General features: G+C 65.3%; 49 protein-coding genes, 1 tRNA gene and 1 riboswitch (2 of these 51 cut by a window edge). Of the genes, 24 read left to right on the top strand and 26 right to left on the bottom strand.

Features of this window, described 5'->3' with window-relative positions:
* Positions 1-1,166, top strand: the 3' portion of a protein-coding gene (locus tag P0Y59_08425; GenBank protein ID WEK01684.1) for a xanthine dehydrogenase family protein molybdopterin-binding subunit. The gene continues 1,039 nt to the left of window position 1, outside the view; only the last 1,166 of its 2,205 coding nucleotides appear in the window; the start codon falls outside the window, past its left edge; the stop codon is at positions 1,164-1,166.
* Between the two features lie 28 nt (positions 1,167-1,194).
* On the opposite strand, the gene P0Y59_08420 is transcribed toward P0Y59_08425, so the two are convergent.
* The 8 genes from P0Y59_08420 to miaA all read right to left on the bottom strand — a co-directional run bounded on the left by P0Y59_08420 (position 1,195) and on the right by miaA (position 9,392).
* Positions 1,195-1,533, bottom strand: a complete 339-nt coding sequence (locus P0Y59_08420) for a hypothetical protein (GenBank protein ID WEK01683.1) — start codon at positions 1,531-1,533, stop codon at positions 1,195-1,197.
* A gap of 91 nt (positions 1,534-1,624) precedes the next feature.
* Entirely contained in the window at positions 1,625-3,283 is a 1,659-nt protein-coding gene (leuA, locus tag P0Y59_08415; GenBank protein ID WEK01682.1) for a 2-isopropylmalate synthase, read from the bottom strand.
* A 156-nt stretch (positions 3,284-3,439) separates the two neighbouring features.
* A complete protein-coding gene (locus P0Y59_08410) occupies positions 3,440-4,078 on the bottom strand; it encodes a TMEM175 family protein (protein WEK01681.1) in 639 nt (212 codons plus the stop codon).
* Positions 4,075-4,686 (bottom strand): YceI family protein, encoded by a 612-nt coding sequence (locus P0Y59_08405; protein ID WEK01680.1) that lies wholly within the window; start codon positions 4,684-4,686, stop codon positions 4,075-4,077. The genes P0Y59_08410 and P0Y59_08405 overlap by 4 nt, the downstream gene beginning before the upstream one ends.
* A gap of 125 nt (positions 4,687-4,811) precedes the next feature.
* Positions 4,812-5,831 carry a ketol-acid reductoisomerase gene (gene ilvC, locus P0Y59_08400; GenBank protein ID WEK01679.1) on the bottom strand — a complete coding sequence of 340 codons (1,020 nt, stop codon included), beginning with the start codon at positions 5,829-5,831 and terminating at the stop codon, positions 4,812-4,814.
* Between the two features lie 134 nt (positions 5,832-5,965).
* The gene (ilvN, locus tag P0Y59_08395) at positions 5,966-6,481 is read right to left on the bottom strand and encodes an acetolactate synthase small subunit (protein WEK01678.1); all 516 of its coding nucleotides are present in this window, start codon (positions 6,479-6,481) and stop codon (positions 5,966-5,968) included.
* Between the two features lie 132 nt (positions 6,482-6,613).
* Positions 6,614-8,359, bottom strand: coding sequence for an acetolactate synthase 3 large subunit (locus P0Y59_08390; protein ID WEK01677.1), 1,746 nt, complete (start codon positions 8,357-8,359; stop codon positions 6,614-6,616).
* Positions 8,360-8,441: 82 nt separating this feature from the next.
* Positions 8,442-9,392, bottom strand: coding sequence for a tRNA (adenosine(37)-N6)-dimethylallyltransferase MiaA (gene miaA / locus P0Y59_08385; GenBank protein WEK01676.1), 951 nt, complete (start codon positions 9,390-9,392; stop codon positions 8,442-8,444).
* Here miaA and serB point away from each other — a divergent pair.
* Positions 9,385-10,263: a phosphoserine phosphatase SerB gene (gene serB, locus P0Y59_08380; protein ID WEK01675.1), complete on the top strand. Its 879-nt coding sequence runs from the start codon at positions 9,385-9,387 to the stop codon at positions 10,261-10,263. The genes miaA and serB overlap by 8 nt on opposite strands.
* Here serB and P0Y59_08375 read toward each other — a convergent pair.
* Entirely contained in the window at positions 10,260-11,069 is an 810-nt protein-coding gene (locus tag P0Y59_08375; GenBank protein WEK01674.1) for a class I SAM-dependent methyltransferase, read from the bottom strand. The two genes, serB and P0Y59_08375, sit on opposite strands and share 4 nt — an antisense overlap.
* A 9-nt stretch (positions 11,070-11,078) precedes the next feature.
* Between P0Y59_08375 and P0Y59_08370 the strand changes: the two genes are divergently transcribed.
* Positions 11,079-11,957, top strand: coding sequence for a helix-turn-helix transcriptional regulator (locus P0Y59_08370; GenBank protein WEK01673.1), 879 nt, complete (start codon positions 11,079-11,081; stop codon positions 11,955-11,957).
* A gap of 15 nt (positions 11,958-11,972) precedes the next feature.
* Here the strand turns inward: P0Y59_08370 and P0Y59_08365 are convergent, their stop codons facing one another.
* Positions 11,973-13,022: an SPOR domain-containing protein gene (locus tag P0Y59_08365; GenBank protein ID WEK01672.1), complete on the bottom strand. Its 1,050-nt coding sequence runs from the start codon at positions 13,020-13,022 to the stop codon at positions 11,973-11,975.
* A 184-nt stretch (positions 13,023-13,206) separates the two neighbouring features.
* Between P0Y59_08365 and P0Y59_08360 the strand changes: the two genes are divergently transcribed.
* From P0Y59_08360 to P0Y59_08350, 3 genes are read left to right on the top strand one after another with little or no spacing between them, the layout of a single operon-like run.
* A complete protein-coding gene (locus P0Y59_08360) occupies positions 13,207-13,923 on the top strand; it encodes a ParA family protein (GenBank protein ID WEK01671.1) in 717 nt (238 codons plus the stop codon).
* A gap of 4 nt (positions 13,924-13,927) precedes the next feature.
* Positions 13,928-14,692 carry a procyclic acidic repetitive family protein gene (locus tag P0Y59_08355; protein WEK01670.1) on the top strand — a complete coding sequence of 255 codons (765 nt, stop codon included), beginning with the start codon at positions 13,928-13,930 and terminating at the stop codon, positions 14,690-14,692.
* A 19-nt stretch (positions 14,693-14,711) separates the two neighbouring features.
* Positions 14,712-16,091, top strand: coding sequence for an SPOR domain-containing protein (locus P0Y59_08350; GenBank protein ID WEK01669.1), 1,380 nt, complete (start codon positions 14,712-14,714; stop codon positions 16,089-16,091).
* 524 nt (positions 16,092-16,615) lie between these two features.
* Here P0Y59_08350 and P0Y59_08345 read toward each other — a convergent pair.
* Positions 16,616-17,845 carry a dihydroorotase gene (locus P0Y59_08345; protein WEK01668.1) on the bottom strand — a complete coding sequence of 410 codons (1,230 nt, stop codon included), beginning with the start codon at positions 17,843-17,845 and terminating at the stop codon, positions 16,616-16,618.
* Positions 17,842-18,831 carry an aspartate carbamoyltransferase catalytic subunit gene (locus P0Y59_08340; GenBank protein ID WEK01667.1) on the bottom strand — a complete coding sequence of 330 codons (990 nt, stop codon included), beginning with the start codon at positions 18,829-18,831 and terminating at the stop codon, positions 17,842-17,844. The genes P0Y59_08345 and P0Y59_08340 overlap by 4 nt, the downstream gene beginning before the upstream one ends.
* A gap of 96 nt (positions 18,832-18,927) precedes the next feature.
* On the opposite strand from P0Y59_08340, the gene P0Y59_08335 reads away from it, so the two are divergent.
* A complete protein-coding gene (locus tag P0Y59_08335; protein ID WEK01666.1) occupies positions 18,928-19,542 on the top strand; it encodes a DUF805 domain-containing protein in 615 nt (204 codons plus the stop codon).
* Here the strand turns inward: P0Y59_08335 and P0Y59_08330 are convergent.
* Both P0Y59_08330 and P0Y59_08325 read right to left on the bottom strand, forming a co-directional pair.
* Positions 19,535-20,143 (bottom strand): hypothetical protein, encoded by a 609-nt coding sequence (locus P0Y59_08330; protein WEK01665.1) that lies wholly within the window; start codon positions 20,141-20,143, stop codon positions 19,535-19,537. The two genes, P0Y59_08335 and P0Y59_08330, sit on opposite strands and share 8 nt — an antisense overlap.
* 123 nt (positions 20,144-20,266) lie before the next feature.
* On the bottom strand, positions 20,267-21,544 hold the full coding sequence (locus P0Y59_08325) for an MFS transporter (GenBank protein ID WEK01664.1): 1,278 nt from the start codon (positions 21,542-21,544) through the stop codon (positions 20,267-20,269).
* 238 nt (positions 21,545-21,782) lie between these two features.
* A riboswitch (yybP-ykoY riboswitch) is annotated at positions 21,783-21,946 on the top strand.
* A gap of 3 nt (positions 21,947-21,949) precedes the next feature.
* Between P0Y59_08325 and P0Y59_08320 the strand changes: the two genes are divergently transcribed.
* On the top strand, positions 21,950-22,525 hold the full coding sequence (locus P0Y59_08320) for a manganese efflux pump MntP family protein (protein WEK01663.1): 576 nt from the start codon (positions 21,950-21,952) through the stop codon (positions 22,523-22,525).
* A gap of 618 nt (positions 22,526-23,143) precedes the next feature.
* Here the strand turns inward: P0Y59_08320 and ruvX are convergent.
* On the bottom strand, positions 23,144-23,608 hold the full coding sequence (ruvX, locus tag P0Y59_08315) for a Holliday junction resolvase RuvX (protein WEK01662.1): 465 nt from the start codon (positions 23,606-23,608) through the stop codon (positions 23,144-23,146).
* On the bottom strand, positions 23,605-24,711 hold the full coding sequence (locus tag P0Y59_08310) for a DUF3089 domain-containing protein (protein WEK01661.1): 1,107 nt from the start codon (positions 24,709-24,711) through the stop codon (positions 23,605-23,607). The genes ruvX and P0Y59_08310 overlap by 4 nt, the downstream gene beginning before the upstream one ends.
* A 222-nt stretch (positions 24,712-24,933) precedes the next feature.
* On the opposite strand from P0Y59_08310, the gene P0Y59_08305 reads away from it, so the two are divergent.
* The 8 genes from P0Y59_08305 to P0Y59_08270 all read left to right on the top strand — a co-directional run bounded on the left by P0Y59_08305 (position 24,934) and on the right by P0Y59_08270 (position 32,100).
* Positions 24,934-26,727: a DUF4153 domain-containing protein gene (locus P0Y59_08305; GenBank protein WEK01660.1), complete on the top strand. Its 1,794-nt coding sequence runs from the start codon at positions 24,934-24,936 to the stop codon at positions 26,725-26,727.
* Positions 26,728-26,765: 38 nt separating this feature from the next.
* Positions 26,766-27,053: an aspartyl/glutamyl-tRNA amidotransferase subunit C gene (locus P0Y59_08300; protein ID WEK01659.1), complete on the top strand. Its 288-nt coding sequence runs from the start codon at positions 26,766-26,768 to the stop codon at positions 27,051-27,053.
* 58 nt (positions 27,054-27,111) lie between these two features.
* Positions 27,112-28,596, top strand: a complete 1,485-nt coding sequence (gatA, locus tag P0Y59_08295; protein ID WEK01658.1) for an Asp-tRNA(Asn)/Glu-tRNA(Gln) amidotransferase subunit GatA — start codon at positions 27,112-27,114, stop codon at positions 28,594-28,596.
* A 33-nt stretch (positions 28,597-28,629) separates the two neighbouring features.
* Positions 28,630-28,923 carry an AbrB/MazE/SpoVT family DNA-binding domain-containing protein gene (locus tag P0Y59_08290; GenBank protein WEK01657.1) on the top strand — a complete coding sequence of 98 codons (294 nt, stop codon included), beginning with the start codon at positions 28,630-28,632 and terminating at the stop codon, positions 28,921-28,923.
* Positions 28,920-29,333, top strand: coding sequence for a type II toxin-antitoxin system VapC family toxin (locus P0Y59_08285; GenBank protein ID WEK01656.1), 414 nt, complete (start codon positions 28,920-28,922; stop codon positions 29,331-29,333). The genes P0Y59_08290 and P0Y59_08285 overlap by 4 nt, the downstream gene beginning before the upstream one ends.
* Entirely contained in the window at positions 29,326-30,801 is a 1,476-nt protein-coding gene (gene gatB, locus P0Y59_08280) for an Asp-tRNA(Asn)/Glu-tRNA(Gln) amidotransferase subunit GatB (GenBank protein WEK01655.1), read from the top strand. Before P0Y59_08285 ends, gatB begins: the two co-directional genes overlap by 8 nt.
* A gap of 151 nt (positions 30,802-30,952) precedes the next feature.
* On the top strand, positions 30,953-31,294 hold the full coding sequence (locus P0Y59_08275; GenBank protein WEK01654.1) for a hypothetical protein: 342 nt from the start codon (positions 30,953-30,955) through the stop codon (positions 31,292-31,294).
* Entirely contained in the window at positions 31,291-32,100 is an 810-nt protein-coding gene (locus P0Y59_08270) for a hypothetical protein (protein WEK01653.1), read from the top strand. The genes P0Y59_08275 and P0Y59_08270 overlap by 4 nt, the downstream gene beginning before the upstream one ends.
* A gap of 298 nt (positions 32,101-32,398) precedes the next feature.
* On the opposite strand, the gene P0Y59_08265 is transcribed toward P0Y59_08270, so the two are convergent.
* A complete protein-coding gene (locus P0Y59_08265) occupies positions 32,399-32,584 on the bottom strand; it encodes a hypothetical protein (protein ID WEK01652.1) in 186 nt (61 codons plus the stop codon).
* 95 nt (positions 32,585-32,679) lie between these two features.
* Between P0Y59_08265 and P0Y59_08260 the strand changes: the two genes are divergently transcribed.
* Together P0Y59_08260 and tig are read left to right on the top strand one after the other, a co-directional pair.
* Positions 32,680-32,764: transfer RNA gene (locus P0Y59_08260), tRNA-Leu, on the top strand.
* Positions 32,765-32,842: 78 nt separating this feature from the next.
* The gene (gene tig, locus P0Y59_08255) at positions 32,843-34,480 is read left to right on the top strand and encodes a trigger factor (GenBank protein WEK01651.1); all 1,638 of its coding nucleotides are present in this window, start codon (positions 32,843-32,845) and stop codon (positions 34,478-34,480) included.
* 60 nt (positions 34,481-34,540) lie between these two features.
* On the opposite strand, the gene P0Y59_08250 is transcribed toward tig, so the two are convergent.
* Positions 34,541-35,125, bottom strand: a complete 585-nt coding sequence (locus P0Y59_08250; protein WEK01650.1) for a DUF4328 domain-containing protein — start codon at positions 35,123-35,125, stop codon at positions 34,541-34,543.
* 104 nt (positions 35,126-35,229) lie between these two features.
* Here P0Y59_08250 and P0Y59_08245 point away from each other — a divergent pair, with 104 nt between their 5' ends.
* From P0Y59_08245 to P0Y59_08225, 5 genes are all read left to right on the top strand, one after another.
* Entirely contained in the window at positions 35,230-36,168 is a 939-nt protein-coding gene (locus tag P0Y59_08245) for a glycosyltransferase family 2 protein (GenBank protein ID WEK01649.1), read from the top strand.
* Positions 36,169-36,245: 77 nt separating this feature from the next.
* Positions 36,246-36,947 (top strand): ATP-dependent Clp protease proteolytic subunit, encoded by a 702-nt coding sequence (locus tag P0Y59_08240; GenBank protein WEK01648.1) that lies wholly within the window; start codon positions 36,246-36,248, stop codon positions 36,945-36,947.
* Between the two features lie 116 nt (positions 36,948-37,063).
* Entirely contained in the window at positions 37,064-38,332 is a 1,269-nt protein-coding gene (gene clpX / locus P0Y59_08235) for an ATP-dependent Clp protease ATP-binding subunit ClpX (protein WEK01647.1), read from the top strand.
* Between the two features lie 157 nt (positions 38,333-38,489).
* Positions 38,490-39,089, top strand: coding sequence for a GNAT family N-acetyltransferase (locus tag P0Y59_08230; protein WEK01646.1), 600 nt, complete (start codon positions 38,490-38,492; stop codon positions 39,087-39,089).
* Positions 39,090-39,213: 124 nt separating this feature from the next.
* Positions 39,214-40,734: a M20/M25/M40 family metallo-hydrolase gene (locus P0Y59_08225; GenBank protein WEK01645.1), complete on the top strand. Its 1,521-nt coding sequence runs from the start codon at positions 39,214-39,216 to the stop codon at positions 40,732-40,734.
* A gap of 98 nt (positions 40,735-40,832) precedes the next feature.
* Here the strand turns inward: P0Y59_08225 and P0Y59_08220 are convergent, their stop codons facing one another.
* Complete coding sequence (locus tag P0Y59_08220) at positions 40,833-46,754, bottom strand: autotransporter outer membrane beta-barrel domain-containing protein (protein WEK01644.1); 5,922 nt, start codon at positions 46,752-46,754, stop codon at positions 40,833-40,835.
* A gap of 172 nt (positions 46,755-46,926) precedes the next feature.
* Between P0Y59_08220 and P0Y59_08215 the strand changes: the two genes are divergently transcribed.
* The gene (locus P0Y59_08215; protein WEK01643.1) at positions 46,927-47,409 is read left to right on the top strand and encodes a lipocalin-like domain-containing protein; all 483 of its coding nucleotides are present in this window, start codon (positions 46,927-46,929) and stop codon (positions 47,407-47,409) included.
* 64 nt (positions 47,410-47,473) lie between these two features.
* On the opposite strand, the gene P0Y59_08210 is transcribed toward P0Y59_08215, so the two are convergent.
* The 7 genes from P0Y59_08210 to P0Y59_08180 form a co-directional block, all read right to left on the bottom strand.
* Entirely contained in the window at positions 47,474-47,830 is a 357-nt protein-coding gene (locus P0Y59_08210; protein WEK01642.1) for a metalloregulator ArsR/SmtB family transcription factor, read from the bottom strand.
* On the bottom strand, positions 47,827-48,303 hold the full coding sequence (locus tag P0Y59_08205) for an SRPBCC family protein (protein ID WEK01641.1): 477 nt from the start codon (positions 48,301-48,303) through the stop codon (positions 47,827-47,829). Before P0Y59_08205 ends, P0Y59_08210 begins: the two co-directional genes overlap by 4 nt.
* A gap of 84 nt (positions 48,304-48,387) precedes the next feature.
* The gene (locus tag P0Y59_08200) at positions 48,388-49,902 is read right to left on the bottom strand and encodes a serine hydrolase (protein WEK01640.1); all 1,515 of its coding nucleotides are present in this window, start codon (positions 49,900-49,902) and stop codon (positions 48,388-48,390) included.
* Between the two features lie 78 nt (positions 49,903-49,980).
* Positions 49,981-52,722 (bottom strand): TonB-dependent receptor, encoded by a 2,742-nt coding sequence (locus tag P0Y59_08195; GenBank protein ID WEK01639.1) that lies wholly within the window; start codon positions 52,720-52,722, stop codon positions 49,981-49,983.
* Between the two features lie 477 nt (positions 52,723-53,199).
* Complete coding sequence (locus P0Y59_08190; protein ID WEK01638.1) at positions 53,200-54,651, bottom strand: NCS1 family nucleobase:cation symporter-1; 1,452 nt, start codon at positions 54,649-54,651, stop codon at positions 53,200-53,202.
* 64 nt (positions 54,652-54,715) lie between these two features.
* Positions 54,716-56,797 (bottom strand): elongation factor G, encoded by a 2,082-nt coding sequence (locus P0Y59_08185; protein ID WEK01637.1) that lies wholly within the window; start codon positions 56,795-56,797, stop codon positions 54,716-54,718.
* 198 nt (positions 56,798-56,995) lie between these two features.
* On the bottom strand, positions 56,996-57,671 hold the 3' end of the coding sequence (locus tag P0Y59_08180; protein WEK01636.1) for an FAD-containing oxidoreductase. It continues 719 nt past the right edge of the window; 676 of the gene's 1,395 nt are visible here — the last part of the coding sequence; its start codon lies off the right edge, out of view; its stop codon occupies positions 56,996-56,998.

The raw sequence follows: 57,671 nt of genomic DNA, 5'->3' as shown, positions 1-57,671 counted from the left end.
AGGGCAATGCGATGCGCGCGCCGGGCGAGGCCCCCGGGCTGATGGCGCTTGAGATCGCGATGGACGAGATGGCGGAAAAGCTGGGGATCGACCCGGTGCAGTTCCGCATCCTGAACGACACGCAGGTCGATCCGGCAAAGCCCGAGCGGAAATTCTCGCAGCGGCAGCTTGTCGAGTGCCTGAAGCTGGGGGCCGAGCGCTTCGGCTGGGATCGCCGCAACGCCAGGCCGGCATCGGTGCGGGAGGGACGCTGGCTGATCGGCATGGGGGTCGCGGCGGGCTTTCGCAACAACCTGCTGATGAAGTCGGCCGCGCGAGTTCGGCTCGACGGGAAGGGCGTGGTGACGATCGAGACCGACATGACCGATATCGGCACCGGCACCTACACGATCCTGGCACAGACCGCGGCGGAGACGATGGGCATCGGGATCGGCAGAGTGGTGGTGAAGCTCGGCGATTCCGACTTCCCTGCCTCGGCTGGCTCGGGCGGCCAATGGGGGGCGAACAACTCGACCGCCGGCGTCTACGCGGCCTGCATGAAGCTGCGCGAGAAGGTGGCGCAGCGACTGGGCTTCGATCCGGCCGACAGCGCCTTTGCCGACGGCAAGGTTCGATCGGGCAAGCGCAGCGCCGCGCTGGGCGATGCAGCGCGTGACGGCGAGATCGTGGTCGAGGACGGCATCGAATATGGCACGCTCGACAAGCGATATCAGCAATCGACCTTTGCCGGCCATTTCGTCGAAGTGGCGGTCGATGGCTTCACCGGGGAAACGCGTGTCCGGCGCATGCTGGCGGTGTGCGCCGCCGGTCGAATCCTAAACCCCAAGGCGGCGCGAAGCCAGATGATCGGCGCGATGACGATGGGCGTCGGCGCCGCGCTGATGGAGGAACTGGCGGTCGACAAGCGCTTCGGCTTCTTCGTCAACCACGACCTTGCCAGCTATGAAGTGCCGGTGCACGCCGACATCCCGCATCAGGAGGTGATCTTCCTTGATGAGGTCGATCCGATCTCCTCGCCGATGAAGGCCAAGGGCGTCGGCGAGCTGGGCCTGTGCGGGGTCGGAGCGGCGATCGCCAATGCGATCTACAATGCCACCGGCGTGCGCGTGCGCGACTATCCGATCACACTCGACAAGCATCTCGACCGGTTGCCGGAAATCGCGTGAGGCGGTTCTTGCCTGGCTTCCGTCGCGATTATCTGGCTGATGCGATCGGCCGCAGTTTGAAACCGGTGATTTTGGTCCCGTAGCTGCACTCGAACGAGCGTCGTTGCTTGCCATCGTCCGCCGTCCCCCAGACGACGATCTTGCTCGGGCTGCGCTGCTCGACATCGATGATGCTCACCTTGCCGTAATGCGACGCACGGGCGCTGCAGTCGGTCGTTGCCGCGGGATGCGCCTGCTCGTTGTTCTGCGGTGTCCCCGCCACGCCGCGGGCTGCCATGCCGGCAGCGCCAACGGCGAGGCCGGCGACACACGCGCTCAGCGCCAACGCACTCCCGGCCAGCAGCGCCGAAGCCAAAATGCGAGTCATCCCGTTCGAGCCCCCATCGCCCGCAGCATCGGTGCCACGGCGCGCAACCTATGGTGGCGTTTCACGGGGCGCAATGGCGCACCGCGGCTGGCTAGACCGCGTTTGCCGCGCTGAGGACCGCCCTGACCGACGCCGTCGCGATGTCAGCATCGATGCCGACGCCGAAGACCGTGCGGCCATCCGCCGTGCGGCATTCGACATAGGCCGCCGCCTGCGCGTCGGCGCCGTGGCCGATGGCGTGCTCGCTATAATCGACCACGTCGAGCTGAGGCCCGGTCGTATCGCCGAGCGCGGCGATGATGCCCGAGATCAGGCCGTTGCCGCGCCCCGAGATCGACCGTTCCTCGCCGCCGATCGCGACTCGGCCGACGAACAGGCGGTCGCCCGCGGCGCCGCTCTCATGATAGTCGAGCAGCGTGAAGCGGTCGTCCGGCTTGGCGAGATAGGCCTTCTGGAACGCGTTCCAGATATCCTCGGCGTTGAGCTCGCGGCTTGTTTCGTCCGCCATTGCCTGAACATGGCGGCTGAGATCGGCCTGGAGGCGCTTGGGCAGCTTCAGGCCCTTGTCCTGCTCGATCACCCAGGCGACGCCGCCCTTGCCGGATTGCGAGTTGACCCGGATCACCGCTTCATAGCTGCGGCCGAGATCGGCGGGATCGATCGGGAGGTAGGGGACTTCCCAGAAATCGTCGTTGCGCGCTGACTGGGCGGCAAAGCCCTTCTTGATCGCGTCCTGGTGCGAGCCCGAGAACGCCGTGAACACCAGCTCGCCTGCATAGGGATGGCGCGGATGGACGGGGAGCTGGTTGCAATAGGTGACGGTATTGATGATTTCATCGATGTCCGAGAAATCCAGTTTTGGATCAATGCCTTGTGTGTACATGTTGAGCGCGACCGTCACCAGGTCGCAATTGCCGGTGCGCTCACCATTGCCGAGCAGGCAGCCCTCGACCCGGTCGGCGCCGGCCATCAGCCCGAGTTCCGCCGCGGCGACGCCGGTGCCCCGGTCATTGTGCGGGTGAAGGCTGATGACGATGCTGTCGCGGTTGCGGATGTTCTTGCCGAACCATTCGATCTGGTCGGCATAGATGTTGGGCGTGGCGCACTCGACCGTCGCGGGCAGGTTGAGGATCAGCGGGTGATCCGGCGTGGGGCGAAGCACCTCCATCACGGCCTCGCAGACCTCGACCGAGAAATCGAGCTCGGCGGTGGAGAAGGTCTCCGGGCTGTATTCGAAATGCCAGTCGGTGTCCGGCTGCGCGGCGGCGCAATCGCGCAGGATCCTGGCGCCATCGACCGCGATCTGGCGGACCTCGTCGCGGCTCATGCCGAACACGATCTTGCGCCAGGCGGGGCTGACCGCATTGTAGAGATGGACGATCGCCCTGGGCGCGCCGCGCAGGGATTCGAAGCTTGTCTCGATCAGGTCGCGGCGTGACTGGGTGAGGACCTGGATCGTCACGTCATCCGGAATGCGGCCGGTCTTGACCAGGTCGGAGATGAAATCGAACTCGGTCGCGCCGGCACTGGGGAAACCGACCTCGATCTCCTTGATGCCGACCTTGCAGATCAGGTCGAAGAAGCGGGTCTTCTTCTCCCCGTCCATCGGATCGATCAGCGCCTGGTTGCCGTCGCGCAGATCGGTGGAGAGCCAGCGCGGCGGCTGGACGATGGTTCGCGACGGCCATTCGCGGTTGGGCAGGTCGATCTGGGGAAAGGGACGGTATTTGGTCGAAGGGTCACGCAGCATGGTTCGTTCTCGCGGCTCGCGGGGATCTTTGGGTCGAAGAGGCCCTTAGGCGGGTCGCGCGCGCCCGAGGCGCACGTCGAAGGTCGCGCCTAAGGGCGCGTAAGTCGAAGCAGCGGAAGGCGGATGGCCTGCGTCATTGCGACATCCGTTACCGTGTCATTGCGCCCGATGTCCAGCCCGTCCGTCGAACAACCGGTCGAACGGGCCGTCGGGCAGGAACCAGAGGAGGGCGACCAGCGCCGCGCAGGCGATGCCGAGCCAGGGCGAGAGGAAGGAGAGGGGGATGCCCAGGAGATAGAGCAGCCCCGCGACAAGGCCCTTGCGGGCATATTGCCGGTAATAGGCCTGCGACGCCGGACCCTGTTTGCCGGTGTGGCGGATGATCGACTGGAGCCAGATATAGGCGGCCGCCGGTAGCAGCATGGTGACCAGATAGAGGAGCGTCGCCTCCCGGTTGAAATGATGCTCGCCGAGATAGGACGTGGAGAAGGGGACGAGCGACAGCGCGAACAGCAGCAGCATGTTCGACCAGATCAGCCCGTTGGTGACATGAGTCGCATGAGTGAACAGGCGGTGATGATTGACCCAGTAGATCGCGACATAGGCATAGCTGAGCACATAGGCGAGGAAGACCGGCCAGAGCGTCCACAGCCTGTCCATCCCCTCCGAGATGGGGGGATGGAGCTCAAGCACCATGATCGTCACGATGATGGCGACGACGCCGTCCGAAAAGGCCTCGATCCGGCCGATGCCCGGCCGGCCCTCCTCGTCCCCGGACGGCGCCGTGTCGCTCATTGCGCGACGAAGCCGGCGTTGATGACCAGATCGACCTTGTCGGAGACCATCGGGATTCCGAAGGAAATCCCGAAATCGCTGCGCTTGATGCTGGTCGTCGCGGCAAAGCCGACATTCAGCTTCTTGGCGCCCATGGGGCCGTTGCCGGCGCCGACGAAGCGGGCGTTCAGCGTCACCGGCTTGGTCACGCCGTGCACGGTCAGGTTGCCGACGATCGTTGCGGTGGTGCCGTTCACCGTCACGCCGGTGGAAACGAACTTCGCCTCGGGGAATTTCGCCGCGTCGAAGAAGTCGGGCGCCTTGAGATGGGTGTCCAGGCCGGCCACGGTGGTGGAGACCTTGTCGATCGCGAACGTAACCTCGACCTTGTTCCTGGCCGGATTGGCGGGATCCAGCGTCAGGCTTCCGGTCGGCTGGGTGAACTGGCCGGTATATTCAGTGAAACCGAGATGATTGACCGTGAACAACACCTGGGTGTGGCCGGAATCGACCGCATAGGTGCCGGCGACAACACGGGCCGGATCGGGCGCGCCGGGCTGGCCGCCGGGGGTCTGGGCAAGGAGCGGCGTCGCAGCGAGAGCGAGCACGGCGATCAAGGCAATACGCATGGGGGTCTCCGACAGGGGAAGGGCCGCGCCAAGATGACGCGACCCCGACCGAATGCAAGCCTTCAGACGGAAACGGTGCGTTGGCCGGGAGCGACCCGTGCCGTTGCGCCGTTCCGTCGGGAGCGTCAGTTCTTTTCCTTGTCCACCAGCTTGTTCGCGCCGATCCATGGCATCATCGCGCGCAGTTCAGTGCCGACCTTCTCGATCGGGTGGGCGGCGGCTGCCTTGCGGGCTGCCTTCAGCTCGGGCTGGCCGGCGCGGTTGTCGAGCACGAAGTTCTTCACGAAGCGGCCGCCCTGGATGTCGGCGAGGACTCGCTTCATCTCGGCTTTTGTCTCGGCGGTGATGATGCGCGGGCCGGTGGTGATGTCGCCATATTCGGCGGTGTTGGAGATCGAATAGCGCATGTTGGCGATGCCGCCTTCATACATCAGGTCGACGATCAGCTTCACTTCGTGCAGGCACTCGAAATAGGCCATTTCCGGGGCGTAGCCGGCCTCGACCAGCGTTTCGAACCCGGCCTGGATCAGGTGGGTCAGGCCACCGCAGAGCACTGCCTGCTCGCCGAACAGGTCGGTCTCGCATTCCTCGCGGAAATTGGTCTCGATGATGCCGGACCGGCCGCCGCCGACGCCGCTCGCATAGGCAAGCGCGATGTCGTGCGCGTTGCCGCTCCTGTCCTGGTCGATCGCGATCAGGCAGGGCACGCCGCCGCCGCGGACATATTCGGAGCGCACGGTGTGGCCGGGGCCCTTGGGCGCGATCATGATCACGTCGAGATCGGCGCGCGGCTCGATCAGCGCGAAATGCACGTTGAGGCCATGGGCGAAGGCGATCGCAGCGCCCTGTTTCAGATTGGGGTGGAGATCGTCGGCATAGATCGCCGCCTGATGCTCGTCGGGCGCGAGGATCATGGTGATGTCGGCCCAGGCGGCTGCCTCGGCGTTGGTCATCACCTTGAAACCGGCGTCTTCCGCTTTCTTCGCGGTGGCGGAGCCGGGGCGGAGCGCGATCGCGACTTCCTTCACGCCCGAATCGCGCAGGTTCTGCGCATGGGCATGGCCCTGGCTGCCATAGCCGACGATCGCGATCTTCTTGTTGGTGATCAGGTTCAGATCGGCATCGCGATCATAATAAACACGCATGTGATAGTGCTCCCTTATTCAAAAAATCCGCCGTCATGCCGGACTTGTTCCGGCATCCGTCGTGCAACAAGTGATGGCGTCGCTTGTGGATGGATGGACCCCGGAACAAGTCCGGGGTGACGAAACACTGGTGGTTATGCCGCTTCTTTCCCCCGGGCGATGGCGACGATGCCGGTGCGGGCGACCTCGATCAGCCCGACCTCACGCATCAGCGTGATGAAGGTGTCGATCTTCTCCGGCCCGCCGGTCACCTCGAACACGAAGCTCGACGTGGTCGCATCGACCACGCGGGCGCGGTAGACATCGGCGAGGCGGAGCGCCTCGATCCGGTGGTCGCCGGTGCCGCGGACCTTCACCAGCGCCAGCTCGCGCTCGACATGCGGGCAGAGCGCGGTGAGATCGGTCACCGAATGAACCGGGATCAGCCGGTCGAGCTGGGCGAGGATCTGCTCCATCACATGATCCGACGCCGAGGTGACGATGGTGATCCGGCTGACCGCCTTGTCGGAGGTCACGTCGGACACGGTCAGGCTCTCGATATTATAGCCGCGCGCGGTGAACAGGCCGGCGATCCGGGCAAGGATGCCCGGCTCGTTGTCGACCATGATCGCCAGCGTGTGACGCTTCGCGGTTTCTTCCTTGATGTGCATCTTAAATCCCCCTCCCGTTCACGGGAGGGGCCAGGGGAGGGCATGTCCCCCAAGCCGGGTTTCCAGTTGGGGACAGGCCCTCCCCCGACCCCTCCCGCAAGCGGGAGGGGAGAATTGCTGCGCTCATCGCCATCAGACCAGCGCCTTCGCCTCGTCGTCCATCTCGCCCGAGACTTCGGCGGCCTGGAGGATCATGTCGGTATGGGCGGCGCCCGAGGGGATCATCGGGAAGCAGTTGGCGAGCTTCGCCACCATGCAGTCGACGATCACCGGGCCGTCATGGGCGAGCATCTCGGCGATGCCGGCCTCGAGCTGGTCGGGATGCTCGATGCGGATACCCTTCCAGCCATAGGCTTCGGCCAGCTTCACGAAGTCGGGCAGGGAATCGCTGTAGCTCTCCGCGTAACGCGACGAATAGGTCAGTTCCTGCCACTGGCGGACCATGCCCATATACTGGTTGTTGAGGATGAAGACCTTGACCGGCAGCCTGTATTGGGTGGCCGTGCCAAGCTCCTGGATGTTCATCTGGATCGAGGCTTCGCCGGCGATGTCGATGACCAGCGCATTGGGATTGCCGAGCTGCGCCCCGATCGCGGCGGGCAGGCCATAGCCCATGGTGCCGAGGCCGCCCGAGGTGAGCCATTTGTTGGGCGCCTCGAAATCGAAATGCTGCGCGGCCCACATCTGATGCTGGCCGACCTCGGTGGTGATGATCGGCGACTTCTTCTGAGTTGCCTCCCACAGCGCCCTGATCGCGCGCTGCGGCATGATCTCGGTCGCGCTCTCCACGAAATCGAGGCTCTTGACCGCGCGCCAGCCGGCGATCCGGCGCCACCAGTCGGACAGATCGGGCTTCGGGTGGCGCCGCGCCTTGTAGACGCGGACCATGTCCTCGAGCGCATGGCCGACATCGGCGATGATCGGCAGGTCGACCCGGACATTCTTGTTCACCGACGACCGGTCGATATCGACATGCACCTTGCGGCTGTTCGGGCTGAACGCGTCGAGGCGGCCCGTAACCCGGTCGTCGAAGCGCGCGCCGAGGCAGAGGATCAGGTCGGCCTGGTTCATCGCCCAATTGGCTTCGTAGGTGCCGTGCATGCCGAGCATGCCGAGCCACTGGTCGGAGGTGGCGGGGAAGGCGCCAAGGCCCATCAGGGTCGAGGTGACCGGCGCACCGGTGATCCGCGCCAGCTCGCGCAGCAACTGGCTTGCGGCGGGGCCGGCATTGATGATGCCGCCGCCGGTATAGAGGATCGGACGCTCAGCCGCGGCGAGCATGTCGACCGCCTGCTCGATCAGCGACTGGTCGGCCTTGACCTGGGGGCGATAGGTCTTGTGCTTGATCGGGCCCGGTTTGACGTAGCGGGCGCTGGCGACCTGGACGTCCTTGGGGATGTCGACCACGACCGGCCCCGGACGGCCCGAGGTGGCGATGTGGAACGCCTCATGGATGATGTCGCCGAGCCGCGCCGGGTCCTTCACCAGATAATTATGCTTCGAGCAGTGACGCGTGATGCCGACAGTGTCGGCCTCCTGGAACGCGTCGGTGCCGATCAGCGCGGTCGGGACCTGGCCGGTGATGACGATCATCGGGATCGAATCCATCAGCGCATCGGTGATGCCCGTGACGGCATTTGTCGCGCCCGGGCCTGAAGTGACCAGCACGACGCCGGGCTTGCCGGTCGAGCGGGCATAGCCCTCTGCAGCATGAGTCGCTGCCTGTTCGTGGCGAACTAGGACGTGCTTGATCCGCTTGCTGCGGAACAGCGCATCATAGATCGGCAGGACGGCACCGCCCGGGTAGCCGAACACGACTTCCACGCCGAGATCGCACAGCGCCTCGACCAGGATATCGGCTCCGCTTTTCTCGGTCATTGCTTCTTTCCTACCTTTGCGACCCAGATGCGACGCAATATTGCTTCGCGAAGGGCGTCGTTAGTGATCGATAATTTGTTCGTCAAGCGCCTTGAAGGAATCTAGTTTCAAAATTGACCAGCAGTGCGCATGTTTCTGTCGCCATGTCGCGGTGCCACATAGCGGGAGGCTGGTTCCGAAACCATGTAAATTGTCGTTTGGCATATTGGCGGGTCGCCAATTGGGCCGCAGCCAGGGCTTCAGGCAGTGTCCGGGTGCCCGCAAGCATCGCGCCGATCTCCGGCACGCCGATCGCGAGACGGACCGGCGCGGTGGGGAGGATGTCGCTTCGCGCGAGCACGGCGCGGGCTTCCTCGATCCCGCCGCCGGCGAACATCGCCTCAAGCCGCGCGTCGCACCGCGCGAGCAGCCAGTCGCGGTCGGGAATCAGCACCGTCGCCATCAGATCGATCTCATGGCCGATCCCGCCGGTCTTTGCCTGCTGCCATGTCGCGAGCGGCCTGCCTGTCGAGCGAACGACCTCGAGCGCGCGGGCGACGCGGGTGGTGTCGGCGGGGGCGAGGCGGGTGGCGGCCGGAGGATCGAGCGCGCCGAGCATCGCATAGGCGGTGGCGACGGGCAGGGCGCGCACCTCCTCGCGGATCGCCGGATCGATCGGCGGTACGGGCGCGATGCCGTCGAGCAGCGTGCGCATGTACAGCCCCGTGCCGCCGGCCAGTATCGGGAGCAGACCCGCCTCGCGCGCCCGCTCGATCTCCACCTTCGCCTCGGCCGCCCAGCGCGCGGCGGAATAGATGTCGGCGCCGTCGACATGGCCGAACAGGCGGTGCGGCACACGGGCCTCGTCCTCGGAACCCGGCCGCGCTGACAGCACGCGCAGATCGGCATAGACCTGCGCTGAATCGGCGTTGATCACCACGCCGCGATGCTTTTGTGCGATCGCCATGGCGAGCGCGGACTTGCCGCTGGCGGTCGGCCCTGCAATGAGCGCCACGCGCGGCACCTTATGCGGCGGGGGAGACGTCATGTTCATCGCAACGCTGATAGCAGCGGGAAAGCTCAGCGGGGGCGATATTTCGGCCGCCCGGGACCGGCTCGACGAAGCGGGATGCCTGCCGGCTGCGCATGTGTGGCTTGACGAGGGATATGCCGCCGACATCATATTCGGCCTTGAGCCGGAGGCGGCGCGGACCGCACTCGAAGGCGTGTTTCAGGGTACCGACTTGGTGGTGCAGCGCGCTGACGGCCGCGTGAAGCGGCTGCTGGTCGCCGACATGGATTCGACCATGATCACCGTCGAGTGCATCGACGAATTGGCCGACTATGCCGGAATCAAGCCTCAGATCGCCGCCGTCACCGAGGCGGCGATGCGCGGCGAGCTCGATTTCGAATCAGCGCTCGATGCGCGCGTGGCGCTGCTCAAGGGGCTGGACGAAGGCGTTATCGCCCAATGCCTCGCCGAGCGGGTGACGATCATGCCAGGCGCGGTGGCGCTGATCCGAACGATGAAGGCACGCGGCGCGACGACCATCTTGGTATCGGGCGGCTTCACCCGCTTCGCCGAGCCGGTGGCCGAGACGATCGGATTCGATCGTGCGATCGCCAACCGGCTTGAAATCGCGGACGGGGCCCTGTCGGGGCTGGTCGCCAAGCCGATCGTGGGATCCGATACCAAGGAGCGTACCCTGCTTGAAGCAGCTGCCGACCTCGGCCTTCCGCCCGAGGCGACGCTGGCGGTAGGCGACGGCGCCAACGATCTCGCCATGATCAGGCGGGCAGGGTTGGGTGTCGCCTATCACGCCAAGCCGATCGTCGCCGCCGTTGCGGCTGCCCGGATCGATCACAACGACCTCACCGCGCTCCTCTACGCGCAGGGAATCAGTCGGAAGGACTGGGTTTCCTAGGCAGTGGTCGGACGCGGCTGCCGGCCGGGGAATCCGGTGACGATGGTGAATTCGTTGCCGCGCCCCTCGTTCACGGGGATCGACTGCGACAGATAGCCGTTCGCCGGATCGCGGACATATTGGAGATATCCGTCGGCCTCCTCGAAGGCGTTCTCGGCGATGATGAGCGTGCCCGGCCTGAAGCGTGGTTCGAGCACCTTGAGCACGTCGAGATACAGGCTGAATGCGCCATCGAGCAGGACAATGTCGATATCGCCCGCGATATCCCGGAGCGTCTCCCGGGCGTCGCCCAGGCGGATGTCGACAAAACCGGCAAGGCCGGCTTCTTCGAGATGTGCCCGCGCCCGGATCGCCTTGCCGGGTTCGAGCTCGGTTCCAATGAGCTTTCCACGCCCCATGTCGTGCAGAGCCGCAGCCAGATGAATGGCCGAAACGCCCATTGAGGTGCCGAATTCGACGATCAGCGCCGCATTGCACGCCCGGGCGCACATATAGAGAAACCGGCCGAAGTCGGGCGATATGTTGAGGAAGTTGCCGGCCTGCTCGCGATAGAGTTCGCGAAGGTCCCATTTCTCCGCCGCGATGACGTCAGCGATCATCTGATCGGGCGACGTATCGCCGTTCATGAAGGATTCGATCAGGGGGCGGTCGGCCTGTTCGGCCTCGGCGAAGAGCCGTTGAAGAACGACGGCCACGCGTCCTGTGCTCAAAATATCCAATTCGAATCTCCCGCGAGGTGAGCGGACGCCGAACGGCTTCGGGCGGCCCGCGCGTTCGCACCTAGGCGCTCGCGCGATTGGCTGCATCGCGCAAATGTGACAAACTATTCGGATATCCTGCCAATCATCCGGGCGAGCGAGGCCAGGCAACCGATGCCAATGCTGAACGACATCATGGCCTATTCGGACGACATGCTCGATCCGGACGAGATCCCCCGTCCGTTGGTCGCGTTCGGCGTGTCGATGGTCACGACGGGCGTGGAACTGCCCCATCACTGGCATCGCAAGGCGCAGTTGCTGCTGACGCTGCGAGGGGTCCTCATCTGCGAGGCTGACAGCGGGCTCTGGATCGTCCCCCCGCAATGCGCTGTCTGGATACCTGGTGGCGCGATGCATTCAATCAAGTTTTCGGGGACGATCGAAGGCTATAACGCCTTCATCGATCCGGCGTTGGCCGCTGGCCTGCCCACGGGGTGCTGCACGGTTGCCGTGACGCCGCTCTTGCGCGAGCTTCTGGTGGGCGCGGCCCGTTTCCCGGCCCTGTATCCGGAAGGCGGTAGGGAATCGCATCTGGCAACGCTGTTGATCGACGAGATCGCGGCGGCTCCCGTCGAGCGACTGCATCTTCCGATGCCGGCCGACCAGCGGCTGCGCCGGATCGTTGAGATGATGATGGCCGACCCGTCCGATCGCGGCACGGCGGAGATCTGGGCCAGGCGGGTGGGGCTCAGCGAACGGACGCTGGCCCGGCTCCTGGCGCGCGAGACCGGTATGAGCTTTGGCCGCTGGCGTCAGCAAATGGCGATATTGCTCGCGCTGCAGGGGCTGGCAAAGGGTGCCCCGATCAAACAGGTGGCGGCCGATCTCGGCTACGAAAGCGCCGGCAGCTTCGTCACGATGTTCCGCAAGGCGCTCGGCACGTCGCCCGGCCGTTATATGTCGAGAGTGCGCGGGGAGAGCATCCCAGGCGAATGAAAGGCGCGCTGCACCTCAGGGCGCGACCGGCACGCAGGGCGTCCTGGTCGGCCTTACTGCGTTGCAGACCCGGGCCGCGTCAGCCGAGGACGCCAGTGGCCCCGCCTGAAGCTTGGTCAGGGTGCCGGTACGCACCAGAAAGGGCTGGAGGCTGGCCAGCGCGCTGACCTGACCCTTGAGCTTGCCCCACAAGGCGGTCGCATTGCCTTCGTCGCGGAACGCGCCGAACTGGATGCGCCAGCCGCGACCGGCGACGGGCGGCCCGCTGCGGCCCGGCTGTGGCGCCGTGGTGGCGACGGCCTGTTGCTGTGGCGGCGGACGCCGCGTCGGGACATGGGCGACGACCGGTGGCGGCGGTGCGAACGGCTGCGGCGCGTCGACGTTCGGCTGTGCGCCGCGATGCTGGTCGTAGGAAGAGGGCGGTAGATCGGTGCCCCGCATCGCGACCTGGCTGCCCTGGCCGGTGATCTCCGGCGGCAGGACCGGGCGCTGCGCCTCGGCTTCATATTGGCGGGCGAGCGCAAGCCCCTTCTGACGATCGGCGGCCGGGATATATTGATCCATCTGCGCCTGGACCTCCGACGCGCGGGGCTGGCCCTGCGCGGCCGAGCGGACGAGCAGGGCATAAGCGCGCGGCCAGTCGCGCGCGACGCCATCGCCATTGTAGAGCATGGTGCCGAGCACAAGCTGCGCGCGCGGTTCGCCGCGAGCGACCGATTTCTCGAGCCAGGGGAGCGCGTCGGTGCGCTTGCCGTTCTGGAAGAGGATCAGCCCGTAATTGGCCTCTGCCTCGACCTGGCCCTGCAGCGCTGCCTTGCGATACCAGCTTTCCGCCATCGCCATGTCGACGGGCACGCCGCGGCCGAGCTTATAGGCCTGGGCGAGGTTGAACTGTGCGTCAGCGTCTCCCGCGATCGCGGCGGGGCGCCATTCGTCGACTGCCTTGCGATACTCGCCCCGGCTCCAGGCATCGACGCCCGCCTTGACGTCGGCAAGGGCAGGTGACGCCACCGCGATAATGACGCCGGCAAGGCCAAGAGCCGCCGGCAGGTACGCCTTGCGCATGATGCCTCCAATCCCCGCTACGCTACAGGGGTGATAATGCCCTCTATCCGGCATTTGGCAAAGATTCCGTTAGGGAGTTTGTGTCGGCCGGGGACTGACCTGGCCGTCCGGAAGGCTCGTTAACCGCTTCTTGACGTCTCGCATGGCATTCAACCTCCTCGAATAGCGGGAGTTGAAGGGGCACATGCGCGTTCTCGCGATGGCATCGCAAAAAGGCGGATCGGGCAAGACGACCTTGTCAGGGCATCTGGCCGTCCAGGCTCAATTGGCCGGGGCCGGCCCGGTCGTGCTGATCGATATCGATCCCCAAGGGTCGCTGTCCGACTGGTGGAACGAACGGCACAGCGAATATCCCGCCTTCGCCCAGACCACGGTCGCCCGGCTCGCCGCCGACCTGGAGGTGCTGCGCCAGCAGGGCTTCCGCCTGGCGATGATCGATACGCCGCCCGCCATCACCATGGCGATCCAGAGCGTGATCGCCGTCGCCGAACTGATCGTCATCCCGACCCGCCCGTCACCGCACGACCTGCGCGCCGTCGGCGCCACCGTCGACCTCTGCGAACGCGCCGGCAAGCCGTTGCTGTTCGTCGTCAACGGCGCCACGCCCAAGGCCAAAATCACCTCCGAAGCCGCCGTCGCGCTGTCGCAGCACGGCACTGTCGCCCCGATCACCGTCCATCACCGCACCGATTTCGCCGCCTCGATGATCGACGGCCGGACCGTGATGGAAGTCGACGGCAATGGCCGGTCGAGCCAGGAAATCCAGGCACTCTGGACTTATATCTCCGACCGCCTCGAGAAGAATTTCCGCCGCACCGTGTTCGCGGCGCCAACGGCCGCGCACGGCTATGCCGCGCAGCGTCCGGCAGCAGGCGGCTTCGGCCGCCGTGTGGTGGGGTGATCCGATGACGACGTTCGGACAGCCCAAGCCGCTCGCTTCGCTCTCGTCGACGCTGCTCGCCCGCAAGGGGCAGGCTCGTCCGGCCATGCGGCCACAGGGGTTCGGCGGCTTTGGCGCCATCCCCGGCGCGCAGGACGATCTCGGCTGGAACGATATGGGGCATCCGGACGGCCATGGCGCCGAGCCGGCCTATGCGCCGCCGGCCGCCGTGCCGCCCGTTCTGCGCCAGCGCGAGGCATTGCAGGAGGAGTTCGAGGCACCGCTGCCGGTCGTAAGGCGCGCGATCGAGCTTGAGCCTTCCTACGAGTACGAGCCGGCCGATGAGCCGGAGGACAGCTACGAGCCCGAACCCGCATATGAGGCAATGGAGCTCGAGCCGGAACCCGCCGCCGAGGTCGAGCCCGAGCCCCAGCCCCAGCCAGAGTCCCAACCCGAGCCAATGTCGGTACTCGCCGTCCGGACCGCGAAGCCTGCGCCGGTTGCGCCGGCTCCTGCTTCGCCGGTTCCCGTCTCGCCAGCCGCCATCTCGCCAGCCCCCATTTCGTCGGCGACCGCCGCGCGTATCGGGCGCGAGACATTGGCCAAGCAAGGCAAGGCCGCCTTCACGCTCCGCCTCGACCAGGAGCGCCATCTGCGCCTTCGTCTTGCGAGCGCGCTGCACAATTGTTCGGCCCAGGTCCTGGTGACTCAGGCGCTCGACAGCTTCCTGCACTCTCTGCCCGAGGTGGAAGAGCTGGTCCGCCAGCTGCCGCCGCGCGCGACACGTTGATTTGAACAGGGGAATTCCGATGAAGACCCGGGCGATCGTCACTCTTGGGCTCGGCGCGCTGGTGGCGTGCGGCGCACTGGCCGGCATCACCTCGCATGGCGGCATTGCCTTTGCCAGCGCGCGCGACGAATCGCGCGCCGAGCGCAAGGCAGCCGCCGAAGCCGGCAAGGCGCAGGCGGCGCTCGCCGGCGGCAGGCCCGAGCAGGCAGTGGCCCATGCCGAAGCCGCGGTGGGCCTCCGCCCGCAGGTGACGAGCTTCCGCGTGCTGCTGGCCAACAGCTATCTCCGTGCCGGTCGTTTCGATTCAGCGCGTCAGGCCTTTGCCGATGCGATGACGCTCGATGCCAGCAACGGCAAATTGCCGCTCAACCTCGCCTTGACCCAGATCGCCACGGGCGACTGGAGCGGCGCGCGCCAGACGCTCGATACGCACAAGGACATCATTCCGGTCAGCGACCGCGGGTTGGCCATGGCATTGGCGGGTGACCCCGCCGGTGCGGTCGAGATGCTGAATGCAGCGGTGCGTACCCCGGGGGCCGACGCCAAGACCCGGCAGAATTTCGCGCTCAGCCTCGCGCTTGCCGGCCGCTGGCAGGATGCCAGGATGATGGCTGCCGTCGATCTGGCGCCGGCCGAGGTCGATCAGCGGATGACTCAATGGGCGACCTTTGCCCGCCCGAAATCAGCCTATGACCAGGTCGCTTCGCTGCTCGGCGTCACGCCGGTGCGCGATCCCGGCCAGCCGACCGCGCTTGCGCTGAACGCGACGTCGGGTGTCGGGCTCGCCGCCCTTGCGCCGGTCGATGCGTTCATGCCCGGCCAGGCCGAGAATGCCGCCAAGATAGCGCAGGAGATGGGAACGCCCGTTCCCGCCGCCGCGCCGGTGCCCGATGCGGGCGCAACGCCTGCCCCGGCGCCGGTCGAGGTTGCCTCGACACCGGCGCCTGCCTTTGCCAGCGTGGTCTTTGGCCCGCGCGAGGAAGTCGTGCAGCACCTCCCGGCCAGTGTCAGGGAGCCGGTGTCGCGTCCCGCTCCGGCGTCCGAGGTTTCAGCCCCGGTCCGCGTGGCGAGCGCGACGGCCGCGCCGCGCACCCCGGCCAAGGGCAGCTTCTTCGTCCAGCTCGGCGCATTCGAGAATGCGGCGGTGGCCAAGAATGCCTGGACCCGAGTCACGCGCAGCAATGCGAGCTTCGCCGCGCAGACGCCTTCGGGCATGAGCATCACGTCGAAGGCGGGCACTTTCTATCGCCTTTCGGTCGGCGGTTTCGCCCGCGGTGAGGCAGATGCGCTGTGCCGCAGCTACAAGGCCAAGGGCGGCAATTGCTTCGTCCGCGCCCATGCCGGCGATCAGGTCGCGCTATGGGCACATCCCGCCGGCCGGCAGATGGCTTCGCGCTGATTTCGTCGCCGGGCGGGCGATGCTCGTCCTACATTGCCAGACCTGAACGGCGGGGCCTTTTGGTTTCCGCCGTTCTTTGCATCCAGAGTGTCCTGGTTGTGCCGCGACACGGCTTCGCGATCCGGCTCGAACGGGTCCGCGCGAGTATAGTGAATGCAGTTGTCGCCCCGAACCTGTCCCAGGCGGCGCCGTTCCGCAAACCGGGTGGCGAGGAGCGTGCGGGACAGTGGATGCCGGAACCAGTCCGGCATGACGGCTGAAGCTGGGCCGGATCGACATTCACGTTATTGGTGCGGTTGAATCGAAGAGAATTGTTCGCGCGGAGGGCGCAGAGAACACGGAGTTCGTTTTCGATCTCTATCAGCCTGCGCTGATGAGTTCCCCGTTTGCGAGGCGCCCTCGCCATCGCAAACCGCCGAGTTGCTGGGCGCAGCTTCTTCTCGGCGTCCTCGCGCCCTCCGCGCGAACCATTATCTTGCGCTGCCCACGGGTCGGTTTCGAAACACTATCCGCAGTCTTGAGCGCTAGCGTAGTTCACTGCCGCCCTTGAACAGGCGAAGCACCTTGCCTTGCACCGGTAGCTTGTCGAACGGCGTGTTGCCGGCCTTCGCGACCATGCGATCAGTATCGATCTGCCACGGCGCTTCCCAGTCGAGCAGCATGAAGTCGGCGGGCGCGCCCGGTGTCAGCGTGCCTGAATCCAGCCCCAGGATCTTCGCCGGATTGGCGGCGAGCAAGGCGAACAGCCGGTCGATCCCGATCACCTGATCGCGGACCAGCCCGAGCGACAGCGCGAGCAGGGTCTCGGCGCCGGCCATGCCCGCGGAGGAATCGGCGAAGGGCAGGCGCTTTTCCTCTGGCCCGCGCGGATCATGGCCCGAGCAGAGGATGTCGATCGTGCCGTCAGCGACCGCCGCGAGCGCCGCCTGACGATCGCTTTCGCTGCGGAGCGCGGGGGAAAGATGCGCGAAGGTGCGGAAATCGCTCATCGCATTGTCGGACAGGAACAGATGGGCAGGGGTGATGCCGCAGGTCACCGGCAGGCCGCGCGCCTTGGCGCGGCGGACCAGGTCGAAGCCGGCTGACGTCGTCACCTGGCGGAAGTGGATGCGGGCGCCGGTTTCCTCGGCGAGCAGCAGGTCGCGGGCGATCGCCAGTGCTTCGGCGGTGGCCGGCGCGGAGGGCAGGCCGAGACGGGTCGCGGTCTCGCCCTCGGTCGCGACGGCCGAGCCGACGAGCCCGGCATCCTCGGCATGGGCGATGACGGTGAGGTCGCAGTCACGCGCATAGGCGAGCACGCGGCGCATCACGCCTGAATCGGCGATCCAGCGACGGCCGGTGGCAACGGCACGGGCGCCGGCATCATGGGCTATCGCCATTTCGGCCAGGTCAGTACCGGCCAGGCCGCGCGTCGCGGCGGCGATCGGATGGACCCAGATGTCGGGCTTGCCCATGTCGGCGGCGCGCTGGATGATCCCGGGGTCGTCGAGCACCGGCGACTGATCCGGCATCAGCCCGACCCGCACGATGCCGCCGGCGCGGCACGCCGCCTTGTCGACGGAGAAGACGCCGAGATCGATGATGGCGGGCGCGACGAGGACCGAGCGGCCTAAGGTGGCGCAATCGGTGAGGTCGGCACCCTCGGGTATCGTGCCGGCGCCGGTCGAGACGATCTTCTCGGCATCGATCACCAGTGTTTCAGGACCGCCTAGCTGCGCACCGACCAGATGGGCGTTGGAGAAGGCGCGGATCATGCCCAGCCCTCCACCTTGCGGGCTCGTCGCGTCAGCACGTCGAGACAGGCCATGCGCACCGCCACGCCCATCTCGACCTGCTCCGTGATGGCCGATCGCTCGGCATGGTCGGCAACGTTCGAATCGATCTCCACGCCGCGGTTCATCGGGCCGGGATGCATGACCAGCGCATCGGGCCTGGCCCGGGCGAGACGGTCGAGCGTCAGGCCGTAGCGCATATGATATTCGCGCATCGAGGGGACGAAGCCACCCGACATGCGCTCGGTCTGGAGGCGGAGCATCATGACCACGTCGGCACCGTCGAGCGCCGCGTCGAAATCAGTGAAAGGTGTCACGCCCATCCGCTCGATCGCGGCGGGCATCAGCGTCGAGGGGGCGCAGACCCGCACCTCGGCGGCGAGCGCCGTCAGCGACAGGATGTTGGAACGGGCGACCCGGCTGTGCAGCACGTCGCCGCAGATGACGACTCGCTGGCCGGCGACCGACCCGCGGCGGCGGCGGATGGTCAGCGCGTCGAGCAGCGCCTGGGTCGGGTGTTCGTGGCTGCCGTCGCCGGCATTGAGCACCGGGCAATCGACCTTGTCGGCGATCAGCCGCACCGCGCCCGAGCTCATATGGCGGATGACGATGACATCGGCGCGCATCGCGTTGAGCGTCATCGCGGTGTCGATCAGCGTCTCGCCCTTCTTCACCGAGGATTGGGCGGCGTGCATGTTGACCACGTCGGCACCCAGGCGCTTGCCGGCGATCTCGAACGAGAGAAGCGTGCGCGTGCTGTTCTCGAAGAACGCGTTGATCTGGGTGAGGCCTTCGAGCCGCTTGTCGCTTTTCGCCCGGCTTCGGTTCGCTTCGACCCATTGTTCCGCTTCGTCGAGCAGGAACATGATTTCGTGGGGCTGCAATCCGTCGATCCCGGTCAGGTGCCGGTGCGGAAAAACGGCGCTGCCCTGGATGAGGGTCGCGGGGCGGTGATCTGAGGCTGGCATTAAAGGGATCGGGTAGCGAGGGTAGGGGCGGGGCGCAAGATGGATGGACCGGGATCGGCGCTAAGCCTAGAATAGAGCGGCGCGGGGGGAGCGACGATGCGGGAAATCTTGAGGATAATCTGGCGCGGCTTGCGTAATGTCGGGCGCTTTTCCGGGCGCGACACGCTGGCGCAATTCTGGGTTTATGCCGGAACGGTGATTGGCTTGAGCATGCTGGCGATGTTTGCCGCGATGGCGCCGATGATGACGTCCACCATGGCCAAGATGCGGCAATTTGCCGTCGAGCATCCCGATCAGGCAAGGGTCACCTCGGGCCCGGGCAGCTATTCGATCTCGATCGAGGGCAATCATCCGGAACTGATTCCGGATTTTGCGGGGCTGGTGACGGGACTGTCCGTGATCTTCGGCGTCGCTCTTGTCCTGGTGGCGAGCGCCGTGGCGCGCCGGCTTCATGACCGGGGCAAGGGGGGATGTTGGGGTCTGCCGGCGGCGATTTTCCTGATGATCGGTCTTGGGATGATGCCGCGCGTCTTTGCGAGTTTCGGGAATGGCACGGGAGAGCCCGATCTGAGCCTGTTCGGCATGCTGGTGATCAACAACATGCTGTATCTCGCGTCGCTCGGGTTATTGGTGATCCAGCTTGTGCTGGATGGCACCAAGGGGCCGAATCGCTTCGGCGAGGATCCGCGCAAGTCCGGAGATGCTATTTGATCGATCGCACCCCGATCACCTTGAGATAGTCGATCCGGGTCGCGGGCGGCACCTGCATCTGCAATTGCGACCAGCGGCCGGGCAACCAGGCGCAGCCATGCGGGTCGGTCTGCGGGCCGATCGGCCCGATCTTCACCGGGAGCGGCTTGATGACCTCATAGGTGACGACGCGGTCGACCTCCGGTTTCCAGGCATAGCGGACCGCGAGATAGCGGCGGACGTCGCGGACGCTGGCGACATCGTCGAACGTTCCGAACCCGCCGGGGCTGGTTTCCGGCTGGCCCTTGCTCACCGCCATCTGGAAGCGGACGCCAACCGCCAGATCCTGCTCATGGGGGGTGAACCAGTTGGGCCAGGGATCGTTGCCGGTCGTGATCGCCTGGTAAGCGGCGGTCGCCTCGGCATCGGTGGCGTAGCGCCAGCGCTGTTCCTTCCACCAGATTCGGCCGGGGCGGGACTCGATCGACTGGATATCGCACTTGGCGGCCGAAGAGGCGTTGGCCGGGCGATCGACCCCGCTGGCGGCGCAGCCGCCCAGCAGGGCCAGCGACAAGGCCGCAACGAGTGATCTGCGTGACGTGCTGATAAGGATCGACTGCATGATGGAGCCCCCCGACAACCACGGACATGATACGCCGGAAAGGCTCAGTCGCCAGCATAACAACGTTCAAACCGGCGGTTTCGCCGGGCCCGGGGGCAGGGCTGTATCTACTGAAGGATCGGATCAGTGTCCGCCGGGCACGAACGCCTGTGATATGAGCGGTTCGATGTTGTCCTGCTTTTCCGCCGTCGCGCGCAGCGATGCCAGCAGGGCGGCGGCCACGACCATCGCGATGCCCGCGATGAGGAGAGCGACATCATATCCGCCCGTTGAATCGTGCAGGCGGCCGAACCCGACGATTCCGATGGCCGAACCGAACAGCGACAGCATGAACAGGCTGCCGAAGATCTCGCCATAAGCGCGAAGGCCAAACAGGCGGGAGACGAGATAGGGCAGCAGGTCCTGCTCGGCGCCGTTCATCAGGCCGGCGAAGAATACGGCAACGAGGGCGATCGCGAGGCCGGGGCTGTCAGTGAAAAGCACCGCGAAGCCGGCCGCGGAAACGAGGCTGACGAGTGCCGCCAACCGGTTCGCAGGGAAGATATCGACCAATGCGCCCATGCCGAGCCGTCCGACCACTTGCGACAGCGCATAGGCCGAGACGAGCATGGCAGCACCACCGACGCCCAGGGCGCGATCCATCCCGAAGGGGACGAGCTGGGTGACAAAGCCGATCGTCGCCATGTTGACCAGCGCGATCGAGAGCGCCAGTCGCCAGAAAATCCCGGTGCGGCGGGCGGCGCGGCCGGTCAGGCCGGGATGGTCCGGTACGGGCACGCCGGTGACGCTGATCGGCTCAAGCCGGGTCGCGCGTATCGCCAGCAGCGCGAGCGGCAAGCCGGCCAGGATCGCCGCACCGGCCAGCAACAGATAGCCGGAGCGCCAAGTCGATACCGCGATCACCCAGGCGATCAGCGGTGGCAGCAGCAAGGTCGAGACCGACAGGCCAGCGGTGGCGACGCCCAGGGCGAAGCCGCGATGCCGGTCGAACCGGCGCGCGATCAATTTGCCGAACACCAGGGCGCTGATCCCCGGCGCCGAGAGGGCGAGCAGCGCGACGCCGATCTGGAATTGCCACAGGGCGCCGGTCATCCCCGCGAGCCAAGCATGAGCGCCGCCGAGGACGAGGGCCGACCCGATCAGCACCGGGACCGCCCCGATGCGATCGACCAGTCGCCCGATGAACGGGGCCGACAATGCCCCGAGCAGTCCGATTCCCGCCGCGGTGGAGATGTCTCCGCGCGACCAGCCGAAGCTCGCCTGCATGCCGGGCACGAACAGGCTCGACAGGTTCTGGTAGAGTCCGGGCCCGGTGGCGAACAGCGCGGCCGAACCGGCGACGATCGGCCAGCCGCGTCGCCATTCATGCTTTCCGTCGGTCGTGGGCTGATTTGCTGACATGTTTGTCAGTATGGCGGAGGCCCGCCGAACCGCAACCCGTTTTCCGCGTCGTTTACTGGTTGTTGAGTGGCCATGGTGCGTGGCGAGCACGTTCGCCGAGCCCGCTCAATTCATCATTGGGGTCGTGCGTGTGGACGGACAGAATCCTGATAGCGCGGCCCGTGCAGCGCTGCCGAGAAACATTTTCGCTTCGAATTTCGTGTTGCGCTGCGTCGCAGCAACATGTAACCAAATCGAACCTGTTGGGGAGTAGCTTCCGGTATCTTTGCCGGGATCGCGTCAACATAATCGCTCGTTGTTCGGGCGTGGTGCGATCAGCGAATTTCATCGCCTAGCGAGACCAGCGCAATCCTTCCCCGGGCCGGCCGGGTTGGATGCGCGTCTCGTTGTCCGGCGGAGAAGGTAATGACCCCTGGTGCAATTGCTCTTTTGTCGATGAGCATGTCAACCGACGCACTGGCAGCGGCGGTGGGCCGCGGTGCCTCCAATCGACCTTCATTCATCAAGGCCGTGCGCGCCGGTGCTGTATTCGGTGTGATCGAAGCGCTAACACCCATCATTGGTTGGTCCCTCGGCCTGGTCGCAGCCAGTTTCGTTCAGCAGGTCGATCACTGGATCGCCTTTAGCCTTCTCGGCATTGTCGGCGGTAAAATGATAATCGACGCGGCTTGGCGTCGCGAGGAGGAAGCTCCGGCTTTGTCAAGATCTGGTGCGTGGGCGCTAATCGCCACAGCCATCGGCACGAGCCTGGACGCTGCCGCAATCGGTGTTGGTCTGGCGTTCATCGGTGTGAACATCTGGGTAATCGCGGCGAGCATTGGCCTGACGACGTTTTTGTTCACCACCGTTGGGATGCTGATCGGCAGTGTAGTCGGATTGCGGTTCGGCAAATGGGCTGAGATTGTCGGCGGCATCGTCCTTATCGGTATTGGATCGGGAATCTTGTTAGAGCATCTCGGATTGCTGAACATCGCGGCTTGATGATCCAGTAGGCGCGTTGACGGTACGCCCGCCTCACGCGGTTCGTCGGCCCCGGAACCGGTCGCCAACACCGGTAGGCCGTTGTCGCCCCAGTTGCGGCCATTCAACGATTCTGTGACGTTGTCTAAATGCGGTCACTACACTTTTTGCTGATGAGTGCCCTCGCGGTTGCATCATGTGCTTCGAAACCGGTTCACATAACAGCGGATCGCTGCTGGTCTGTATCTGTGGGCGATAAGGTGGAGGGTACCGCGGTCCTCGTTGCCTATGCAGGTAACAAGTGCATCGAGTGTGGGGCTTCTGTACGAGGGCGGAACTGTCCCGCCGTCGGCTTTGCGACTGCTGGTGATGCCGTGGATCAAGCCTACGATCGCATCGTGCATTCAACACCTGCGAGTGACCTTGGTTTTGTGCAGCGGGTCGTATTCCTATCAGGCGAGGTCATTCCGAATGGAGCGACAGGTAAGCCAATGATCCGCGCGACCCAGTTGCGGGTCGCGAGAGTGGATGACAGCTAAGTCGTAAGCGCCGCCGGAAAAGAGACTGTCGCCTATCCACCCATCTATCCCCGCTTGGGCCTTTGCCAAGACCGGTGTCACAGGGGTCAGATTTCGACCACTAACCGCTCACCAGTGCATCGATCGCCCCCTGGAGGATGTAGGCGGCGGCCATCTTGTCGACCCGTTCGGCGCGCTTGGCGCGGCTTACGTCCTGCTCGATGAGCGTGCGCGTCACGGCCTGGGTCGACCAGCGTTCGTCCTGGAGGAAGATCGGCAGGCCGAGATCCTCCATGTTGCGGGCGAAGGCGCGGCTCGACTGGCTGCGCGGGCTCTCGCTGCCGTCGGTCAGGTTGAGCGGCAGGCCGATGACGATGCCCTTCACGTGCTGCTCGGCGATCAGCGTCGCGAGCGCTGCCTTGTCCTTCTGGAACCTGGTGCGGCGGATCAGCAGGGCCGGGCTGGCGAAGCTCCACCCCGCGTCGCACAGCGCCGTCCCGATCGTCTTGGTGCCGACGTCGAGCCCGATCAGCCGGCCGCCGCCGGGCAGGGCATCGCGGAAGACGGCGCGGTCGGTGGTGATCATTTGACGCCCCTGAACGCCGCGAGGCGCCGGGCGGCATCGGCGCGGACATTCGCCCAGAACAGGCTGTAATCATAGACATGGTAGTTGTTGCCGGGCAGCACATAATTGCCGAGATCGGGCGGCGTGCCGATCATCAGCAGGCCGCGCCCTTCGCACCGCGCGGGAACGCGGCCAGGTTCGATCGTTGCGCTGCCGAGGTCCTTGGCCGGGATCAGCGTGCCGAGATTGGCGGTCGCGGGCGCGTCGGCATTCGCCGTGCCGGTGATCGGGTTGGTGCAGATGATGGCGGTGTCCTTGCGGGGCGTGCCGGTCAGGCCTGACGTCGCGTCGAACGTCTCGAAGATCAGCGACGGATCGGCGGGTTCGGCGAAGCTGAGCCAGGAAAGGACACATCCCGACTGATCGGCCGTCGCGCATTCGGGCAGGCCCATGCCCGGCAGGTCGGCTGTCCTCGATACGGGCCAGCCGACGACATAGGCGGCCACGATCCGCTTCGCGAGCGGGGTGCCGGCGATCCGGTCGCGCAGCAATCGGCTTAGGTGGAACGCGCCCTGGCTGTGCCCGGCGAGGATGATCGGGCGGTCGGCGGCCTCCTTCAGGAACTGGTCGAAGGCGGTCGTGACGTCGCCATAGGCGAGGTCGAGCGCCTTCCCCGCTTCCGGCTTGTTGGTCAGGAAGGCGCCGAACGTCGCCTGGCGGTAGCGCGGTGCCCAGACCGCGCCGGATTCGTTGAAGGCGCTGGCCTGGGCGCGCAGGAACAGGTCGGCGACGGCGTTCGCCTCGGGATCGTCGAGCGGGGCGTTCCAGTGCGCGCCGTTCATGTAGGAGGTCGGGTGGATGAAGAAGATCGCTGCGTCCGGCGCGGCAGCGGGCTTGTAGCCGGCAGGTGTCCAGAGCGCCGGGTTGCCCGGGCGGTCGGGCCGCGCGATCCACATCCCCGGATCGGCATAGGCCTGGGCCTTGACCGGTGCCTGCGCTTCGAAGGGGGCGGTGGGGATTTTCGACCAGCGGATCAGTTGCGCGCCGAACAGGGCGAAGACAAAGCCGGCGGCGACCACCAGCATGATCAGGACGGCGAAGGCGTAGAGGAATTTCCGGGCCAAGGCCTCTGTTCTCCAGAATGTTCAGCGAAGCGAAGGCCGCGGCGGCCCTGGGCGGATTCCGTGCAACAGGAACGCGACGCTTGCAATCGGCTTCGGTCCCGCGCTCAATCTGGACGGGAAGGGCGCGTGATGTCGATCGGGCAGATCGCGACCGGCGGGTGCGCCGCCGACCTCCGGCAGGGGGCGGCCATGTTTCCATGCGAGGGTGGAAGGGGATAGTCGATGCTGGATCCGGAGCAGGAAGCCGGGGAGCGCGCGCATTCGGCGTGGCGCCTGCGGCCGGTATTTCTCGCGGCACTCGGCGTAGTCGCCGCGATCGCGATCCAGCAACTGGTCGATCGCGGATTCGGCTATGGTCGTTCCTATGTGCCGCTCGAAAGCTGGCGGATTGCGCTGTCGGTGGGAATCGGCACTGGCGCGATGGCATTCGGTTTCGGTGTGGAGCGGGTGCGGTTGTTCTGGGCGGCTGGCTTCGCACTGCTGGCCGGCGCGATGGCGGCCCTTGTCTATTACTGGAACGGGGGACAGTCCGGCTGGAGCGATTTCGGCGACTGGCGCTATGCCAGCCTGTTCCTCTCGATCGCGATCGCGGTACCCTTGTTCCAGACGGCACGCGACGAGGGTGGGTGGCGTTTCCCCTATCGCGACGTCCATGGCCATGCCTGGACCAATGTCGTCCTCTGGTTCGCGTGCTGGATCTTCGTCGGGATCGTTTTCGCGCTCGCCTGGCTGTTGGCCGCGCTGTTCGACCTGATCGGCCTGCATCTCATTCGGGAAATGCTCCGGCGCGACTGGTTCGCGGCCGGGCTGGCCGGGGCGGCGTTCGGCGGCGCGCTCGGGCTGTTTCGCGAGCGCGACCGGATCGTGCGGTTGCTCCAGCGTGTGGTAACGGCCGTGCTGGCGGTCCTTGCGCCGGTACTAGGCGCCCGGCTGCTGCTGTTCCTGGTCGCCTTGCCGTTCACCGGGCTCGGCGCGCTGTGGGAAGCGACCAAGTCGACCACCCCGATCCTGCTTGGATGCGTAATCGGCGCGCTGATCCTGGCCAATGCGGTGATCGGCAATGGCGAGGATGAGGAGGCGACCAACCCGGTGCTGCGCTGGGGCGCGATGGCGCTCGGGCTGGCGATGCTGCCGCTTGGCGTGATCGCGGCGATCGCGACCGGCCTTCGCATCGCGCAATATGGCTTCACGCCGGATCGGCTCTGGGCGCTGGTTTTCGTGATGCTCGCGACGGTCTATGGCGTGGCGTATCTGGTGGCGCTCGGGCTTGGGCGGAACGGCTGGGCGGCGAGGGTTCGTCCGGCGAACCTGCGCATCGCGTTCATCGTCACGGCGGTCGCGTTGTTCCTTGCCACGCCGATCCTGAGTTTTGACGCCATCTCGACGGCGGATCAGGTCGCAAGGCTCGAATCGGGCAGGATCGCGCCCGACAAGTTCGACTGGGCGGCGCTCGGATTCGATTTCGGTAATCCGGGCAAGGCCGCCGTGAAGCGACTGGCGGCATCGAAGAACAGCGAAATTGCCAATCGGGCGAAACAGGCGATGAAGGCAGGCAACCGGTACGGTGTCGAGGATATCGACAGGACCCGGAAGGTGGCAAACGATCTCGCCAGACGCCTTCGCTTGCTACCCGCTGGGACTGCCGTGCCGGAAGGGTTGAGGACGCTTCTGACCGATTGGAGTGCTTGTGGGGAAAGCAAATGCACCATGCTTTACTCGCCGGGTGCCGTGGCGGCTGTCTTGATAAAGGATGGCTGTGTCGAGGGCGTGGCGCGGGATCCGTCGCCGCGCGATATGAAATTGCCAGGGCTCGCGATGGGTTCCCGATGCGTGATCCGGTATGCGCGCACGGGCGATACGTGGCGCCTGGTCGTTGATGGCGACATGGCACGCCCTGACGCGGCTGGCCGCGCTGCGCTCAAATCGGGGATGGCTGACGGCAAGGTGGAGATACGCACCGTGCCGAGCCGCAGAGTGTTCATCGGCGGCGTTCCGGTGGGTGAACCCTTCGAATAGGTTGCGCGTCGTGGCCGCGCTCTGCTAGCCGCGCGGCCATGTCAGTCGATATCGCAACCGTGAAGAAGATCGCGAGCCTTGCCCGCATCGCGATCACCGAGGACGAGGCCGCGCGCATTGCGCCGGAACTCGACAACATTATGGGCTGGATCGAGCAACTCGGCGAGGTCGACGTGACCGGCGTCGAGCCGATGACCGCCGTGATCCCGAACCATCTGCGCCTACGCGACGATGTCGTCACTGACGGCAATGTCCGCGATGCGGTGCTCTCCAACGCGCCCCAGGCGGAGCATGGCTTCTTCGCCGTGCCGAAGGTGATCGAATGATGATCGCACGGCGGCATTCGATCATCCCGGCGCAGGCCGGGATCCAGGAATCAAAAGCATGACCGAACTGACCGATCTGGGCGTTGCCGCCATCCGCGACGGTGTGCGCTCGGGCGCCTTCTCGGCGCGCGACGTGGCTGACGCATTCGTCGTCAAGGTGAGCAAGGCCAAGGTGCTCAACGCTTTCCTGGTCGAAACGCCCGACCACGCCATCGCCGCCGCCGATGCGGCTGATGTGGCGCGGGCGGCGGGCGAGACGCTAAAGCCGCTGGCTGGCGTGCCGATCGGCATGAAGGACCTGTTCTGCACCAGGGGTGTGGCCTCGACCGCGGCGAGCCACATTCTGGAAGGCTTCACGCCGCCTTATGAGTCAACCGTCTCCGGCAAGCTGTGGGATGCGGGCGCCGGCATGCTGGGCAAGCTCAACATGGACCAGTTCGCGATGGGCTCGTCCAACGAGACCAGCTATTTCGGCAATGTGATCTCGCCGTGGCGGCGGGCAGACGGTGGCAACGCACCGCTGGCACCGGGCGGGTCCTCGGGCGGTAGCTCGGCGGCGATCGCGGCACGGCTGTGCCCGGCGGCGACCGGCACCGACACGGGCGGTTCGATCCGCCAGCCAGCCGCCTTTACCGGCATTGCGGGCATCAAGCCGACCTATGGCCGCTGCTCGCGCTGGGGCGTGGTGGCGTTCGCCTCATCGCTCGACCAGGCCGGGCCGATGGCGCGCGACGTGCGCGACTGCGCGATCATGCTCGAGGCGATGGCCGGCTTCGACCCGAAGGATTCGACCTCGCTCGATCTGGCAGTGCCGAAATGGGAGGCGGGCCTGTCCGCCAGTCTCGCCGGCAAGCGCATCGGCATCCCGAAGGAATATCGTGTCGACAACATGCCGGCCGAGATCGAGGCATTGTGGCAGCAGGGCATCGACTGGGCACGGGACGCGGGTGCGGAGATCGTCGAGGTTTCCCTGCCCCACACCAAATATGCGCTGCCGGCCTATTACATCATCGCGCCGGCTGAAGCCTCGTCGAACCTCGCCCGGTATGACGGCGTGCGGTACGGCCTGCGCGACCTGCCCGATGGTGCGAACCTGCAGGACATGTATGCAGCGACCCGCGCCGCCGGTTTCGGCGACGAGGTGAAGCGCCGCATCATGATCGGCACCTATGTGCTCTCCGCCGGCTTCTACGACGCCTATTATACGCAGGCGCAGAAGGTCCGCACCCTGATTGCGCGCGATTTCGAGCGGGCCTGGGAAAGCTGCGACCTGTTGCTCACGCCGACGGCGCCGTCCGCTGCGTTCGCGCTGGGCGAGAAGAGCGCCGATCCGATCGCGATGTACCTGAACGACGTCTTCACCGTGCCGAGCTCGCTCGCGGGCCTGCCGGCGATGTCGGTGCCGGGCGGCCTCGACAAGGCAGGATTGCCGCTTGGCCTGCAGATCATCGGCAAGCCGCTTGACGAACAAGGCGTGCTGAATGCGGGCCTCGCGCTGGAAGAGCGCGCGGGCTTCGTCGCGCGGCCGGAGGCGTGGTGGTAGACGGTATTACCGGAAAAGGGTAATACTTCGCGCATGAGCAAACAGAGCAACCTCACCGTCAAGGGCCAGGTGACGATCCCGAAGGACGTTCGCGATGCGCTCGGGCTCAAGCCGGGCGAGCCAGTCGAATTCGACTGGAACAAGGAGGGTGAGGCGATCATCCGCAAGGGCGTGCGGCCCGACGATTACGACAAAAGATATCAGGCTGCTTTGGTGAACCTGGATCGTGTTCGCGAGAAGTACAAACATCTGCAGACCGGGCAGGACACGGATGCCTATATGGCGGAGGTTCGTGAACCCGTGCCCGATCCTTTGCACGACGCATGATTTTCGTTGACAGCAATGTCGTCATTGACCTGCTTGAAGAGAACTCGGCCTGGTCTGAGTGGTCGCGTGGTGAGGTTTTGAAAGGGGTCGCAGCGGACAAATTGATGGCGAACCTGGTCGTCCTCGCCGAGTGCGCGGGGCATTTCGGCGATCTGGAGGAAGGGCTGTGCTATTTTGAAGACGTGCGGATTGAATTGATGGAGATTCCCGCCGCCGCTGCTTTTCGTGCAGGGGCGGCGCACAAGCTTTATCGCCGGTCCGGCGGGCAGCAGCGATCCATCCTGGCGGACTTTCTCATCGGCGCGCATGCTTCTGCACTTGGCGCGCGGCTCCTGACGCGCGACAGGCAACGCTTCGTTTCCTATTTTCCCGAACTCACCCTCATCACACCCGAGACTGACAATGGCTGAAGCAGACACCTACCGCATCCGTGGCGCCACCGGCGACTGGGAGGTCGTGATCGGCCTCGAAGTCCATGCCCAGGTGACCTCCAACGCCAAGCTCTTCTCGGGCGCGGCGACCGCGTTCGGCGCCGAGCCCAACACGCAGGTGTCGCTGGTCGATGCGGCGATGCCGGGCATGCTGCCGGTGCCGAATCGCGAGTGCATCCGCCAGGCGGTGCGCACCGGCATGGCGATCGATGCAGCGATCAACAAATGGTCGCGGTTCGACCGCAAGAATTATTTCTACGCCGATCTGCCGCAGGGCTATCAGATCAGCCAACTCTATCACCCGCTGGTGGGCGAGGGGAAAATTGCGATCAGCCTTGACGAGAAGGATCCCGACGCAGCGACCAAGGAAATCGGCGTCGAGCGAATCCATGTCGAGCAGGATGCCGGCAAGCTGATGCACGACCAGCATCCGACTCAGAGCTATGTCGACCTCAACCGTTCGGGCGTGGCATTGATGGAGATCGTCAGTCGCCCCGACATGACATCGCCGGCCGAAGCGGGCGCGTATCTACGCAAGCTCAGGTCGATCCTGCGCTATGTCGGCTCGTGCGACGGCAATATGGAAGAAGGCTCGATGCGCGCGGACGTGAACGTCAGCGTCCGCAAGCCGGGCGACCCGCTCGGTACGCGGACCGAGACGAAGAACGTCAACTCGGTCCGTTTCGTGATGGCTGTGGTCGAGCAGGAAGCGCTTCGCCAGGTCACGGCGCTTGAGGCCGGCGAACGGATTGTCCAGGAAACGCGGCTCTACGATCCCGACAGGAACGAGACTCGGTCGATGCGCTCCAAAGAGGATGCGCACGACTATCGTTACTTCCCTGATCCCGACCTGCTGCCGCTCGAACTCGACGATGCGTTTCTGGAGGAATGCCGCGCGAGCCTGCCGGAACTGCCCGACGCCAAGCGCCGCCGCTACGAGTCGCTGGGTATCACGCCGTACAATGCCGCGGTGCTGACCGCCGAGGTCGAGGCCGCGCGCTGGTTCGACACATTGCTCGACGCCGGCGCGAAGCCGGTCGCCGGCGCGAACTGGGTGACGTCGGAACTGTTCGGTGCGCTCAACCGGATCGGCAAGGGTATCGAGGAATCGCCGGTCGGCCCGACCCAGGCGGCCGAACTGCTCGGCCTCGTCGCCGACGGCACGTTGTCAGGCACGCTGGCCAAGCAGGTGTTCGAGATCATGCTCGAAACCGGGCAGGGCGCGGGCATAGTCGTCGAGGAGCGCGGGCTCAAGCAGACCAGCGACACCGGCGCGATCGAGAAGGTGATCGCCGACGTGATGGCCGCGAACGAGGACAAGGTCGCTGAGTACCGCTCGGGCAAGGACAAGTTGTTCGGCTTCTTCGTCGGTCAGACGATGAAGGCGATGGGCGGCAAGGCCAATCCCGGGGTGGTCAATGACCTGCTGAAAAAGCTGCTTGCCTGATCTCGACTGCCCACGATAGGTTATCGAAAGAATAACCGGGGGGTATTAGATGTTACGATTGACGTGGGCCGCGTTTGCGGCAGCGGTTTTGCTCGCGGGTCCTGCATCTGCAGCCGACAAGGAGCAGGGGGACGACACTAGCAAGTTCTTCATGTTCTATGGCGACGGCGTGTCGGCCGACATCGTCCGCGCTGACCTGACCTATTGCATGGCTCTTTCCGGCCGGGCGGGACCAGCGCCGAGAGGCACTCGCTACTCGACCGTGATGGGTGGCGGGCTGCTGGCCGGTATCATGGATGCGATCGCGATGAGTGTGGAACAACGTCGTCGTCGTGATTCATCGATGCGCAACTGCATGGCGATGCACGGCTACACCCGCTATTATGTGCCCGAAGAGGATTGGAACAGGATTGTTCGCGGCGACGGCGCGATCGACCGCATGGTCGCTTACATGACTGGCCCTGTTCCCTCCACGCGAAAGCTTGCGAAATGAGCCGCCTTCTCCTTTCCGCGCTGGCGGTTGCCGCGTTTGTCGTTCCCGCCACCGCAAATGCCGCGAAGCAGATCAAGAACAAGGCGCCGATCCTGATCGACGCGCGTCTCGGCTATCTATTGGCCCGTGTGGGGCCGGCCCTTTCCGACAAGGGAGTCGCTCCCACGGTTGTAGTGACTCGCATCGATCCGGTCAGGGGCATGCTGCGGACGGCCTACAAAAAGGATGCGAATCCGTTGCCGAAGGGTGAGGATGTCGCGGCCCTGATCGGCGGTGCGCGGCCCTTCGGGACGGTTCCGATATCCCAGGGAGAGGCTGGCGTGTTTCTGACGTCGCTCACGCCCGGCGAATATGTGATCGCCGGCACCGAATCGACCTGCTTTTGCATGGGGAGCTACCGCTTTACGGTTCGCGCGGGTGAGATCACCGATATCGGCACAATCCTCACCATCCTGCCGAACGAGGCGACTACGATTCCTGAATTTGCGGGGCAGCAGGTCTCGGAGGACCTCGCTGAAAAACCTTACACGATGCCGGACCTGATGGTCGTCCACGCGGCAACCGAGACCGATCAGGTACCGGCGATGCTGGCGTCGTTCCCGCGCGCACGGGCCGAGTTGACTTATACCCGCTTTGACAATGCCTCTGGTTGGATGGTGAGCCGGATGACGGGATTGCCCCAGATGGAGCATGAGACGGCGGAAGCGGCCGCAGCGGTTACCAATCCCAACGTGCCCATGGGCACGCCGGGCAATCGCTGGCCGGATGTCGCCGAGAAGTCCGAAAAGGCGACTGCGGCCAAATAAGTGGGCAAAGACCCGCGGTTGCAACGCAACCGCGGGTCACCCGATTTACCCGTACGATTATTGCGCATCACCGTCCTCGGTACCGATCACGCTGCCCGTGCAGTCGATACTGACCGGCCGCCGGCGGATATCCGGCGGATATGTAGCTATCCGCGTCGGGCGTGTCGCGCCTTCGCTGGGCTTTATCGCGTTCCTTGCTGGCCTCGATGATTCCTTCGGAATCGCTGCGATTGGCACAATCCAAGCCAGGCAAACTGAGCCAGGCAACTGGGATCGCGATCGATCATAGCTTTCCTTTTCAGTGAAAATTCACCTCACCGACCGGCTGGCCGGGGGCAGGGGCGGGTGGCGCCGGATCGCCGCCCGGTTGTGGCGCGGGTACATCGATATCGGGGGCGACGGGCGACACTTCCGGCGGGGGCGCGGCGGGCTGCGCCGGCGTGCTCGGTTCGGGCGGCAATTCGGGCGGCGGCGTGGTGGCCATCGGCTTTCTCCTCCGCCATGTAACGCACTTGCATCGCGCCGGGTTGCTACGCCCGTGCGAGTTGCTATAGACCCCGCCGACCGAAGGTGTCCCATGCGGGCGTGGCGGAACTGGTAGACGCGCCTGGTTTAGGTCCAGGTATCGCAAGATGTGGGGGTTCGAGTCCCTTCGCCCGCACCAGTCTCGTCGCGCTGGGCGAGGGGTGCCGCAACAGTGATTCCCTGAAAAGGCCCAGAGCTAAAAAAGGCAAGTGTTGAAATGCAGACTGTCGAGACGTTGAACGAGGGCCTGAAGCGCGCCTACACGCTGAAGATCACGGCGAAGGACATCGATTCGAAGGTCGATGCCGAGCTGAAGCGCGTCGCGCCGCAGGTGCGCATGCCCGGCTTCCGCCCCGGCAAGGTGCCCGCCAACCTGGTCCGCAAGATGCACGGCCCCGCGCTGATGCAGGATGCGCTCAACAGCTCGATCCAGGAAGGCGTGCAGACGCTCCTCGCCGAGCAGAAGCTGCGCCCGGCGATCCAGCCTTCGGTCAGCCTCGACGAGGGCTATGAGCTTGGCCAGGATGCCGAGGTCAAGGTCGAGCTGGAAGTGCTCCCCGATGTGCCGACCCCGTCGATCGAGCATCTGAAGCTCGAGCGGCTGACCGTGCCGGCCGATGACGCCGCCCTCCAGGAGCAGCTCCAGAAGTTCGCTGACCAGCAGAAGCGCTGGGACGATGCCAAAGCGACTTACAAGGCAAAGACGGGCGACCTCGTCGTCATGGACTTTGTCGGCAAGGTCGACGGCGTGGCGTTCGACGGCGGCACCGGCACCGACATGTCGGTCGAACTGGGTTCGGGCCGGCTGATCCCGGGCTTCGAGGACCAGGTCGTCGGCGTGAAGACCGGTGACGAGCGTCAGATCGAAGTGACCTTCCCGGCTGACTATCAGGCCAAGGATCTGGCCGACAAGGCCGCGACCTTCGATCTGACGATCAAGGCAGTGAAGACCGCGGGCGAGACGAAGATCGACGACGAACTGGCGGTGTCGCTCGGTCTCAAGGACCTGGATCAGCTCAAGGAACTGCTCAAGGGCCAGATCGAGCAGGAACTGAACCAGCTCACCCGTACCCACATGAAGCGTAAGCTGCTCGACCAGCTCGCCGAGGGCCATGATTTCCCGGTCCCGCCGTCGATGGTCGAGGCCGAGTTCGCCCAGATCTGGCAGCAGCTCGAGCATGAGGCGACTCACGAAGCCGATCCCGAGGCAGCCATCGCCGAGATGGAAGCGGAGCGCGCCGATTATCAGGCGATCGCCGAGCGGCGCGTGCGCCTGGGTCTGCTCCTGTCGGAGATCGGCCAGGCCAATGGCGTCGAGGTCAGCCAGCAGGAAATGAACCGCCTGATCGCGCAGGCCGCGTCGCAATACGGCCCCGAGGATCGCACCCGCTTCATCGAATATGTCCGCTCCGAGCCGATGGCCGCAGCCCAGCTGCGCGCACCGCTCTATGAGGACAAGGTGGTCGACTGGCTGTTCGAAAAGGCCGACATCAGCGATCGCGAAGTGACCCGCGAGGCGCTTGAAGAAGCGATCGAATCCGAGGACGGTTTCGCCAGCGGCACGCATCATCACGATCATGACCACGACCATGATCATGACCACAAGCCGAAGAAGAAAGCCGCCGCCAAGAAGGCGGAGCCCGCAGAAGATGCTTCCGCCGAGGAAGCGAAGCCGGCGAAGAAGGCGGCTGCCAAGAAGGCTGAGCCTGCTGCGGAAACGGCTGAAGAACCGGTGAAGAAGCCTGCTGCCAAGAAGGCGGCCAAGCCTGCGGCTGACGCTGAGGAAGCGCCGGCCGAGGAAGCCGCGCCTGCCAAGAAGCCGGCGGCGAAGAAAGCTCCCGCGAAGAAGGACTGAACTCGTTCAAGGACGTCGCTGCCGACCGGCAGTGACGTCCCCGTGCGACGCGCTCTTTGATCAGGCGAAGACTTCGTTCAGATTCGATCCGTCGAGCTTGGTCTGCCCCAGGGCAATTCCGCGAATCAGCATAATCGCCACAGGCGCCAGCACGATGTTGACGACGCTGTCTGTCCATAGCCCCAATGTGCCGGGGCCGGTCACTGCATTCGCGACCCAGGCAACCACACCGGCGAGCAGCCACAAAGCCCACCATATCGCGACCAGGCTGTCGTTCGTGTCGTAGGGATAGACGCCGCGGCTCACATTCCACAACTCGCGCATTCCCTGAAACGGCTTGAACAGGCACGCGACCGGCACCACGAACCACCAGATTCGTGACCATGGTGTGAATTCGAGATCCTCGAAGCCGGCCGCGATGAGATTGTTGCCGGCCACAAGGATCAAGCGGCAGAACACGATCATTGTCACGATCTTGAACAGAAACGCGGCGATATCCACCCCGGTGGCGATCGGTGTAACGAATTGCTGGAAGAGCTCCGGTGTCATCTTCGCGCCAATCAGGATCGCCGGGTTCCACAACGCGTCGACCACGATCATCACAGTCAGAATGGCCGTCAGCGGCCGCAGGTCCCGAATTTCCATCGATATTCCCCCTATTCCCCGGTGCAGACCATCCCGCGTCCGACGGAAACCGTCAAACCACAAAAAGGGTCGAACCCGGGCGAATTCACCCCTATGGCGGGAGTATGACGTCGAGCATTGCTGTCCTGCTGCCCTGTTACAATGAAGAAGCCGCCATCGCGCAGACGGTGGCGGGGTTCCGTGCCGCGCTGCCGGACGCAACCATCTATGTTTACGACAACAACAGTCGCGACCGCACGGTCGAGGTCGCGCGTGCCGCCGGGGCGATCGTCCGGACCGAGCGTATCCAGGGCAAGGGCAATGTCGTCCGCCGCATGTTCGCCGACGTCGATGCCGATATCTATGTCATGGCGGATGGCGATGCGACCTATGACTCGGCTTCGGCCCCGGCGCTGGTTGCGCGGGTGCTCGACGAGCAACTCGACATGGTCGTGGGCGCTCGAGTCACCCAGGCGGATGCGGCGTACCGACGCGGGCACAAGATGGGCAACGCGCTGCTGACGGGCATGCTCGCGCGGCTGTTCGGGCGCAGCTTCACCGATATCCTGTCCGGCTACCGTGTCTTTTCCCGCCGATTCGTAAAGAGCTTCCCGGTGCTGTCGTCAGGTTTCGAGATCGAGACCGAGATCAGCGTCCATGCGCTAGAACTGAAGATGCCGGTCGCTGAGATCGAGACGCCCTATTTCGCCCGGCCCGAGGGCTCCGAATCGAAGCTGAGCACGTACAGCGACGGTTTCCGTATCCTGCGCACGATCCTCCAGCTCTACCGGATCGAGCGGCCCGTGCTGTTCTTCGGCAGCATCGGCGCGGCGCTGGCCGGCATCGCGGTGATTCTCGCGGTGCCGCTGATCATCACCTATATGCACACCCGCCTGGTGCCGCGTTTCCCCACCGCGGTGCTGGTGACGGGGCTGATGATTCTCGCCTCGCTCAACCTGTTCGCCGGACTTATCCTCGATACGGTGGTGCGCGGGCGGCGCGAGGTGCGGCGTCTGGCCTATCTGGCGCATCGCGCGCCGGGTGGGGAGGATCGGCGAGCCTGACGGCACGGGGGTTGAACTCGTTTCCGCCAGCGCCGATGTAAGGCATCTACTGGGGCATAAGGATTCAAAGGTACACTATGCATAACCCGTTCGAGACCGGCGACTTCATGCGTCCGCTCACTTCCAATGGTTTCACCGCGCAGGCGCCGCAGGGTGGCCTCGTTCCGATCGTGATCGAGCAGTCCAATCGCGGCGAGCGCAGTTTCGACATCTATTCGCGCCTGCTGCGCGAGCGCATCATCTTCGTCACCGGCGGGGTCGAGGACCATATGGCATCGGTCATCAGCGCCCAACTGCTCTTTCTGGAGTCAGAGAACCCCAAGAAGGACATCTTCATGTACATCAACTCGCCGGGCGGCGTCGTCACGGCGGGCATGGCGATCCATGACACCATGCAATATATCCGTCCGCGCGTGGGCACGGTCTGCATGGGCCAGGCCGCCTCGATGGGCAGCTTCCTGCTCGCGGCGGGCGAGCCCGGCATGCGCGTGGCGCTGACCAATGCGCGGATCATGATCCACCAGCCGTCCGGCGGCGCGCAGGGCATGGCAAGCGACATCGAGATCCAGGCGCGCGAGATCCTGCGTATCCGGCACCGGATGAACGAGCTCTACGCTCAGTACACCGGCAAGCCGATCGGCGAGATCGAGCATGCGATGGATCGCGACAAGTTCCTGTCGGCCGATGAAGCCAAGGAATTCGGCCTGATCGACGAGGTGTTCGACAAGCGTCCGGCGATCGCCGACGAATCGGCTACTCCGGTCCTGCCGGCGTCCTGATCTGATTTCCGTCGCCTTAACTCCGGGGCGATATAGTGATTGTAGAAGATAAGGGGACCGGTCTAACATGGTCTCCCCGCACGAACGCGCTATGTACCGCGCGAAGGATGGATTGAATGACGAAGCTCAGCGGCGGCGACTCGAAGAGCACGCTCTATTGCTCGTTCTGCGGCAAGTCGCAGCACGAGGTGCGGAAGCTCATCGCCGGGCCGACCGTTTTCATCTGCGATGAATGCGTCGAGCTCTGCAATGACATCATCCGCGAGGAGACCAAATCAGCGCTCGTCTCGAAGAAGGACGGGGGCGTGCCCACGCCGCAGGAGATCTGCGACGTGCTCGACGACTATGTCATCGGGCAGAAGCGCGCCAAGCGGGTCCTCTCGGTTGCCGTGCACAATCACTACAAGCGCCTCAACCACGGCCAGAAGGGCGCGGACGTCGAGCTTGCGAAGTCGAACATCCTGCTCGTCGGGCCGACCGGCTGCGGCAAGACCTTGCTTGCCCAGACGCTGGCGCGAATCCTCGACGTGCCCTTCACCATGGCCGATGCGACCACGCTGACCGAGGCGGGCTATGTCGGCGAGGATGTCGAGAACATCATCCTCAAGCTGCTCCAGGCGTCCGACTACAATGTCGAGCGGGCGCAGCGCGGGATCGTCTATATCGACGAGATCGACAAGATCAGCCGCAAGGCCGAGAATCCCTCGATCACGCGGGACGTGTCGGGCGAGGGCGTTCAGCAGGCGCTGCTCAAGCTGATGGAGGGCACCACTGCCTCGGTCCCGCCGCAGGGCGGGCGGAAACATCCGCAGCAGGAATTCCTGCAGGTCGACACGACGAACATCCTGTTCATCTGCGGCGGTGCGTTCAGCGGCCTCGAAAAGATCATCGGCGACCGCCTCCAGGGCAAGTCGATCGGGTTCGGCGCTTATGTCGCTTCGCCCGAGGAACGCCGTACCGGCGAAACGCTGAAGGCGGTCGAGCCCGAGGATCTGCTCAAGTTCGGCCTGATCCCCGAATTCGTCGGCCGTCTGCCGGTGATCGCCACGCTCGAGGATCTCGACGTGCCGGCGCTGGTGACGATCCTGACCGAGCCGAAGAACGCCCTGGTCAAGCAGTATCAGAAGCTGTTCGACATGGAGGAGGTGAAGCTCGGCTTCACCGACGACGCGCTGGTAACGGTCGCCAAGAAGGCGATCGATCGCAAGACCGGTGCGCGCGGCTTGCGCTCGATCCTGGAAGGCATCCTGCTCGACACCATGTTCGATTTGCCGGGCATGGATTCGGTCGACGAGGTGATGATCGACAAGGACGTAATCGAGGGCCGCAAGGAACCGATCCGCGTCTATGCCAAGAAGGACAAGGCGGGCGCCGGCGCCGCGTGATCCAATCTTCCTCTCCCCTTGTGGGAGATGAGCATTGGGCAGCGATGGGAAGGGTGGGGAGGGCACTCGTTGACGTTCCGGACCTCGCTCCCCCCATCCGATGGTTCGCGCCACCTTTTCCCGCGAGGGGAGAAGGATATAATAGTTACGCAGCGGCGTGACTGAATTCGGGAATCCTGTCCGGCTCGCCGATATCGGTGATCGCATTGCCATCGGGGCAATGCTCGCCCGGGCCTTTGCCGACGATCCGGCCACCAGCTTCATCTTTCCCGATGCCGAGGAGCGCGCGAAGCGCCTGCCGCGCCTGTTCGCCTTGCTGTTCGACGAGGATGCGCGCGGCATGCGGGTGATGACTCAGGGCGGCGAGGCGGCGGCCTTGTGGCGCGGGCCGGGCCAGAACCACACCAGCATTCTCGACATGCTGCTCCAGGCCTGGCCGATGTGGCTGATCTTCGGCGGCGCGCTCGGCCGCGCGCTGGCGGTATCGAACGCGATCGACGCGCACTTCCCGACCGGCGATTACTGGTACCTCCATATCGCCGGCTGCGATCCGGCGGCGCAGGGCAGGGGACTTGGCGGCGCCGTCATCCGGTCGGCGCTTGATCGGGTCGCAGGCAGCGGCCTGCCGGCCTATCTGGAAACGGCGACGCCGCGGAACCTGAGTTTTTACCGTGGGCTTGGTTTCGAGGTGACGGCCGAGTGGAGCGTGCCGAAGGGCGGCCCGCTCTTCTGGTCGATGATGCGCTCGGCGCGCTAACCGTGAGGCCCACAAGGGCTCCGTGGCTCCATTCGTTGAATCATTGCGCGCCACATGGCGGCTGCGCTTGACCTCGCGCGCTTCGCCGACTTTGATGCGGCATCAGCTTTCCGGGGGATGATCAATGGACGAGTTTTCGACGACCAGGCGCGCATTGCTGCAGGGTGCCGCCGCCGGGGCGATGACGCTGGCGCCGGGTGTGGCGCTGGCGGCGCGGGCTGACGACATGGCCGCCATTCGCCGCGCCGTCGAGCAGGGGCATGACGCCTCCGTCGCCCGAATCCAGGAATGGATCCGCAACCCGACCATTGCGGCCGAGCGGTTCAAGGTGGCGGAGGGCGTTGCCCATATGTCGAAGCTGGCGCAGGAGGCCGGCTTCCAGAAGATACGCACGGTGCCCACCGGGGGCGTGCCCGCCGTGTTCGCGACGCTTGATGTCGGCGCGCCCAAATGGCTCGGCATCTACTTCATGTACGACGTGAAGCAGTTCGACCCGGCCGAATGGTCGGTGCCGCCGCTCGAGGGGCGGCTGGTCGACCGGCCGGGTGTTGGCAAGGTCATCATGGGCCGCGGCGCGGTCAACCAGAAGGGCCCCGAAGGCGCGTTCCTCGCGGCGCTTCACGCGTTCAGGGCGTCGGGCCGCAAGCTGCCGGTCAACCTCGCGCTGATCGCTGAAGGGGAGGAGGAGATCGCCTCGCCCAATTTCCTCACCGCGATCCGTGATCCCGATGTGCTGGCGACGATGAAGAAATGCGTCGGTGTGATCATTCCCTCGGCCGGCCAGGCGCCCGCCGGTAACGCGACCATCTCGCTCGGCGCCAAGGGCGCGGTCGAGATGGAGATCGTGTCGGACAGCGCGAGCTGGGGCCGGGGGCCAGCGAAGGACCTACATTCGAGCCAGTTCGCCCGGGTGGACAGCCCGGCCTGGCGGCTGGTGCAGGCGCTCAACACCCTGATGGCGCCGGATGGCCATACCCCGGCGGTGGAGGGATTCCTCGATCGGGTCGAACCGCTCAGCACCCGGCAGAAGGCGCTGATCGCTGAAAGCGCGCGCACGAATAGCGAGGCCGATGCCAAGAAGGTGATGGGGGTCCAGCACTGGATCAACGACGAGACCTGGGAGCAGTCGCTCGAACGCCTCGCGTCGCAGCCGACGATCAACATCCAGGGGCTGGTCAGCGGCTATACCGGTGAAGGCGGCAAGACCGTCCTCCCGCACCGGGCCGTGGCCAAGGTCGAACTGCGGCTGGTGCCCGACATGACGAAGGACGACAGTGTCGCCAAGTTGAAGGCGCATCTGGTCAAGAAGGGCTTCCCCGATATCGAGGTGAATGTGACGGGCGGCTATGGTCCGACACAGACGCCGGAGGAATCGGGGCTGATCAAGGCGCACAAGGCAGTTCTGACCCGAGCGCAGATTCCCTATGCCCTGTCAGTGCGCAGCGCCGGATCATGGCCCGGCGTGGTGTTCACCGGCGATCCGCTGCGGTTGCCGGCGGCGCAGTTCGGCATCGGCAACGGCAATGGTGCGCACGCGCCCGACGAATATTTCGTCATCGAGCCAACCAATCCCGAGGTCGCCAACCTGACTCAGCAGACCATGGCCTATGTCGACCTGATGTACGAGATCGCTGCCCAGGGCTGAGCAGGGCGGGGTCGGATCGGCGTGCAAAAGACGGGCGAGGGCCGTGCCGAAGAGGCCGCCCTTCCGGTCGACCGGAAGGGCGGCATGGGAGCGTCAGCTTAGAAGGCCATCCGGAACCCGGCGCTTACGCCGCCGCGGTGATCGGCATTCCCGCTCTCCCCCTTCAGCGCACCGAACAACACAAACTTTTCCGAGACACGGACATCGGCGCCGGCCGTGGCCGTGACGAGCAGGGGCGCGCGCGGTACGCCGGCCGCCACCAAGCCGTAGCCGCCCCCACCCAGCGCCGCGATCGCGTCAAGCGTGCGCCCCGTTGCCTGGTAGCGCAGCCCCAGCGACAGGTAGGGGCGCACCCTGGCTTCGCTGCGCATGTCCCTGCTGAACGTCAGAGCACCGTCGACGAACACTGCGTTGTCGCGTGCGCGCGCGACATTGAGCGCGTAAACGCTGCCGCCGGTTTCCATCACACGATCGCGGACCACCTGGATGACGGTCGCGCCGAGGCCGGGGCGCACCATCCAGCCATGTCCGACCGGCACCGCATAATCGACGTTGAGATCTCCGGTCCAGGTGCGAAGGTCGTATTCGCCACGGGCCGAGCCGCCCGGTAGCGTGCGCCTGGTATCGGCGCTGCCACCGTCATAGGCGATCGTCGCCTTGACGCCGAGCCGCCCGTCAGTCCAGCGTCCGTGCACGCCCGCGACCACACTGTCGACCGTGCTGCGCGCGCCGCGTTCGGCGAGATTTTCGCGGCTGGTGAGATATCCGATGAAGCCGCCGATCGCCCAGTCGGTGCTCCCCCAGCCGACCCCGCCCAGAAAGCCGTAGCCATTGATCTGCGCGCGCGAGGCCCCCTGCGTGCCGCCACTGAGCGTTCGAAAATTCCCGAGCGTGCTGCCGAAACTGAAGAGCCCGGGCGAATCACGAAGCGTACCAAATGCCTGCGACCGTCCGGCATCGGCGAGTTCCAGTCCCTGCTCGACCGCAACCTGACCGACCGACGCATAGGCCTCCGGAGTGAGTTGCGCGAAGGCGCTGGAATTCGCCAGGCCAGCCGCATTCGTCAGTTGCGGCGCAGCGGCTACGAAGGCCGTGGATGCCCGGCCGCTGATCAGGAGGTCATTGACATAGCCGACGGCGCGTTGCGCCTGCGGGGAGAGGGTCACGTCGCCGAGGAACAGGCCAAGCAGCGTCAGCCTGCCGCCCTGAATGGAGACATATCCGGCCAGCGAGGAGGATTTGACGACGCCGCCATAGCTGCCGGAAATGCCGCCGCTCGCCACGATCAGGTCGAGCGACTTGCCGGGCGTCAGCGGCCGGTCGGCTGCGAGTTGCAGCGTCGCGCCCGGCGCAATGGAGACGGCGCCATTGACGACCAGCTTGTCGGTCACGGCCGGCGTAATCTCGAACAGCGACACCGAACTGGCGGCAAGCGCTACATTGCCGTTCACGGTCATTGTCCCCGGCGAGGCGCCGGGGCTGAGCGTGCCGGCCACCGCGATATTGCCGTTCACCGTGCCGGCGGAGCCGAAGGTAGCGCCAGCGCCGACATTGATCGTCGGCGCGCCGATGGTCGAGCCGGCCAGCCCGATCAAGCGTCCCCCGCTGAGCGTGACGTCGCCGAGCGAGGCAGTGCCCGAGATGGTCGCGAGCCCCGAAGCCATCCGCAGCGCCTCGATGTTGGTGATGCTGCCTAGCGCCACCGGTGCGGCCGAACTGCCCCCCATGATATCGATGCTGTCATTGCCGGCTCCGCCATCGATGAGGCCGGTGATCGCACCACCGCGCAGGGTCAGCCGGTCATCGCCGGCACCGAGCGACACCGCCCCCTTGATCACGCCGCTATTGTCGATGGAGTCGTTGCCCGCCCCCAGGACGATATCGCCGATGATGGTGCCGGTGTTGACGATCATGTTGTTGAATGAATCGTAGGTCTGGATCGCCACGCTCGAGGTGCTGCCTGACGCGGCGATCGTGCCGGCGTTGGTGAGGTTCAGGGGGCTGTCGGTGGTGACCAGCGCAAAGGCGCGGGCACCGGTGGCGCTGATGGTGCCGCCAGCGGCATTGGTGATCGTGCCGGTCTGCCCCGCGCCGCTAGTGAACAACGCGATGATCGGCGCCGTGCCGGAGCCCTCCGATGGCGTCTGGCTGGCGCTGATCGTGCCGCTGTTGGTGATCGCGTAGCTGAGTGGCTGTCGAGTCTCTCCTGTGTGGAGATGGAGGCCGTAGGCACTGGAAGTCGACTGTGCGGCGATCGTGCCTGTGTTCGCTATCCGGATGGTGCCGCCATCGCTTTGGCCGAAAGGCACGATCTCGAGATAGGCGGCCGCGGTGTCGCTGTTGCTGGTGATTGTACCGCTGTTGGTGAAATTCATCGCGAGCGGCGACGTGTTGGCCCGGTATATTACGGCCATAAGTCCCCTGCCGACGATCTGCCCGCTATTCCCGATCGTCATGGCATTGGCGGCGTATAGCCGAACTGTTGGACCATCTGTCACGGTCGATCCGATCGATGCGATCGTACCGCTATTGGTGAAACCGAGCGTCGTACGGCCGAACAGCGACACCACCGGCTCATAGCTGTAGACATAGCTGTTAGCTGTCGAGGTGATCGCACCGCTGTTGGTGAAGAGCGACGTTGAACCAGATACGCCCCCTCGCACCGAGCCGTTATTCGTCAGCGACGCCAGCGTCTGCTCGGCTGGAAACAGCGAACCGTAAGGAATCGAACTGGGCGGAAAATCTGGCAGATTGGTCGTCAGGCTACCGGTGATCGCCGCCTGGTTGACGACGCTGCCGTTACCGGTCGCGTATAGAGTACCGCCGAAGGTGCCGGTGGCGGTGGCCGTGACGACAGTCTCCTCGCCGTCGGCCTGGACCAATGCGTGCTGGAAATTGCGGACTCCCGCCGGGTCGATCGAGACGGTGCCGCTGCTGGTCAACACACGACCGTATACGTTGTTGCCGCCGCCTCCATCGACCACGCCCGAGACGCCGAGCGTGCTGCCAGTCTGAAGCAGCAGGTCGGAGCCGTCGCCGAATAGCAGATCGCCCGTGACCGTGCCGCCGGCGGCGATGAAGACGCTGCTTGCCAGCGACCGCTGCGGCGCACCGTTATAATAGGGGTAGCCATAGCCGAGATCCACGGTGCCGTTCACCGTGCCGGCATTGACGAAGTGGCCCGAATACAGGCGCACCGCCGTCCCACCAGTCCCGGTGATGGCCCCGCCGGTGGCGTTGAGGATCATGGCGCTTGCGGATGTATCGCTGCCGCCGATCGCGATCCCGCCGGTGCTTTCCATTATGCCGGAATTGATGATCCGGTTATAGTTGTAAGCGCTGATCGCGTTGCCGCCAACGCTGATCGTCCCACGATTGTCCAGCGATATGGAACCGGTGAGGCCCGTAGCCTTGGCCCCCCCACTGATCTGGGTGATCGTGCCAGTGTTGACGACGCTGGTGCCGTGAATGGCGCCCGAGATGCCGGTGCCGCCATCAAGCAGGATCGCGCCAGCATTGGTAATGGCCGCCCCGCCGCTGATGCCGACCGTATAGGCGGAGGCATTGCGATCGGTGACGGCGATTGTCCCGAGATTGGTAAAGCTGTCGCCCTCGCCGAGGCTGACCGCAGAACCAGAATAGATGGTACTGCCGACCGCCCGCGTAACGGTTATCGTGCCACGGCTGGTGATCGACAAAGCGCTGGCACCGGCTCCGTAGTTGCTCTTGTCCGCCAGTGTGCCGACGACGGCGAGAGCCGGTGTCGCTGTCGTGGTGGTCAGGTTTGCATTCAGGTCGACCGTGCCGGTGCCGGCCAGCGCGACGCTGTTGGTGAAGGTACCGGGCGCGGTCAGCGTCAGATGCGCCCCGTTCGTCATCTCGTAGGTCGCGTTCGAAAAAGAGCCGATCGGGCCGAGCGTTGCCGCCTGAGTGCCGGTCACGCGCAACCGCAACAGCGCGCCGTTTGCCGCCGTTACGGTACCCGTGATGCCGGCGAACTGGCCGGGGCCGGTGTTGACGAGATCGGTAAACAGGGTCGCACCCGCACCCAGCACGAGATCGCCGTTGAGGACACCGCCGTTCAGGGAGATATAACGCTGGCCGTTATATCCACCGAAGTCAGCCGAATTGAGCGTCAGCGCGACGGTGCCGTTGATCGTTCCTGCATTGATGACCGACGTGACGAAAGAGTTTCCGGAAATAGCACGGCCGCCATTGCCGACAACGCCGCCGGCGTTGTTGTACAGCGTGCTGTAGGCGTCGAGCTGCACCGCAGTGCCTCCGCTGTTCGTCGCCTTCACAGTCCCGGTGTTGATGAGATCGGCGCCAAGCTGGACTCCGACCGTCGCACCCTGGATCGTGCCGCTGTTGCGGGACGTAGTGCCCTGGCTGCCCCGCAGCAGTACGCCGATGCCGTTTGTGGACCGGATCACACCAGTCTCGGCATTGGTCAGGGTGTTCCCGTCGGCGACTACAGCCGTGCCGCTGGTCGTGATCGTGCCCGAGTTGATGATACTGCCGTTGCTGCGCACGCCAGCGCCGGCTGAGGTGATCGATCCGCTGTTCGTAAACCGGGTGTATTGTGCGCCGACAACCGCGTTGAGGGTGGACGACGCAGTATGAATGCTCCCCTCGTTGATGACCTGCTGAAGGGCGGGCGAAGTGACACCGTTCAACGTGAATGCCGTGCCTGCGCTTGTTATCGCCGCCCGGTTTACAAGCGTTCCCGAACCGGCGACCTGTATATTGGTGGGGGCAACGAAGCCGGTGCCCAGCGTGGTGGTGACGCCTTGGTCCGTAGCGATCGCGAACTGCTGGAACCCGGCTAGCAATGTCACCGGGGTATTGATCGTTGTATCGGTGCTGACGGCAAGCTGTTCCGTGTTGATACCTGCACCGGCGTTGATCGTGCCGGTGATTCCCGTGATAGGCGCGGGGACCCCGCCATAGCGGACGACCAGCGTATCGTTGCCGGCCCCAAACGCGACCGAGCCGTTGATGCGGCCAAGCGAGGAATCGACGGTGCTACCAGAATTGCCGGTTACTACATTGCCCGTGATGATACCGCGATTGACGAGATTAACGCCGTTCGATCCTTCGATCGCAGTCGTGCCGGCACTGCTGATCTGGCCTCCGGCCAGGTTCTGAATATTGAGGAATGCGGAAGAGACCGCCGCGCCGGCGCCGGTATTCGCTATGACGCCACCGTTCGTCAGCGTCGCGAAATTAGCACCGGCGATCGCCGCAGCAGCGCCGTTCGACCGGATTGTGCCACTATTCACCCATGCGCCCGGGTGGATCGTGTAGGGGTAGTCCGTGCCCGCATTTCCCGATGTGACTGCGCTGGAGTTGCCGCCGTCGATCAGGCCGGCATTGTTCAGCGTGCCGACTGGGCCAACGACGCTACCGGAGATCACGCCGGTCGCGCCGTTGATGATCGAATCGAAAGCCGAATAAGGGGACGGGTAGCCACCCACCATAGTGACCACGTCGCCGCGCAATGCGACTCCGCTCGATCCCGTGATGGTGCCGGCATTGTCGATGGTCGCGATCAACTGCGCATAAACGTTCCCGCCACTTCGGCCCATGGCGAGCGCGGTCGAACCCGACACTGACCCACCTTCCTGCACGGTGAGTGCGAGGCGCGTCGTGCTGCCATTGTAGATTGCGGACTCCCCGGTGAGCAATGCGATACCGGCCTGACTCCCGCCGGTTATCTGCCCCGCGACGATGATCTTTTCGACGATCGGGCTGACCGTATTCGGCACCTCGACCGTCACCGCCGGCGCGCCGGTGTTGGATACGCTCGCGCCGTCGGCCACGGTCAGCGTGGTGTCCGGCGTCGTCACCGTGATACCGTTGGTGTCGATGCCGGTGCACGTCGTCGTGCCGTTCGCGACTGTCGGATCGGGTGCACATTGCGCCCATGCCGGCGAGGCTGTGGCAGCGCCAAGCGCCAGCACGCTCGCGCCAAGCCAAAAGGACCGGCGGCGCACGCCGGCCACATCACGATCAATCATTCTACCCCCCGGTTGTTACGGCGCAAGCGCGGGTGGCGGGTTGCCGGGGAAGGTCACGATTGTCCAGGGGATTCCAGGAGTCTGCGTGGGATAGCGGTATCCCTCATTTGCTACTCGCGATATCCGCGCAGGCAGACAGATATCGGCCTGCGCCAACCGAAGGAGAGAAGCATTGAAAAGGTCGCTCGTTCAGATGGCCGCAATGGCGGCGCTGGCGATGATGCCGGCGGGTGTGACCGGGGCGGCGCCAAATCCGCTGGTCGGTGCATGGGCCGTCGATCGCTTTGTCGACATGCCCGAGGGAGAAAAGCCGGTTTACCCGTTTGGCGAAAAGCCGGTCGGGCTGTTCATCTTCACCGCCGACGGGCATTTTTCGTTCAACGTGATGGGTGCTCCGGGCGGCGGGGATGCGTCGGGCGGCCGCGTCGGCTGGACACCCGCCTCGTACGTTTCCTATTTCGGCACCTATCGATACGATCCGGCCGGCTCAAGCTGGACCGCGCAGGTCATGGGGGGAAATGTTCCGGGCTATACCGGCACCAGCCAGACGCGTGGCTTCAAGCTGGTCGGCAAGGTGCTGACGATCTCGGCGACCGCCCAGGAGAATGGGCGCACGATCAGGGTCGAGCGGGTGCTTCACAAAATCGATCGCTGATTCCACGACGGCGCGGACATTCTTCGGCCTCGCCCCCGGACGGCAGGGAAATCGCCGGAACGGATCAGGCCGTTTCGTCTTCGGCCAGAAAGTTGCCGAGCCGGTCGAGCCGCTTTTCCACCGGGGATCGCCGGTCGCGAATCCAGCGTTCGAGGATCGAGAAGCCGCCCGGTTCGAGCCGGCAGCTCCGCACGCGGCCGGTCTTCTCGGTACGCACCAGCCCGCATTCCTCCAGCACCTGGAGATGCTGTGCGACGGCGGTCAGGGTGATGCCGAGCGGCGCCGCCAGGTTCGAGACGGAGAGCGGCCCATCGGTCAACCGCTCGACCATCGCCTTGCGCGACGGGTCCGCGAGCGCGCGCAGGACTCGCTCGACGGTGAGCGCCGGGTCGGGGGACGCTGTCGGATCGGAAATCGTCACGCCTCCGGCAATATCGCCCCCAGCCGGTCGAACAAGACGCGCCAGCCATGCTCGCGCATTTCCGGTCCGTCCGCGCCTTCGAGGAAGACCGCCTGGTGTGTGCAGATCAGGTCGGTGCCGCTGTCGGTCGCGATCAGCTCGATCGTCAGCAGCGCAACCGAGATGGGCCTGCCGCCGAGTGTCATGGTCGCGGCGCTGACGATTCGACGGTCGGGGACGATGTTGTGGAAATATTCCTCGTTGACGAGTTCGACACCTTCGAACGGTGTGTCGGCGCCCATCCTGGCGCGCGAGATGGACCAGCCGCCGACGCGGAAGTCCATCTCGAACGCAGTGCCTTCACGACCATCGCGATCAGAATACCAGCGGCGCTTCTGATCCTCCCGGCTGAGCGCCGCGAACACGCGCTCCCTTGAGGCAGGATAGCGCCGTTCGATCACGAAGGTATTGGGAAGGACGGGTTGGGGTTCCATGGCGCCACGACTCCATCAGTGAAGTAATGGCTTCAGTATCGTTGCGCCAGGAAGATTGTCAAGTGTACGCTTCACTATTGCCCGTCACGGCTTCACGAGGTGCCAGGTCTGGTGGGGTGATGACGCGAAGGACAGGCGGGGATCGGCGGAGGAACCGTAGAATTCCAGCCGGTCATAGGGGCCACCGTCGCGCGCGCCCGTTACCCGCTCGTACAAATGCGGGCCGATCCGTTCCCAATACAGCGTTTCCTGGCTGTCCTTGGTAATCACCGTGTTCGGACCGGCCACCGACACCGTCAGGTCGCCGGCCGGATCGGCTGGCTTGCCATAGTCGCGGCGATTGGCGCGATACTGGCCGAGTGGCGGCGGCGCTTCCTCACCCGACACGCGCTGGGCGGGTTTGGCGGGGAACAGGCGGCCGATGATCGCATTGCTGAGTTCGGTGCGGGCCGGGCTGCTGTCCGGCCCGCCGGTCACTGAAACGAAGAAGCCGAAATCAGCCTCCGGCGCGAGCAGGAGATAGGAGTGGAAATCGACCGTATTCCCGCCATGGCCGATCATGCGGGGGTTCGCCTCGCGCGCGACCATGAAGCCGTGCGCCATGCCTTCGAGATGCGGCGCGTTGGCGAGGGAATTGCTCTCGAGCAGATCGACCGAGGCGGGCGAAAGGATGCGCGCGCCGCCCAGCGTTCCGCGCGCCAGCATGGCGAGCATGAACCGGGCCATGTCGGGTGCCGTTGCTGCGGCCGATCCGGCCGGCATGATGAAGCTGAAATTCTCATAGGGCTTGGCCACAAGGCGCCCATCCTTGAAGCCGTAACCCAGCGCCATATGTCCCGCCCATGCTTCGGGCAGCGGCTCGCGGAAGGTTGTCGTGTTCATGCCCAGCGGCTTGAACAGATGGCGATCGACATAGTCGGGAAAGGGCTCGTTCGAGACCCGTTCCACGATATAGCCAGCGAGCGCCGCGCCATAGTTGGAGTAGGAAATCTCGGTTCCGGGGGCCCAGAGCCGTGCCGGGATATGCTTCTTGATATAGTCGCGATAGTCGCGCGGGTGCGCCAGCAGATCCGGTTCGCCATAGCCAAGATCGCTCATGCCGGGGCTGTGCGAAAACAGGTCGCGCACGCGGATCGGCTTGCCCTCGAAGGGAGGGATCGCGAAGTCGAGATAGCGGTTCACATCGGCGTCGAGATCGACCTTGCCAAGCTCGACCTGCTGCATCAGCGCCGCCCAGGTGAGCAATTTCGACACCGAGCCGGGGCGGAACAGTGTCGATCGAGCGTCGACGGGCACGCGCCGGGCGATATCCGCATAACCATAGCCGCGCGTGAACAGCACCTTGCCCTTGTGGACGACGGTCACCACCGCGCCCGCGACCTGGCGGGTCGCGATCTGCTGCGCGACGACTCCGTCGATGAAGGTTGGAAGCGACGCCAGGCGCGCCGCGTCGATCGCGACCGGAGATGTCGCCGCACGAGGAGCGGGGGACGCAATGGCTGGGATGCCAGGCGTGCCGGCGACCGCGGCGAGGATCAGGCTCGCGGCGAGGGTATTCCGGAATGCGAGGGAGGTACCGTTCGACTTGATGAACATCATTGAGGCCTTTTTTCGAACCTGGATCCGGGGAGGAGGAAGGGCGGGTGCTTCTTTCGGCGCGACCCGCCCGTGGCAGTATCAGAAGGCTATACGGGCGCCGGCGGTGAAATAGGTGCCGACGATGTCGTGATAGGCGCTGCCCGTGGTGATCAGCGGCGGCTTCACGTCGAACAGGTTGTTGACGTTGCCGAACAGGGTGAATTTGTCGACCTTCACCTGCATGCCGAGGTCGATATAGGTCTTCGCGCCGATATGGTTGTTCACCAGGGTGGTGAGCAGGTGATTGTAGCTGCCGCCGCCGACATAGCGGGCGCGGGCGTCGACGCCGAAGGTGCGGTCCTGATAGCCGAGGCTGAAGGTGCCGCGCCAGTGCGGCACGCCGAGGCTCGCGGAATCGCCCACATCGCCGGCGGTATCGACGCGCGCCAGGCCGGTATCCTGGATGAAGGTGTCGATATAGGTTGCCAGCGCCCGCATGCGCAGCGTGCCGCCCATGGTCGAGCTGACATTGGCGAGCGGCAGCGTATAGGATGCCTCCACGTCGACGCCGCGCGTCTGGAAGGTCGCGATATTCTGTGCATTGGCAAACGCGGTCTTGAGCGTCTGGGTGACGGGATCGCGCACCAGCCGGGCGCAGGCCGACGCGCTGCCGTTCTTGCAGGCGAGAGTCAGGTTCGACGCGGTGAGCGTCGTGATCGCCCCCTCGATCTTGATGTCGTAATAGTCGACGGAGAGGTTGAACCCCTTGAAGAAGGACGGCGAGAAGGTGGCGCCGGCGGTGAAGGTGCTGCTGATCTCGGGCACGAGATTCGGGTTGCCGCCGCTGAACGTCGTCACCTCGGCCGGGGTGTTGGTATAGCCTGGGATGACGCCGAGGCGGCCCGCCGTATCGAGGTCGACCTGCGGGCCGATGTTGATCCGCTGGGTCGCGAACAGCTCAGTGATATTCGCTGACCTGATGTCGCGCGACCGGGTGACGCGGAGCAGCACGTCGTTGAACAGGCGGGCGGTGCCGCCTAGCTTCCAGGCCCAGATGCCCCCACTCGTGCTGTAATGGGAATAGCGGGCGGCGGCGTTGAAATCGACCTTTGCCACGTCTTTCGCATCAAGCAGCGGCAGTGCTGCCTCGGCAAAGCCTTCCTTGACGTTGAACCCGCCGTTGAGATCACTACTGTAGACATTGGGCGCGAAGGCGCCGGCCCGGCTCAGTGCGCCGCGCGACTGGGTCTGCTCCTCCCAGCGCGCTTCAGCGCCGACCGCGACGGTCAGCGGGCCGGCCCAGAGGTTAAACAGGTCACCCTGAAGCGAAGCGCCCGCTGAATCGAGCTTGGAGGTGGTCAGCGACTGCTGGGTGCCCGTCACATAATCGTGCGCCGCCTTGGAGATGTTGTTCTCACCGAACGGGTTGATCGGCGCGCAGGCCGGATCGTCGTTCGTGCTGATCGCGTCGGCATTCACCGCACAGACGATCTGGCCGCTCGTGTTGGTCGCCGCATTGATCGCCTTGGCGAAGTTGGCGGTGATGATCGAGTTCTTGAGCTGGGCGTTCTGGAACAGCTCACCATGGCTGAAATGCGCATGGTATTTCCAGCCATTGCCGAACTTCCCGTCGATGCCGATCGCGCCTTCCTTGCTCTCGCGCATCGAATCGAACACCCAGGTGAACGAATCCTTGAAGATGCGGCCGAAGGTGAAGCTGTTTTCGCCGGCATTCGCCAGGCGGGTACGGATTGACTGCGACAGGAACGGATTGGTGGCGCTGATCGTCAGAATCTGCTGCCCGAGATCGGGGAAGAAGGGATAGTTGGTCGACGCCCGGCCGTAGCTCCCGTCGACCCAGAGCGTTGCGCCGCCCACATCGTAGCTGAGGCGACCATAGACGTTCACGCGTCTGAACGGTGTCGCGGCGTAGATGTCGTCATAGAGGTTGACTGCGTCAGCTCCCCCAACGCCGAGGGCGTTCGGACCCGACCAGGCGCGCAGCGATCCGTCCTGATTGAAGGTTTGCCCGCGCAGCACGCCGGTCGTGATGACGCCGGCATGGCTGCGGTCGGTATAGTTCACGTCCTCGACCAGTTGCGTGACTCCGGGCCTGATCGTGACGATGCCGGGGCTGTTGAGGTTCTGGCGACTGTGGCGATCAGGGATACCCTTGTCGTCGAGATATTCGGCGCCGATCATGAAATGTCCGTTGCCGCCAGCGAAATGCGTGCCGAAGCTGCCGTCGAAGCCGTAACGCTGGCCATCGCCGCGCGACGAGACGCCCGACTGGGCGCCGAGCGTGATGCCCTCCAGCTTGTCTTTCAGGATGATGTTCACCACGCCGGCGACGGCGCCCGATCCCCAGGCCGCCGAAGCGCCGCCGGTGACGACCTCAAGCCGCTCCACTAGGCCGATCGGCACGAAGTTCAGGTTGTTCTCGCCGACGAAACGCCGGCCGTTGAGCAGGGTGAGGGTGCGGGCCTGGCCGAGCCCACGCAGATCGACGGGAGCGGCGCCGCTGCCGGTGGTGTTGCCGATGCTGGTCGCGGGGGTGGTAGTTGGCCTGAACTGCGGCTGGTCGTTGAGGACCTGGGAAAGATTGGCGCGCGCGCCCTGGCGGATCTCCGCCGCCCCGACGACCGTCGTCGGCGTGGGCTGGTCGAAGCCGGCGCGTTCGATGCGCGATCCGGTGACGACGATGTCGTCGCTCGTGGCCTCCGCATCAGCTTCTGCGGTATTTGCGGGAACAGTCTGGGCGAGGGCGGTGCTTGCATGGGCCAGAGCGATGGCGAGCGCGATGATGCTGCCGCTCCGTGACGCGTTTCCGAACTTCGACATTCTTAACTCCCTGAAAATATTATTTTTATTGCCCTTTTCAGCTTTGGTCTCACTGATCCGAATCACTCGGTCACGGCCGCTGATGTCCTCAAAGTGACAGATTCTCTGATTAGGACAAGAATTTTACTAGAGGGACGGGATTAACTCGGCCTGGGCGTGGTCGCGGTGCCACCGTACGGAGACCTGATGCCTCCGGCCGGGACAGCGCGTAGGCCAGAACGGCGAGCGTTGATCCGAGCCACCCCCGGGGTCGCACCAAACGGCCATCGAGTCTGCCGACGACGCTTGAGACCGCCTGTCGGGGCAGGTGTTTCCCACACACTTGTACCTCGATACGGGCCCTCGATACGGCTTCGCCACTCGGTCCTCGGCACGAACGGAGAGGAGGCGTCGATTTCAGACGCAATGCTACAGCCATTCGATAGCCATTCGATTTTCCGAATGGGATGCAGATATCCCGTTGGAGACCGACTGTTGTCAGTCCCGGGCGTGTCGCATCAGGCCAGCATAGGTTGTCAGCGCCAGGAACAGGCCGATGAACCAGGCATAGGCATAGAGGCTCGTCCAGAAGCCGCCGATCCACCCGAACGGACCGGGCAGCGCCGTCGCGAGGAAGCCGGGCAGATTGGGCAGAACGCCGATCGCGAAGGCGAGCAATGCTATCGCGTTCCATCCGCCGGCATAAGCGTAGCGGCCGTCCTCGCGATACAGGTCCTCGACGTCGAGCCGGGTCCGCCGGATCAGCCAATAGTCGGCGATCAGGATGCCGGCGATCGGGCCGAGCAGGGCGCTGTAGCCGGTCAGCCAGACGAAGATGTACCCGCCGGTCGTCGCGAGCAGTTTCCACGGCATGATGAGGATGCCGATCACCGCGGTGATCAGCCCGCCCGTCCGGTAGGAGATGCGGCCGGGCGCGAGCGACGAGAAATCATAGGCGGCGCCCACGAGGTTCGCGGCGATGTTGCAGGAGATGGTGTCGATCGTGATGACAACCAGCCCGAGCAGCACCAGCGGCCCGGCTAGCGTGCCCGACAGCGCAACGGGATCCCAGATCGCATGGCCATAAATCACCACGGTCGCCGAGGTGGTGATGACGCTGGCGAGGGCGATCAAGCCCATGCCCGGGGGCAGGCCGATCGCCTGGCCGATGATCTGGTCGCGCTGGCTTTTGGCAAAGCGCGTGAAATCAGGGATGTTGAGCGCGAGCGTTCCCCAGAAGCCGATCATCGCGGTCAGCGATGGCCAGAAGACCAACCAGAACTGCCCCTCGCGCGCGCCGCCCGGGACGAAGGCGGAAGGACTGGCGAAGATCGGTCCGAGCCCGCCTGCGCTGTCCACCGCCCACCAGACCAGGGCGATACAGACGAGGATTTTCACCGGCGCGGTCCAGGTCTCGAGCCGCCGGATCGTCGTCAGCCCCTTGCGCACGAAAAAGAGCTGCACCGCCCAGAAGGTGGCGAAGGCAAGCATCTGCCCGATGCCGATATCGAGGATCGGCACGATCGGCCCTTTCAGGCTGTGGCCGGCGAGGACACCGAGCAGGGTCAGCAGCGCTTCGCCCCCGATCCAGGTCTGGATACCGAACCAGCCACAGGCGACCAGCGCCCGTGCAACCGCCGGCAGACGGGCGCCGCGCGTGCCGAACGACGCACGGGCCAGCACCGCATAGGGGACACCGTGGCGCGCGCCGGCATGGCCGATGAGCAGCAGAGGCACGAGGACCACCATATTGCCGAGCAGCACCGTCAGCGCAGCCTGCCCGGCCGACATACCCTGTTCGATCAGCCCGGAGGCGAGCATCCAGCTCGGCACCGCAACGATCATCCCGATCCACAAGGCGGCGAAATGGTACCAGCGCCAGGTGCGCTGCCCGGCGTCAGTCGGCGCCAGGTCGCGATTCCAGAGCGTGTCCTTGGCTCGATCGGTCATGCGCGTCCCCCGTGGCGGGAGTTGGCCGCAATTCGGGCGGCGGCGCAAGGGCTCGCGGCGGCGATCAGGCCGGCTGGTGCATCTGCTGGACGATCCCGTCAGCAAGCTTTCCGGCGACCTGCGCGAGATGGTCGAACCGCGCATCGTGGCGCGCCATGCCCTGGCTGAGGGAGCGCAGCTCCGCCTCCAGATCGTGCAGTTCGGCCTCGGGCAGCAACGCCTCGATACTGTCCCAGCGCGACCATCCCGGCAGCGGCGTCACGCCGAGCATCTGGCCTCGTCGGCCGGCAATGGCCGAGGTGACGCGCGAGGTGGCGCTGCCTGGCGTGCGGATCGCCACATGCGCGATCGGTTCGAGAAGATAGGGCGAGGCTGCGGCCAATGCCTCGGCCATGGCGATCCGCCCGGCAGTCCGGAAGGCCAGCTCGGAACTGTCGACCGAATGGAAGGAGCCGTCGACCAGCGCTACCGCGACATCCACCACCTGCATGCCGAGCGGGCCCTTCAACATCGCGTCGAGCACGCCCTGCTCGACCGCAGGAATCCATTGGCGCGGGATCGCGCCGCCAGTGATGCGGTCTTCGAAACGGAAGCCTTCGCCGCGTTCGAGCGGACGGATGTCGATCACGACGTCGCCGAACTGGCCGTGGCCGCCCGACTGTTTCTTGTGTCGGCCGCGCTGGCTTGCGGGTTTCCGGATCGTTTCCTTGTACGCGACCGCCGGCGCACGTGCGGTCACCCCGACGCCGTAACGCCGCTTCAGCCGGTCGAGGGCGACGGCGAGATGCTCGTCGCTCAGGCCGTGCAGCAGAGTCTCGCGCGAACCTTCATCCTGGCCCCAGCGCAGCCCGGGATCTTCCTCGACCAGCCGGTTCAGCGAGGTCGACAGACGCACCTCGTCCTTGTGGTCCCTGACGGCGATCGCCAGCGCATAATTGGCCAATGGCCATGGGGATGGCGCGGCGCGCAGGGCGGGGCGGGAGGTCACGCCGACCAGATCTCCGGCGCGCGTCGCCTCGACCTTGGCGATGCCGACAATCTCGCCGGGCTCGGCGCGCTGGATCCTTGTCGCCGCGCCGCCCTGGAGCGCGAACAGCGCGCCGGCGCGCATCGCCTCGCCATCGGCGCCGATCAGGTCGGCGCCTTCAGTCAGCGCGCCGCCGAAGATACGCGCGATCGCCAGCCGCCCGACCGTGCTGCCGTGCGATATCTTGAGGATCTCTACCGCCATACCGTCGATACCAAGCCGGGCGGCGGTCTGGGCCGCGAGGGGCGTATCATGGCGCAGCATCTTGAGCAGGCGGCGAATGCCGAAGCCGTTGAGCGCTGAACCGAACAGGACCGGCACGACCAGCCCAGCCGCAGTCTCCCGCGCGAGATCGCCGAAAATCGTGTCGAGGCTGGGCACCTCGTCCGACAGGAGCTGTTCGAGCAGCGTATCGTCATGGTCGGCAAGCTGTTCAAGCATATGGAAGCGCGCCGCCGCTTCGTCCTCCTTGAGATGCGCGGCCAGTGGGACCTGCTGGGAGCGCTGGTTGGCCTGGTAATGATAGGCCCGTTCCAATGCGAGATCGACGAAGCCGGCCGTCCGCTCCCCGGCGCGGATCGGGATCTGGCGCGCGACCAGCGCCGCCGCGCTCATCGGCTGGAGCGCTGCGAGCAGATCCTCTATGCTGCCCCGCGCCTGGTCGATCTTGTTGACGAACACGGCATGGGGCAGGCCGATCGCCTCGAGCCGCCGCAGCGTGGGCTCGACCAGCGGCGCACGGGCAGGGTCGGGATCGATCACCACCAGTGCAAGGTCAGCGGTGGAGAGGGCCATCTCCATATCCGTCGCGAAGGCGGGCGAGCCGGGCGCATCGGCCAGCAAATAGCGATCGCCCATCCAGTCGAGCCGCAGGAGGTTGAGTTCGGTCGAGCCACCCCGCGCCCGGGCCTCGGGACTGGCATCGCCGACGCAACTGCCAGCATCGACCGAGCCAAGTCGCGGGACGGTGCCGGCCGCGTGCAACAGAGCCTCCCCGAGACTGGTCTTGCCTGCCCCGGCGGGGCCAACGAGCGCGATCATTCTCGCGCCTTTGCGGATCTTGTCCACTCCTGCTCTCCTCGTTCCTGCCGGCTGTTCCAGGAGAAGGCCGGTCGTCATCCGGAGTCGCAAGGGTCTGCCCATCGGGACGGGATGGCAAGCCGTTAGCGCATCCGTGCTTCCGCCCCGGAAAGGAACACTCAATGGTGGTGCGGGATCAGCCCGATCTTCAGGCGCGCCTCGTATCCGTTCGCACTCGGCATCACACTCGGTCGATCGTCACCCTGTGGTCGCGGCATGCGAACATCGGCGAGGCTCCTAGGCTGGAGGCTCTTGCGCGCTGGCCGGTTTCAGGTCGAGCAGCATGGTCGGAATGAGTTCGGAAACGGTCGGGTGGACTGGGACCGCCCAGCGTAGCGCGGCGATCGGCTGATCGGCGCTCATCGCGTCGAGAATCCCGTGTATAGCCTCGTCACCGCCGGTGCCGAGGAACGTCGCGCCCAGAATGCGTTGCGTATCGGCGTCAGCGACGATCTTCATGAAGCCGCTTGTCTCGCCCTTCTCGATCGCCCGGCCGACCCGGGTCATCGGCCGCTTCGAGACCAGGATTCTGCGGCCCGACGCGATCGCTTCTGCCTCGGTGATGCCGGCGCGGCCGAGCGGCGGATCGGTGTACAGGGCATAGCCCGGGACACGCTGGCTCACCCTGCGATCCTCGCCGTCGAGGAGGTTCGCAGCGACGATCTCGAAATCATTATAGGCGGTATGGGTGAAGGCGCCGTGGCCGTTGCAGTCGCCTAGCGCCCAGATGCCGGGGGCGTTGGTCTGCAACCTGTCGTCGACCTGGACATAGCCGCGCGCGTCAGTCGCCACGCCGGCGCGGTCGAGCCCGAGATCGTCCGTATTGGGCCGCCGCCCGGTCGCGAGCAGCACATGGCTGCCGATCACGACCGGCGCGCCGGCCTGGCAGTCGACCGATACCGCGATGCCCTTC

This window comes from Candidatus Sphingomonas phytovorans (assembly GCA_029202385.1).
Taxonomy (GTDB): domain Bacteria; phylum Pseudomonadota; class Alphaproteobacteria; order Sphingomonadales; family Sphingomonadaceae; genus Sphingomonas; species Sphingomonas phytovorans.
This window is presented reverse-complemented; position numbering and strand designations above follow the sequence as displayed.

Coding starts and splice junctions, on each gene's coding strand:
- P0Y59_08270 (WEK01653.1), top strand. CDS start 31,291: ATGAGCCGCCTTCTCCTTTCCGCGCTGGCGGTTGCCGCGTTTGTCGTT.
- P0Y59_08335 (WEK01666.1), top strand. CDS start 18,928: ATGCGGGAAATCTTGAGGATAATCTGGCGCGGCTTGCGTAATGTCGGG.
- P0Y59_08265 (WEK01652.1), bottom strand. CDS start 32,584: ATGGCCACCACGCCGCCGCCCGAATTGCCGCCCGAACCGAGCACGCCG.
- P0Y59_08390 (WEK01677.1), bottom strand. CDS start 8,359: ATGACCGAGAAAAGCGGAGCCGATATCCTGGTCGAGGCGCTGTGCGAT.
- P0Y59_08220 (WEK01644.1), bottom strand. CDS start 46,754: ATGATTGATCGTGATGTGGCCGGCGTGCGCCGCCGGTCCTTTTGGCTT.
- P0Y59_08285 (WEK01656.1), top strand. CDS start 28,920: ATGATTTTCGTTGACAGCAATGTCGTCATTGACCTGCTTGAAGAGAAC.
- tig (WEK01651.1), top strand. CDS start 32,843: ATGCAGACTGTCGAGACGTTGAACGAGGGCCTGAAGCGCGCCTACACG.
- P0Y59_08245 (WEK01649.1), top strand. CDS start 35,230: ATGACGTCGAGCATTGCTGTCCTGCTGCCCTGTTACAATGAAGAAGCC.
- P0Y59_08375 (WEK01674.1), bottom strand. CDS start 11,069: ATGCAGCCAATCGCGCGAGCGCCTAGGTGCGAACGCGCGGGCCGCCCG.
- P0Y59_08345 (WEK01668.1), bottom strand. CDS start 17,845: ATGATCCGCGCCTTCTCCAACGCCCATCTGGTCGGTGCGCAGCTAGGC.
- P0Y59_08360 (WEK01671.1), top strand. CDS start 13,207: ATGCGCGTTCTCGCGATGGCATCGCAAAAAGGCGGATCGGGCAAGACG.
- P0Y59_08275 (WEK01654.1), top strand. CDS start 30,953: ATGTTCTATGGCGACGGCGTGTCGGCCGACATCGTCCGCGCTGACCTG.
- P0Y59_08305 (WEK01660.1), top strand. CDS start 24,934: ATGCTGGATCCGGAGCAGGAAGCCGGGGAGCGCGCGCATTCGGCGTGG.
- leuA (WEK01682.1), bottom strand. CDS start 3,283: ATGCTGCGTGACCCTTCGACCAAATACCGTCCCTTTCCCCAGATCGAC.
- P0Y59_08290 (WEK01657.1), top strand. CDS start 28,630: ATGAGCAAACAGAGCAACCTCACCGTCAAGGGCCAGGTGACGATCCCG.
- gatA (WEK01658.1), top strand. CDS start 27,112: ATGACCGAACTGACCGATCTGGGCGTTGCCGCCATCCGCGACGGTGTG.
- P0Y59_08340 (WEK01667.1), bottom strand. CDS start 18,831: ATGCCAGCCTCAGATCACCGCCCCGCGACCCTCATCCAGGGCAGCGCC.
- P0Y59_08300 (WEK01659.1), top strand. CDS start 26,766: ATGTCAGTCGATATCGCAACCGTGAAGAAGATCGCGAGCCTTGCCCGC.
- P0Y59_08325 (WEK01664.1), bottom strand. CDS start 21,544: ATGTCAGCAAATCAGCCCACGACCGACGGAAAGCATGAATGGCGACGC.
- serB (WEK01675.1), top strand. CDS start 9,385: ATGTTCATCGCAACGCTGATAGCAGCGGGAAAGCTCAGCGGGGGCGAT.
- P0Y59_08355 (WEK01670.1), top strand. CDS start 13,928: ATGACGACGTTCGGACAGCCCAAGCCGCTCGCTTCGCTCTCGTCGACG.
- P0Y59_08195 (WEK01639.1), bottom strand. CDS start 52,722: ATGTCGAAGTTCGGAAACGCGTCACGGAGCGGCAGCATCATCGCGCTC.
- P0Y59_08330 (WEK01665.1), bottom strand. CDS start 20,143: ATGCAGTCGATCCTTATCAGCACGTCACGCAGATCACTCGTTGCGGCC.
- ilvN (WEK01678.1), bottom strand. CDS start 6,481: ATGCACATCAAGGAAGAAACCGCGAAGCGTCACACGCTGGCGATCATG.
- P0Y59_08250 (WEK01650.1), bottom strand. CDS start 35,125: ATGGAAATTCGGGACCTGCGGCCGCTGACGGCCATTCTGACTGTGATG.
- P0Y59_08320 (WEK01663.1), top strand. CDS start 21,950: ATGACCCCTGGTGCAATTGCTCTTTTGTCGATGAGCATGTCAACCGAC.
- clpX (WEK01647.1), top strand. CDS start 37,064: ATGACGAAGCTCAGCGGCGGCGACTCGAAGAGCACGCTCTATTGCTCG.
- P0Y59_08185 (WEK01637.1), bottom strand. CDS start 56,797: ATGACGACCGGCCTTCTCCTGGAACAGCCGGCAGGAACGAGGAGAGCA.
- P0Y59_08240 (WEK01648.1), top strand. CDS start 36,246: ATGCATAACCCGTTCGAGACCGGCGACTTCATGCGTCCGCTCACTTCC.
- gatB (WEK01655.1), top strand. CDS start 29,326: ATGGCTGAAGCAGACACCTACCGCATCCGTGGCGCCACCGGCGACTGG.
- ruvX (WEK01662.1), bottom strand. CDS start 23,608: ATGATCACCACCGACCGCGCCGTCTTCCGCGATGCCCTGCCCGGCGGC.
- P0Y59_08205 (WEK01641.1), bottom strand. CDS start 48,303: ATGGAACCCCAACCCGTCCTTCCCAATACCTTCGTGATCGAACGGCGC.
- miaA (WEK01676.1), bottom strand. CDS start 9,392: ATGAACATGACGTCTCCCCCGCCGCATAAGGTGCCGCGCGTGGCGCTC.
- P0Y59_08200 (WEK01640.1), bottom strand. CDS start 49,902: ATGATGTTCATCAAGTCGAACGGTACCTCCCTCGCATTCCGGAATACC.
- P0Y59_08365 (WEK01672.1), bottom strand. CDS start 13,022: ATGCGCAAGGCGTACCTGCCGGCGGCTCTTGGCCTTGCCGGCGTCATT.
- P0Y59_08350 (WEK01669.1), top strand. CDS start 14,712: ATGAAGACCCGGGCGATCGTCACTCTTGGGCTCGGCGCGCTGGTGGCG.
- P0Y59_08225 (WEK01645.1), top strand. CDS start 39,214: ATGGACGAGTTTTCGACGACCAGGCGCGCATTGCTGCAGGGTGCCGCC.
- ilvC (WEK01679.1), bottom strand. CDS start 5,831: ATGCGTGTTTATTATGATCGCGATGCCGATCTGAACCTGATCACCAAC.
- P0Y59_08410 (WEK01681.1), bottom strand. CDS start 4,078: ATGAGCGACACGGCGCCGTCCGGGGACGAGGAGGGCCGGCCGGGCATC.
- P0Y59_08420 (WEK01683.1), bottom strand. CDS start 1,533: ATGACTCGCATTTTGGCTTCGGCGCTGCTGGCCGGGAGTGCGTTGGCG.
- P0Y59_08190 (WEK01638.1), bottom strand. CDS start 54,651: ATGACCGATCGAGCCAAGGACACGCTCTGGAATCGCGACCTGGCGCCG.
- P0Y59_08405 (WEK01680.1), bottom strand. CDS start 4,686: ATGCGTATTGCCTTGATCGCCGTGCTCGCTCTCGCTGCGACGCCGCTC.